We start from the raw sequence: 42,073 nt of genomic DNA on the forward strand, positions 1-42,073 counted from the left end.
CCCGATTGTCCGGCCAAATGTCGATAACGGTTATCTAGGGTCTCCTTGCGGCGAATACAAGGCGGGATTTCCGAAAACCCGCCACCCGCTCCGGCAGAGCCCGGACCAGGATGGTCCCAATAGGATCTGTCGGTGCGTTCCTGTCAGTACTTCAGCCGCAGGGCCTGAACGCTCCCGCCACCATCGGCGCAGGCGATCCGGGCGCGCGGGCACGCGGAGACATAGGCCGGCGTGGGGCAGTAGGTCTGCATGAAGCTCTCGTCGATGGCGCAGGTCACGTGCACCCGGTAGTAACCCTGCGGGCCGCTCGGCGCATCGTGCAGCACGGAATAGCCGAGCCCTTGGTCGGCGAGCCGTGCGATCGCGCGGCCAGACTGAAGCCGGCTGGTCTCGAACCGTGTGGTCGTCCTCACATCCGCCGCCTGGGCCGCCGACCCGATCAGACCGGTTGCCAAGGCGATCCCCATCAAAAGCCGCGTCATGCTGCGCCTCACTCCCGTTGTAAGAGCCGGCCGTGCCGAACCAGCCATGCCGTTACGGCACTACCTTCCTTGAGATAACTGCAAAGCTGCCCTTCCGGATCCATCGCACGCCTCTGCACGAAGGATTAACCACACCCCTGCCCCGTGCCCGCGGTCTGCGGGACTTTAAGCAACCGGTAGGATCTTGTGCCGGATAAACGCTGCCAGTTGTAAGCGTGAACTGTCCAGGATCCCATGCACCACATCCATCTCGCTGAGGGTATGCGGCTTCGTTTTCCGGCGCGCAGCGCCGATTTCGACCAGGGTGTCGAGATCGGAATCGTCGCGGCATTGATGAGCCAGGATCTGACGGAATTCACCCGCAGGATCTCCAACGACAACCTGGGTCAGGTGCGTGCCCTGGTTGAGCAGTTCGGCTACCGGCTCGTCGAGGGCCCGGCGGATGCGGAATTTGTGGAGCTCAACTTCTACAGCCGCACCGCCCGCCCACGTCTGCGCGTCGTGCATTCGGGAACCTGAGCGCGTCAGGCTGAAAATTTCTTCTGCATGGCGCGGACACGCTCCCTGTAAGCCGTGTAGAAGCCGCTCACGGCAATCAGACCGGCCCCGGCGACGGTCCAGGAATCCGGCAGCGATCCGAAGACCAGATAGCCGAGCGTGCCGGCCCAGATCAGCTGGACATAGGAAAACGGCGCGATCAGCGACGCGTTGCCCTGGCGATAGGCCAGAACCACGAATCCGTGGCCGATCGCGAACAGGACGCCCATGCACAGGCCGAGCGCGATCTCGGTTCCATTCGGTGTCACCCAATGGAAGGGCATGAGCGCGCTCAGAACGAGGCTGCCGACCGAGGCCGAATAGGCGAGCGTCGTCAGGGCCTGGTCGCCGGTGATCTTGCGGGTCACCACGGCGCCGACGGCCCAGCTCGATGCACTGATGATCGGCAGGAAGGCCGCGGGCTGGAAGGTGCCCGCGCCGGGACGCACCACGATCATGACCCCGATCAGGCCGATTGCCGCTGCGCTCCAGCGCCGCCAGCCGACGGACTCGCCGAGGAACAGCACGGAGAGCGCCATGATCAGGATCGGCGAGACGAAGAAGATCGCGGTCGCATCAGCCACGGGCAGATGGGGCAGGCTCTGGATGAACATGATGGACGAGCCCACCATGCCCAAACCTCTGAGCACCTGAAGGCTCGGCCGCTGCGAGCGCAGCAGGGCGGGGCCGCCATTCATCAGCACGACAGGGATGATGACGAGCGCGAAGGTGACATAGCGCATCCAGGCCACTTCCGGCGGCGGCAGGGTGGAAGCGAGCTGCTTCGTGATGACGTCAGCCACGGAAAACACGATCGTAGAGGCGATCAGGAACAGGATCCCCCGCAACGGAGAGGCCGACGCGCCGGAGGGCACAGGCGGAGCCGGGTTCTTCCGGGCGACGGGGGCGGAGGTCATGAAGGACTCAAAAAATGAGGCTCGCGCGGCGACGCAACGAGCCTGAAGGTCTCAAGTTTGGAGGATATGGATTTACATAGAATACTGTTTTTACGCGCCGAGAAGTGCAAACTCGGCACATAGTCCATGCTTTCAGCGAATGGACCGATCAGTCGACGGACTTACTCTTGCGCTCTAAGCATGGAAGCCCCGAACCGGCCTTGGTCTTTGGATCGCCTGTCGAGACCTGTCCATGGAGCAGGCATGCGGAATGAATATAGGCAGGAGCAGATGCCGGAGACACCGAGCCGTCTGGTGAGAGGGACCCCCGCCTTTCGCCAGTTGAATCTCGCCCTGTTCGCCGCCGGCTTCTCGACCTTTGCCATCTTGTACTGCGTTCAGCCCCTGCTGCCGGAGTTTTCGCAGGAGTTCCATGTCAGCGCCGCCATCAGCAGCCTGTCCCTGTCGCTCTCGACCGGCCTCCTCGCCGTGGCCATGCTGGCGGCCGGATCCCTGTCTGACGTCTGGGGGCGCAAGCCCGTCATGGTGGCGTCCCTTTTCGCCTCGGCAGTTCTGACTCTTCTCTCGGCCGCCGCCCCGAACTGGACCAGCCTGCTCTTCGCCCGCATGCTGATCGGTGTCACCCTGAGCGGCCTTCCGGCCGTCGCCATGGCCTATGTGAGCGAGGAGGTGGATCCGAAATCCATCGGCCTCGCCATGGGGCTCTTCATCGGCGGCAACGCGGTAGGCGGCATGGCGGGACGGATCATCAGCGGCCTGCTGACGGATCTCGGCTCCTGGCGGCTCGCCATCGGCCTGATCGGAGCCGTGGGGCTCGCATCGGCGGTCGCGGCCTGGCGGAGCCTGCCGGCTTCAGCCCACTTCCAACCCCGCCCAGCCCGTCCGGCAGAGCTGCTGGGCTCCTTCAGGGAACACCTGCGCGATCCCGGCCTGCGGGCCCTGTTTGCGGAGGCTTTCCTCCTCATGGGCGGGTTCGTGACGATCTACAACTATCTCGGCTATCGCCTGACGGAGGCGCCCTATTCCCTGAGCCAGACCGCCATCGGGGCGATCTTCTCCGCCTATCTGATCGGAACCTTAAGCTCCGCCTGGATCGGCGAGCTGGCGGGACGGTTGGGGCGACGGCGCGTCCTATGGGCCATGATCGCGATCATGCTCGCCGGCGTGGCGCTGACGCTCTTCCATCATCTGGCGCTCATCCTGGCCGGGGTCGTGGCCGTCACCTTCGGGTTCTTCGGCGCGCATTCCATCGCGAGCAGCTGGGTGGGAAACCGGGCTCTGAGCGGGAAGGCTCAGGCCTCCGCCCTGTATCTGTTCTGCTACTACCTAGGCTCCAGCGCCGTCGGCACCCTGGGCGGCGTGTTCTGGATCCATGGCGGCTGGTCCGGCGTCGCGGCCCTGGTGACCCTTCTGCTCGCAGTGGCCCTTGGTCTTGCCCTCTGGCTCATGACTCTTCCGCCGCGCAAAGCTGGGCCGGACCCATCCCAGTAAGCAAGCATGCGCGACCAAGCAATCGCGCGAGAGAGTGTTTGAGTTCAATTTGACGCTCGATTTGATCGCTACACTATCATCATAGATCAATTGCATAGTGGACTCTGATACTGAGGCTATACATCCGATATGGCGGATGATTATAGCGTCTTAATGTTGCCCTATTAGCCTTCATTTTGCACCCCATCGATAACAATCAAGGGAATGCATTGTGGATCAACGTAAGGTGACGCTCGCACTCGCCAGTCTTTTCATCTCCGGATCGACGATCGTCTTGACTCCTGCCGCTCATGCGGAGCCTGACACATCGTCCAGCAAGGTCATCCAGAGCGGCCGCGCCTCCTGGTACGGACCGGGCTTCCACGGCCGGCGCACCGCAAGCGGCGAAACCTTCAACACCAACGATCTGACCGCCGCCCACCGCACCCTGCCCTTCGGCACGAAGGTCCGGGTCGTGAACCGGAAGACTGGCAAATCCGTGGTGGTTCGTATCAATGATCGTGGTCCCTATGCCCATGGCCGCGTCATCGACCTGTCAAAAGCCTCCGCGCAGGCGATTGGGATCTCCGGGGTCGGATCCGTCGACGTCGCCCAGCTCTGACGGCGGTTCCGAAGCCAGCCGTTTTTTCATCACCGAATCATCGTCAAACTGAGCCTTTACGAGCGCCCGGGCAGGAACCTTCCTGTCCGGGCGCCTCATGGAACCGAGAAGCCTTCGGGTCGCTTTTCCCCGGTCACCTTTTTTGAACACGAGGCCTATTGGAAACGCATGAAGATCGGTCGGCCGCTGACATCGATCACTGCCCTCCTGGCGTTGCTGACGGCCGCGGCCCCCATGGCTGCGGCGCAGACAGGACGGACCTGGGTCGATCCCCCGGCTGAGGGCACGGCCTCCCCGCCGCCCTCCCCTCCGCCCTCCCCGCCCGCGAGCCCGGCACCGGCCGCCCCCGTACCGGCCGCCCCGGCGCCGGCCCCGCAGGCCGCGACACCGCCCCCCGCACCTCTTCCCGCCCCTGCGGCTCCGCCGACCCGATCGGCACAGCCTCAGGATCCGGTCGCCCGGCCCGACGCGCCGGCTGTCCGGCAGGCCGAGCCGCCGCCTGCGGCAGCCCCGTCGGCTCCCGCCGTGACGGCGCGGCCGCAGAAGGACCCGGATGCCGACAAGCGCGGCGACCGCGAGTCCGTGGCGAGAAACTTCGCGATCGATTATCTCCAGTCCTGGTCGGCCTCGAACGACGTCGCGCTGGAAGCCACGGCGGCCTTCTATGCGCCCCGGATCCTCTTCCATGGCCGCGAAGTGACCATGCAGAGGCTCTTCAACGAGAAGCGGCGCTTCGTGCGGCGCTGGCCCGAGCGCGACTATCGTCCGCGCCCGGACGGGATCGGAACCGTGTGCAACCCGGCCGGCGAGGTCTGCACGGTGCATGCGGTGTTCGATTTCACCGCCTCGTCGCCCAAGCGGCGGCGCATCTCGCAGGGCACCGGCGCCCTTCAGCTCATCGTTCAGTTCATCGGCGACAAGCCGGTCATCGTGGCCGAGCACAGCACGCTGCTCGGCCAGGACCGCCGCCGAAATCGTGCCCCGGAGGGCGCCTCGCATGAATGACGACACCATGACCCACGATCCGAAGGCGGATCCGCGCCGCAACTGGGCCCGCATGCGCGACAGGATGCGCGAGACCATCCACGCGGAGCTCGACCGGTTTCACCCCACCGACGACGCCCGCCGCGCGCTCGAGCTGATCATCGAATCCTCCGTGCGCCCGTCCGAGGTGGACGGGGTGCTCAAGCTCACCATCATCGACCACGAGGGCCGGCCGCGCACGATCGAGAAGGACGGGCGGAATGCGGAGTTCACGCTGCACGACCTGATGGACGAACTGCGCCTGAAATATCCGGTGCTGTTCCGGCCGGCGAAGCGCGACGAGGCCTCGATCGCAGACGGGAGCGAACCGCCCCGGCCGCGCGAGAAGCCGAAGCGCGATTGGATGAGCCTCGACCCCGGCTCGCCTCCGCGGCCGGCGGCCGAACCGGCCCCGCCACCGGAGGAGGCAGTCGTGCCGCCAGTGCGGCAGGAGGCCGCCGCTGACGAACGAGGCCCGAGGCTGCCGGCCGCGGAATGGCCGCGCAGCTCGCCCGAGGCGTCCAAGGCCGCGGTCGCGCGCGACCGCAGCGCCGGGAACCCGGTGGAACACCATCCGGTCCCGGTGGCCGAGGAGCACGAGCGCACGGTCTTCGGCGACATGCGCACCCGCTCCTGGAAGCGCCCGGCCCTCGCGCTCAGCGCGGCGGCCGTCCTCGCGCTCGTGGGCGTCGGCGCCGTCCTGTTCCGGGGCGACGAGGCGCCTGCCCCTCAGTCCAGCACGGGCGCGCCGGCCGCGGCCACCGCCGCAGCGGCCAGTCCCATCCGGGAACCGGAGCCTTCGAGCACGGGCTCGACCGGCTCCGCGGGGGCGCTGCGCGGGGTGCCGGACGTGATCGACACGGCGACCCTGTCCCTGAACGGTGAGGTGGTGCGCCTGTTCGGAGTGGAATGGGCGCCAGGCGCCGGCAAGCCCGAAGACCTGACCCAGTATCTCAACGGCCGCGAAGTGGCCTGCGATCAGGTGGCCGGAAACGACGTCTACCGGTGCCAGGTCGGCGGACAGGATCTGTCCCGCGTGGTGCTGTTCAACGGCGGCGGGCGGCCCACCGACGATGCGACTCCGGACCTCAAGGCCGCGGCCGAGAAGGCCCGCGAAGCGAAGATCGGCGTCTGGGGCAAGCAGCAGCCATAAGAGCGGCAACCAAAACGAAAGCGGCCCCCGCGCAGGCAGGGGCCGCTTGGCTGAGGCTCATGGATTTCAGGCGCCCGCCGGGGCCGGCGCCGGAATCTCGATCTCGATCTCGAGGGTCGAGATGTCGGAATCGCGGTTCATCTTCACCTGAACGTTGTCCTGCTCGACCATGACGTGGCGGCGGACAACGGCCAGGATCTCTTCCCGCAGCTGCGCCACGAGATCGGGCTTGCCGCCGACGACGCCGCGCTCATGCGCGAGCAGGATCTGCAATCGCTCCCGCGCGACGGGCGCCGAGGTGCGCCGGTTGAAGAAGCTCAAAAGGCTCATGCAGCCCTCCGTCCGAACAACTTGCCGAACAACCCCTTCTTGTCGGTCGGGATGGTCAGCTCGACGGTCTCGCCCTTGAGGCGGCGCACGGCGTCGAAATAGGCCCGGCCCGGCGCGCTGGCCGGATTGTTCAGGGTCACCGGCGAGCCGACATTCGAGGCGCGCAGCACCTCCTCGCTCTCGGGGATGATGCCGATCAGCGGGATCGACAGGATCTCCAGCACGTCCTCGACCTTCAGCATCTCGCCGCGCTCGGCGCGGGCCGGATCGTAGCGGGTGAGCAGCAGGTGCTTCTCGATGCGCCCGCCCTTCTCGGCCAGCTCCGTCTTGGAATCGAGCAGGCCGATGATGCGGTCGGAGTCGCGGACCGAGGAGACCTCCGGGTTCGTCACGACCACCGCGACATCCGCATGGCGCATGGCCATGGTGGCGCCGCGCTCGATGCCCGCCGGGCTGTCGCAGATGATCCAGTCGAACTTTTCGCGCAGTTCGTTCAGCACCCGGGCCACGCCCTCTTCCGTGAGCGCATCCTTGTCGCGGGTCTGCGAGGCGGGCAGCAGGGAGAGGTTCTCCATGCGCTTGTCGCGGATGAGCGCCTGGTTGAGCTTCGCGTCGCCCTGCACCACGTTGATGAGGTCGAACACCACGCGGCGCTCGGCCCCCATGACGAGGTCCAGGTTGCGCAGGCCGACGTCGAAGTCGATGACCACGACCTTCTCGCCGCCATGCGCCAGCGCCGCGCCCAGCGCCGCCGAAGACGTTGTCTTGCCAACGCCACCCTTGCCGGAAGTTACGACCAAAACTTTGGCCATTGTCGCCCTCTTTCTCTCAATCCATTGTTTTCAGGATGATCGAATCGCCATCCAGGTTCACTTGCACAGGCTGACCGAGGAACTTGCCTCCCAGATCGTCAGCGGTCTTGTAGAGCCCATCGATCGCAATCAATTCGGCTTCGAACTTCCGGCAGAAAATACGGGCGCGGCCGTTGCCCGTGCAGCCCGCGATGGCGCGGCCGCGCAGGGATCCGTAGACGTGGATCGATCCGCCCGCGACGATCTCCGACCCGGACGCGACGGAGCCCAGCACCGTCACGTCGCCTTCGGGATGCAGGATCGATTGTCCCGACCGCACGGAGCCTTCGATGAGCAGCGACTTCTCCGGCACGGGCGCGTCGGCGAAGGGCGTGCCGGCGGCGGCGACCGCCGCGCTGGCGGCATCCGGCACGTCGATCTCGCCCGTCGGCTTGCCGCCGGCGATCGGCGGCGGCATGTCGCCATCGACGTTCTCGGGTGCCGCGCCTTCGAGGCCGATGATGCGGATGTTGCGCATCTTGAACGCGGCCAGGAGGAACTTCAGCTCGGACTTCGAGGGCTTCAGCGACGAAACGTCGGCGATGATGGGTCGCCCGGTGAAGAAGCCGGGCGAACGTTCCGATACGGCATCGAGATCTTCGAGCCAGTCTCTCAGCGGCACTTCGGGCGCGAGGACCAGGGCCATGAAGGACCTGCCACGGAAGCGAAGAGAAGGACGGTTGCGAACGGCAATGGTCACGGGAGTACAGATTCCTTTAATTCCCCATGATTTCGACCGTTTATGGTTAACGGACCGTTAAAGGAGCCGGCGGGCGCTCACAATTTTGCGGCCGGGCGCGGTCGCGGGATCTGCGGGAATTCCAAGGCGGAATCCGGGTAAACCCTGAGGCTCGGATGAGAACTTCCGCCCCTTCAAGGAATATAAAGATAAAACATATCTCTTTTTGATTATCTCATAGCACTTATTGAGTATTACTCCGTCCTCAAAGCTCAATTGACCGAGCCATTAAGGAGCATACGATGAGATTTCTTTCGTTTTGTTTCATCGTTGCTTAACGCATATTTTCATCGATAGGGACGAGCACAGAACGATCGGATCGACAAGCAGCCGCAAGGCTCATCCAGGGGAGGATGAAGAATGTCGGGTCGCGTGAATACCTGGTCTCCCGTTGGCAGATTTTTCCGCCATTTTTCTCTCCAGGCCGCCGTGGTGGCAGCCGCACTCGCGTCCGGCACCCTCGCGGCGCCCGCCCAGCCGACCCCTGCCCCGCCGGCGCCGGCATTCAACCCGGCCCGCGCCAATGCGGGCACCCTCGGGGTGATCTCGGGCGGGGCGGACGGCACCTATATCCGCATCGCGGCCGACCTCGCCAACGTGCTCGACGGCGAGGACCTGCGCGTGCTGCCGATGATCGGGCGCGGCTCGCTGCAGAACCTGCGCGACATCATGTTCCTGCGCGGGGTCGACATCGGGATCGTGCAGATGGATGCGCGCGAGCAGCTGAAGGCGGAGAACCTCCAGAACGATGCGGTGCGGCGCCTGCGCTTCATCACCCGCCTCTACAACGAGGAGGTCCACATCATCGCCGACCGGGAGATCACCGACATCCGTCAGCTCGACGGCAAGAAGGTGAACATCGACAAGGCCGGCAGCGGCACCAACCTGACCTCCCGGCTGATCTTCGACAAGCTCGGGATCAAGCCCGAGATGACCACCTTCGACCAGGCCTCGTCCTATGCGAAGCTCAAGTCGGGAGACATCCAGGCGGCCGTTTACGTGGCCGGACGCCCGGTCCGGGCGATCGCCGAGTTCCAGACCGAGGGCCGCTTCCACCTTCTCTCGATTCCGTTCGAGGGAGAGATCGCGGAAAGCTACTTCCCGGCGCGTTTCGCGAACGCCGATTATCCGCAACTCGTCGACAAGGACAAACCCGCCGAGACCCTCGCGGTCGGCAGCCTTCTGGCCGTGTTCAACTGGCCCGAGAACTCCGACCGCTACAACCGCGTCAAGCGCTTCGTCGACGCGTTCTTCTCCCGGTTCGACGAGTTCCTGCAGCCGGGCCGGCATCCGAAGTGGAAGGAGGTCAACCTGGCGGCCGACGTGCCCGGCTGGGAGCGCGTGAGGCCCGCCCAGGCCTGGCTCGACCGGGCCGCCACAGCGAGCAAGCCCTCGCCCCAGGGCCAGAGCTTCGAGAGCTTCCTGAAGGGCAGAGGCATCGACGTCTCGGCCGAGCAGCGCGAGGTCCTGTTCCGGGAATTCCTCGCCTGGCAGAGCGATCGGCAACGATCCGCCCGGCGCGTCACCCGGCAGGACTGAGCCTCGGACCTGACAGTGGAAGGCACTTTCAGGATCGACCCGATGCTCGATTCCTCAGCGGCGCATCGTTTGGTGCGGAAACCGGGACCGCGTTCCGCCCGGTGCGCTGAGACACCAAGGCAGGACCGAAGCCGGAGGCCGGGCACACGGCCTCCGGCGGCCACCCAAGGAGGTCCGACATGATTGGGCACAAGACATTTGATTTGAAATCGTTCACCGCCGAGTTGCTGGCCACCACGTTGATCGGCGCGGCTCTTCTCGGACCCGCATCCGCACAGGGGCTTCCGAACAACCCCGGTCCGGCCGCGGAGGGAGCGGACAACCTCATGACCCTCCTCCCGCTGCTCCTGACCTCGCCGGACCGGCGGCAGCTCGCGGCGGAGCTCGAAACCTCCATCCGCACCGGCGACCGGAAGAAGGCCGAGGACAGGCTCAACGCGGCCATCGAGGTCGGCACCCTGGCGATCGTCCTCGTCGACCACCTGAACAATCCGGACCTCGTCGCCACCCTGCAGGGTCTCGGCATCCGGGGCGAAGCGAAGCCGGCCCCGGAACCGGCCGCAGCCGCCGCGCCGACGGCCGCGCCATCCTGTCCGGCTCCTCTTGGGCCGGTTCCGGTCAACCTCGTCGACATGCAGCAGGCTCTGGACCAGGAACGCTCCTTCAGCACCACGGTGTCGCAATCCCTGACGGGGCTCATGCAGGAGCACGGCGCTCTCGAGGCGCGCCTGAAGCAGGAGCAGGGAACCCAGGCGCTCGCCGCCTCCGAGATGCAGCAGGCCCTGCAGCGGGAGCGCGAGCAGAGCCAGGCCGCCCTGCAGGAGGCGGACGGGCTTCGCGAGCAGGTCCGCTCCCTGCAGGCGGCCCGGGAGCAGGACCGGGCGTCCGTGGCCACGACCGCGTCCGAGCGGGACGCGCTTCTGCGTCAGGAACGGGACCGGAGGGACAGGGTCGAGCGCGAGCTCGCCGGCGCCCACAAGAAGCTGCGCGACCTTCAGGCCGCCAGCGACGAGAGGACCGCCGCGGAGGCGCGCCGGACCGCCGAGCTGGAGAAGGCCCTGGCCTGGGCCCGGACGCGCAGCGACATGCTGACCCAGGAACTGCTGGACACGTCGGAGGAGCTGGACGCGCTCCAGGAGCCCCGTCGCCCGAGCGCCACCCCGGTGGTGTTGCGCCTCGCGGCCACGGGAACCGAGCCGCCCCTGGTCACGCCCCCGCAGGAGACGCCCGTTCAGGCTCCCCCGGCTCCGCCGGCCGTGGAGGCGAGGCCGTCATGGGTGGAGACCGGGCGGGCCCTGCTGGACGTCACCTCGGCCTTGCCGCCGAAGCAGCCGCCCGGCGTGGTGGTCGCGGCTCTGCCGGACGGGATCGAGCCCCTGCCGCTCGGCGCCGCGGCCGCCCCTCCGGCAAAGGCGGAGGTTCCCGCCGCAGGATCGGGCAGAACCGCGCCTGAGCCCGCCAAGCCGGACGAGCGCCTGATCCTGCGGGCGGAGGAACTCTTCCATAAGGGCGATGTGAGCGGCGCCCGCCTGCTTCTCGAGCGCGCCCTGGACGGCGCCAATCCCCGGGCCGCCTTCGTGCTGGCCGAGACCTTCGATCCGAACGTGCTGACCCGGCTGGGCGTGCTGGGGATCCGGGGCGATGCCGCCAAGGCCCGGGAGCTCTATGCCCGCGCCCGCGCCATGGGGGTCGCCCAGGCCGGAGAACGGCTGGAGGCGCTGAAATAGGGCTTGAGAGCATCGTCCGGCGCTCTCGTCGATGCCGGCTTATCGGAGCGCGCCCCACCTCTCCCCGTCATCACCGGCCTTGTGCCGGTGATCCCGCGTCGGCAAGGCGCGGCGCCTTTCAGGATCGGGATAGCCGGGACGGGCCGGCCATGACAGGCGGACGATTGCATCCCGAAAGCGGACCCGCCGGGTCCGCCCGATGGGCTAGAACGGCACCCACTCCCCGCCCTCGGTGAGGGAATCGACGGCCCGCTCGAGGGCGGTGCCGGCGTCGAGCAGCTGCTGGGCCGTCTGCTGGATCTGCAGGGGCGGGCCCGGCAGGCCGGCCACGTGCTCGGTCAGGTCCCTCACCCGATCGATCAGGTCGATCAGGTCGGCGGCGAGCGCGGCCCTCTCTTCGGCCTCCGCGGCAGCGGGCCGTCCTTGCTTCAGGCGCGGAGCGAGAGGGATCACGTTCGACATGCTCTGAAAATCTTCTTTTGTTCTGCCGAGGGCAATGGACCGTCCGGGCATGATCCACAGCAAACCGCAGCTTTCGGGCCGGCCGCGCGTCACGTCGCGACGGCTGTCCTACCGACGGGAGCTTGCCGGAGGCTTAAGCTTCACGGTTGACTCCAACATATTGGACGAGTATTCTATTTTGATGGATCAAACCTCCGCCTTGAACGCTCATCTCGCCGGGCGCCTGCGCAACCTGCGCGCGGCGAACGGCCTGACCATGGACGCCCTGGCCGAGCGCACCGGGGTGAGCCGGTCCATGATCTCCCTGATCGAGCGCGGCGAGAGCAGCCCGACGGCGGTCGTGCTCGACAGGCTGGCCGCAGGCCTCGGCGTCACCCTGGCGTCCCTCTTCGCCGAGCAGGACAGCGCCGACGCGTCGCCTCTCGCGCGCCGGGCCGACCAGCGCGTCTGGCGCGATCCGGACAGCGGCTACACCCGCCGCAACCTGTCGGCGCCCGGCTTCGTCTCGCCGATCGAGCTCGTCGAGGTGGTTCTCCCGCCCGGCGCGCGCGTCGCCTACGACACGGGCCATCGCGCCGCCCCGGTGCACCAGCAGATCTGGATCATCGAGGGCGAGATCGACCTGACCCTGGGCGATGAAACCCACCATCTGGCCACCGGCGACTGCCTGTCCATGCGCCTCGACCGGCCGACCATCTTCCGCAACCATGCCGACCGGCCCGCCCGCTACGTGGTGGCGCTCGCCACCGACGGGCGCGCCGGATCCGCCCCCCCGCGCCGAGGAGCCCCATGACCGCGCCGATCACCATCCAGTCGCTCTCCCCGCAGGACGCCCGGGAGCAGATCGGCGCCCTGTCGGCCGTCCTGATCGATTGCGTCGAGGGCGGCGCCTCGGTGAGCTTCATGTCGCCCCTGACTCAGGAGAGGGCCGACGCCTTCTGGCAGGGCGTCGCCGACGGGGTCGCGGCCGGGGAGCGCATCCTGCTCGTCGCCCGGGACGGGGCATCCGTCCAGGACGGGGCGTCCGCCCGGATCGTCGGCACCGTGCAGGTCGTGCTCAGGCAGCCGGAGAACCAGCCGCACCGGGCCGACATCGCCAAGATGCTCGTCCACAGCGCGGCGCGAAAGCGCGGTGTCGGCGCGGCCCTCATGCGGGCCGCCGAGGACGCGGCCCGGGCGGCCGGCAAGACCGTGCTCGTGCTCGACACGGTGACGGGCGGGGACGCGGAGCGCCTCTACGAGCGCGCCGGCTGGACCCGGTCCGGGGTCATCCCGAACTATGCCCTGTGGCCGAAGGGCGGGTTCTGCGACACCACCGTGTTCTACAAGCAGATCGGCGCGGGCTGATCGCCCCGCGGACGGGCGGTGTAGACCTTGGCCCAATGGGCTTGCGCGCGCCGGCCGTGCTATGGCCGGGCCTCCTCAACCCTCCTGCTTGGCACCTCCGTCAGATCACCATCATGGACCTATCGACTGCGGCGCTCCTCGCCGCCTCGGGCCTTGCGGCCGGCCTCGTCAACGCCATCGCGGGCGGCGGCACCTTCTTCACCTTCTCGGCCCTCGTAGCCGCGGGCCTGCCGCCCGTGGTCGCCAACGCGACCAGCGCGGTTGCGGTCACGCCGGCCAATCTCTCGAGCGCCTGGGCCTACCGGCGCGAACTCGCCCGCAATGCGAGGCGCTTCGCGGCTCTGGGAATCGTCAGCCTCGTGGGCGGCGTGATCGGCGCCTACATCCTCACGGTCACCAACAACGACGCCTTCCGGCAGCTCGTGCCGTGGCTGCTGCTGTTCGCCACCCTGCTCTTCGCCGCGAGCCCGAAGATCGTGGCGCTCGCCCGGGCGATCGGCAAGCAGGAAGGGCATCACCCGTCCACGAAGGCCTGGGCGGCGGGCCTGGCGTTCCAGACGGGCGTCGCGACCTATGGCGGCTTCTTCGGCGCCGGCATGGGCATCGTCATGCTGGCAGCCCTCGCCATCACCGAAGGCGACGATTTCCACCTGATCAATTCCGCCAAGCACCTGTGCTCGACGCTGATCCAGCTCGTCGCCGTGGTGCTGTTCATCGCCAACGGCCTCGTGAGCTGGCCCGAAACCCTCATCGTCGGGGCAGCCTCGGTGATCGGCGGCTATCTCGGCGTGGTCTTCGGGCGCCGCCTGCCGGCCAGCGTCATCCGCTGGCTCGTCATCGCGGTCGGGGCGGTCCTGACACTGTATTTCTTTATCTGGTGAATTCGCTAACCATACTCGAAATTGCACGCGGCCGGGCGGCCTTTCGGAAGCGGCTGCCCGATTGACGCCACAACCATGCTCCTTCCTGCGACGTCTCGATTCTCAAGTCTCGCGAAAAGGAAATGCTCGTGGCCGAATCCCAACACCTCTCAGGACTCGACGGAACGCAATCGGTCAGCGCCCTCGGCCTGCGATGGGCCGCCCTGCGCGGCATGCTGAACTCGCCCCTGATCATGGCCGACGAGCAGCGCGGGCTGCGCGACGAGCTCGTGCGCGAGCTCGCCGCCATCGAGCAGGATTTCAGCGGCCTGCCGTCGCGCACCACCATGGAGATTTCCGCCAAGCTCGACATCGCGCGATCGGCGCTTCGGGAACGCGTCCAGAACGGCGAGACCTGGCTGGCCGACCTGATCGAGAGCATCCAGGCCGACCTCCACGCGGTCAATCAGAAGCCCGCCATGGCCACGGCCGCGACGGCGGCCACGACCAACCGCTCCCCGGCCAATCTCAGCCGGCCGCAGCAGCGCTCCGACGAGACCGGCTCGTCGCAAGGCTCGTCCAGCACCACGCCTCCGACGGGTTCGGAAACCGCCACCTCCTCGGCGGCCTGACCGCGTCAGGCGCCGCCGCCGAAGCCTCTCGGACGCGGCGCCTGTCCCACGATGCTTGCGTCTACACGAGCCCGGGATCGATCGCGCTCGGCCGCTCGAGCCAGGCCGGGACGGGCAGGTTCTTCCCGCGCAGGAAATCCGGGTTGAACAGCTTGGACTGGTAGCGCGTGCCGTAATCGCACAGGACGGTCACGATGGTGTGCCCGGGCCCGAGCTCCCGGGCGAGGCGAATGGCGCCCGCGACGTTGATGCCCGACGATCCCCCCAGGCACAGGCCCTCGTGTTGCAGCAGATCGAAGACGATCGGCACCGCCTCCTCGTCGGGGATCTGGAACGCCACGTCGATGGGCGCATCGACCAGGTTGGCCGTGATGCGCCCCTGACCGATGCCCTCCGTGATGGACGACCCCGAGGCCTTGAGCTCGCCGGTCGTGTAGTAGCTGTAGAGGGCCGCGCCCATCGGGTCGGCAAGGCCGATCCGGACGTCCGGGTTGCGCTCCTTCAGCGCCATGCCGACGCCCGCCAGCGTGCCGCCCGTGCCGACCGCGCAGATGAAGCCGTCGACCTTGCCGGATGTCTGCTCCCAGATCTCCGGCCCCGTTGTCTCGATATGCGCCTGCCGGTTCGCCACGTTGTCGAACTGATTGGCCCAGATCGCCCCGTTCGGCTCCGACGCCGCGAGGCGTTCGGCCAGACGGCCCGAGACCTTCACGTAGTTGTTGGGATTGGCATAGGGCACGGCCGGGACCTCGATGAGCTCGGCGCCCGCGAGCCGCAGCATGTCCTTCTTCTCCTGGCTCTGCGTGTCCGGGATCACGATCACCGTCCTGAACCCGAGCGCGTTGGCGACCAGCGCCAGGCCGATGCCGGTATTGCCGGCCGTGCCTTCCACGATGACGCCGCCCGGACGCAGGGTCCCGCGCCTCACCGCGTCCTGAATGATGAACAGGGCGGCCCGGTCCTTCACCGACTGGCCGGGATTCATGAACTCGGCCTTGCCCAGGATGGTGCATCCGGTCGCTTCGGAGGCATGGCGGAGCTTGATCAGGGGCGTGTTGCCGATGGCGGCGGGAACGTCGGGCTGGATGGTCATGGCACTCCCTGCGGGCTGCGAGACGTCGTCGTTGGATGGGAGAACGGGTTTAAACCCATCGGCCTGACAATTCACGGATCATATTCACAAACAATTTATGTGATTAAAAAAGAAAATACAATCCTTGACGTTCTTTATACCGAACCACATTGTTGGGCTCTTGGGATCCGGGATGTTGGCCAGGAACAACCCTCCCCCATCGTGGCCGGGCTTGTCTCGGCCATCCGGACACGGTGAGGCGCAGCGCGTTTCATCGGGATCACCGGCACGAGGCCGGTGACGACGAGCGAGTGTGATTCTGGCCGAGCTCCGGGATCCCGATCCGTAACGCATTCACGAACGCTCAGGAGCGCCCATGTCCAGCTCTGCCGTGGCTTCGCCTCTTTCCGTCGGAAACCGTGCAAGCTTGACCATCAACGCCCCGGCCTCCCTGGCCGCCGCAGCCGGCATCCTCGGCGGCGCGGCCCTCCTGGGCGCCGTCATCAATCCGCGCCAGGCCGCGCTCTACGTGCTCGGCGCGGCGCTCGGGCTCGTGCTCTACCACGCGGCCTTCGGCTTCACCTCGGCCTGGCGCGTCTTCATCGCGGACCGGCGCGGCGAAGGCCTGAGGGCCCAGATGGTGATGCTGGCCATCGCGTCCATCCTGTTCTTCCCCGTGCTCGCCTCCGGCACGCTCTTCGGCCAGCCCGTCGCCGGCAACGTGTCGCCGGCGGGGATCGGGGTGGTGTTCGGCGCCTTCATCTTCGGCATCGGCATGCAGATGGGCGGCGGCTGCGCGTCGGGCACGCTCTACACGGTCGGCGGCGGCTCCACCCGCATGCTGATCACCCTGGCGGCCTTCATCGCGGGCTCCGCCATCGGGGCCGCGCATCTGCACTGGTGGACCGCGCTTCCGAGCCTGCCGGCAATCTCGATCGTCAAGGCCTGGGGGCCCTGGACGGCCCTGGCCGTGCAGCTCGCGGTCTTCGCGCTCATCGCGGCCGTGACCGTGGTCCTCGAGAAGCGCCGCCACGGCCAGCTCGTGCAGCCGGCCCCCTCCCCGCGTCACGGCCTGGCCCGCTTCACCCGCGGGCCCTGGCCCCTGGTGGCGGGCGCGGTCGCCCTGGCGCTCCTGAACTTCGTAACGCTCTATCTCGCGGGCCGGCCCTGGGGCGTGACCTCGGCCTTCGCCCTCTGGGGCTCGAAGATCGCCGCCGCCATCGGGTTCGACGTGGCGAGCTGGCCCTATTGGTCGAGCCCGGCCAACCGGGCCGCGCTCAACAGCAGCATCTTCAACGACGTCACGACCGTGATGGATTTCGGCATCATCCTCGGGGCGCTCCTGGCCGCCTCCCTGGCCGGCCGCTTCGCGCCCACCTGGAAGGTCCCGCTACGCTCCGCCGTCGCGGCCGTCGTCGGCGGCCTGCTCCTCGGCTACGGCGCGCGGCTCGCCTATGGCTGCAACATCGGGGCCTATTTCTCGGGCATCGCGTCCGGGAGCTTCCACGGCTGGGTCTGGCTCGTGGCGGCCTTTGCGGGCAACGTCCTCGGCACGCGCCTGCGCCCGCTCTTCGGCCTCGAGGTGGAGCGCGTGAAGCTCACCGGCTGCTGATCGGCAAGGGGCTGAGATCCGCTCAGCCCCTTTGCATCAAGGAGCGACAGGCGGTCCTGCTTCAGCAGGCGCTCCTGCTTCGGCAGGCAGTCCTGCATCCGGCTGCCTGATCGACCGGATCAGGTGGCCCAGGGCCATGAAATCGCTCTTCCGGGTCGAGGTGCGGCGCCAGGCCAAGCCCACCGTGCGCATGGGCGCGTCCTCGGGAAATTCGATGAGCGCGACTCGCTGCCGGTCGACCTCGGCCTGGGCGCAGAGTTCGGGAAGAAGCGTGATGCCGTGGCCGGCCGCCACCATCTGCATGATGGTGGTGAGCGACGCCGCCCCGAGGGCCCTGCGGGCCTGCATGTTGGCGATGTGGCAGAACTGCAGGGCCTGGTCCCTGAGGCAGTGCCCCTCTTCCAGGAGCAGCAGGCGCTCCTGGCCGATGCGGGTGCGCAGGTCGCTGTCCGCCCAGCCCTGGGCGGCCTGGCTCTGAACGGCGATCAGGAAGCGGTCGTCGAACAGCGCCATGGTCTCCACCTGCGGCTGCTGAATCGGCAGCGCGAGAAGAGCCGCGTCGAGATCGCCCCGCACCAGCTCCTCGACCAGCGCCCCGGTCTGCGTCTCGCGGATCTGGAGGTCGAGGGCCGGGTAGTGCCGGGCCACCTCGGTCAGGATCGCGGGCAGCAGATAGGGGGCGATCGACGGAATGATCCCGAGGCGCAGCGCACCCGTCAGGACGCCCTGATGCTGGCGGGCGAAGTCGGAGAGCTCGCGCACCTGGTTCAGGATCGCCTCGGCCCGGGATGCGATCTCCTGCCCGGTCGGCGTGACCGCAATGGCGTTGCCCCGGCGCTCGACGAGCTCCACGCCGAGCTCCCGCTCGAGTTCCTTGATCTGCATGGACAGCGCCGGCTGCGTGACCGAGCATTGATCGGCCGCCATGCCGAAATGCTTCGTCCGAGCCAGGGCTTCGAAGTAACGTAACTGCCGCAAGGTCACCATGCGATAAGAATATCTGATCGCAATTTGTAATCAATACAATTGGACCTTATCGCCACTCCCCGGCATCGTGCGCGGCATTCAACAGGGACGACCATGACGAAGCCAACCACCATGACCACCACGGCCGGCGCGCCGATCGCCGACAACCAGAACAGCCTGTCGGCCGGGGCGCGCGGGCCGCTGCTCCTCCAGGACTACCAGCTGATCGAGAAGCTCGCGCACCAGAACCGGGAGCGCATTCCCGAGCGCGTGGTCCATGCCAAGGGCTCGGCCGCCTACGGCACCCTGACGATCACCAACGACATCACGCAATATTCCAAGGCCAAGGTCTTCTCCGAGATCGGCAAGCAGACGGAAGTCTTCCTGCGCTTCTCGACGGTCGCCGGCGAGCGCGGCGCGGCCGATGCCGAGCGCGACGTGCGCGGCTTCGCGCTGAAGTTCTACACGGACGAGGGCAACTGGGACATCGTGGGCAACAACACGCCGGTGTTCTTTGTGCGCGATCCCGTGAAGTTCCCCGACTTCATCCGCACGCAGAAGCGCCATCCGGCCACGAACCTGCGTTCGACCACCGCCATGTGGGATTTCTGGTCGCTCAGCCCCGAGACCCTGCATCAGGTCACGATCCTGTTCTCGGACCGCGGTCTGCCGCAGGGCTACCGCTTCATGCACGGCTTCGGCTCGCACACGTACTCGTTCATCAACGAGGCCGATGAGCGCTTCTGGGTGAAGTTCCACTTCAAGTCCATGCAGGGCATCAGGACCTGGACCAACCGCGAGGCCGAGGCCGTGGTGGCCAAGGACCGCGAGAGCGCCCAGCGCGACCTCTACGAGGCCATCGAGGGCGGCGACTTCCCGCGCTGGAAGTTCTGCGTCCAGATCATGCCCGAGACCGACGCGGAGAAGACCTCCTACAATCCGTTCGACGTCACCAAGGTGTGGCCGCATGCGGATTACCCGCTGATCGAGGTCGGCATCCTCGAGCTCAACCGGAACGCCCAGCACTACTTCGCGGAAGTGGAGCAATCCTCGTTCTCGCCGTCGAACATCGTGCCCGGCATCGGCTTCTCGCCGGACAAGATGCTGCAGGGCCGCATCTTCGCCTATGCGGACGCGCACCGCTACCGGGTCGGCACCCACTACGAGGCGCTGCCGGTGAACCGTCCGCGCTGCCCGGTCCATCACTACCATGCGGACGGCTCGATGCTGTTCGACATCCCCAACCGCGGCGACGCCTATTACGAGCCGAACTCGTTCAACGGTCCGGTGCAGACGCAGCGCGCCGCCGAGCCGCCGCTGAAGATCTCGGGCGATGCGGACCGCTACGATCACCGCGCCGGCAACGACGATTACCGGCAGCCGGGCGACCTGTTCCGCCTCATGACGCCGGACGAGCAGGACCGGCTCATGGACAACATCGCGGAAGCCATGCAGGGCGTGCCCGAGGCGATCGTGAAGCGCCAGATCGTGCACTTCTACCTCGCCGACAAGGCCTACGGCCTCGGCGTGGCGGACCGCATGGGCCTCAAGGGCGCCGTGATGATCCAGGCTGCGGAATAAACAAAAGCCGTAGGGGCAAACAGGAAGCGGCCCGGGAGCGATCCCGGGCCGTTTTGTCTTTCCAGGATCGCAGAACCAAAGCCTTATCCTGAGAGGCCGATACACCCACCTCCACGTCATGGCCGGGCTTGTCCCGGCCATCTCGGTTGGAAGGGCTCGGCGTTCCAAACAACCGGGATCACCGGCCTTGTGCCGGTGATGGCGTGAGAGCGGGGACGATGACGCGCGAGCCATCCTGCGTCAGAGCAATCCCTCGCCCTGCAGGAACGGGTTGGTCTGCCGCTCCTGGCCGATGGTGCTCATGGGACCGTGGCCGCAGATGAACGTGATGTCGTCGCCGAGCGGCAGCAGCTTGTCCTTGATCGAGGCGATCAGCGCCTTGCCGTCGCCGCCGGGAAGATCCACGCGGCCGACGGAGCCCTGGAACAAGACGTCGCCCACGAGGGCGAAGCGCTCCTTGGGCGACACGAGCACGACGCTTCCCGGCGAGTGGCCGGGGCAATGCAGCACGTCGAGGGTGAGATCGCCGACGGTGACCGTGTCGCCTTCGTTCAACCAGCGGTCCGGCGTGACCGCGCGGGCTGGAAAGCCATAGGCCTGCCCCTGTTCCGCAAGCCTATCGAGCAGGAAGCGGTCCGCCTCGTGCGGGCCTTCGACCGGAACGCCGAGAGCCTCGCGCAGCTCGGCCGCGCCGCCCGCATGGTCGATGTGGCCGTGCGTGAGAATGATCTTCTCCACGCTCACGCCTGTCTGCGCGATGGCCTCGCGGATCTGGTCGACATCGCCGCCGGGATCGACCACCGCGGCCTTCTTGGTTGTCTCGCACCACAGCAGGGTGCAGTTCTGCTGGAAGGGCGTCACGGGGATGATGGCGGCGCGAATGTCGGGCACGACGGGCTCCTTCTTGGGCGTGATGCAGACATAGGCCCTCGCGCCGGGTCTGGGAAGCCGCTTCACTTGACCTTCCCTCACGGGGCTTCACATAGTCCCGGCACCGAATCACAGCGAGGACAAGAGCATGGAAACCAGGGCCGCCGTGGCGTGGGAGGCTGGCAAGCCGCTCACCGTCGAAACCATCCGCCTGGAGGGTCCCAAGGCCGGCGAGGTGCTCGTGGAGGTGATGGCGACGGGCGTGTGCCACACCGACGCCTACACGCTGTCCGGCCTCGATTCGGAGGGCAAGTTCCCGGCGATCCTCGGCCATGAGGGCGCGGGCATCGTGCGCGAGGTCGGGCCCGGCGTCACCACGCTCAAAGTCGGCGACCACGTGATTCCGCTCTACACGCCCGAGTGCCGCAACTGCAAATCCTGCCTGTCGCGCCGCACCAACCTGTGCACGGCCATCCGGGCCACGCAGGGCCAGGGAGTCATGCCCGACGGCACCTCGCGCTTCCGCTGCGACGGCGAGACCGTGTTCCACTACATGGGCTGCTCGACCTTCGCCAACTTCACCGTGCTGCCGGAGATCGCGCTGGCCAAGGTGCGCGAGGACGCGCCCTTCGACAAGATCTGCTACATCGGCTGCGGCGTCACGACGGGCATCGGGGCGGTGATCTACACCGCGAAGGTGTGGCCCGGCGCGAACGTGGTGGTGTTCGGCTTAGGCGGCATCGGGCTCAACGTGATCCAGGGCGCCCGCATGGTCGGGGCCGACAGGATCATCGGCGTCGACATCAACCCGGCCAAGGCCGAGATGGCGAAGAAGTTCGGCATGACCGACTTCGTCAACCCGAAGGAAGTGGGCAACGACAAGGTCGTGCAGGCGATCGTCGATCTCACCGGCGGCGGCGCGGACTTCTCGTTCGACGCCACGGGCAATACGGACGTGATGCGCCAGGCGCTCGAATGCTGCCACCGCGGCTGGGGCGAGAGCATCATCATCGGCGTGGCGGAAGCCGGCAAGGAGATCGCCACAAGGCCGTTCCAGCTCGTCACCGGGCGCGTCTGGAAGGGCACGGCCTTCGGCGGCGCGCGCGGGCGCACGGACGTGCCCAAGATCGTCGACTGGTACATGGAGGGCAAGATCAACATCGACGACCTGATCACCCACACCATGCCGCTCGAGGAGATCAACACCGCCTTCGACCTCATGCACGAGGGCAAGTCGATCCGCTCGGTCATCGTCTACTGATGGGGACCGGTTCGTTGAGTTTCGAGACCGTCTCGCAGTCGCGCTGCTGCGGCGGCACGCAGTTCGTCTACCGTCACGATTCGCGGGAAACCGGCACGCCCATGCGGCTCGCCGTCTTCGTTCCGCCGCAGGCGGAGACCGGCAAGGTGCCGGTGGTGTGGTTCCTCTCCGGGCTCACCTGCACGGAGGAGAACTTCACCGTGAAGGCGGGCGCGCAGCGGGTCGCCGCGGAACTCGGCCTGATCCTGATCGCGCCCGACACCAGCCCCCGGGGCGAGGGCGTGCCCGACGATCCCGAAGGCGCCTACGATTTCGGCCTGGGCGCGGGCTTCTACCTGGATGCCACCGAGGCGCCCTGGGCCAGAAACTACCGCATGCGCTCCTATCTCGAGCGCGAGCTGCCGGGTCTGGTGGCCGAGGCTCTCCCGGCCGACATGACCCGCCAGGGCATCACGGGCCATTCCATGGGCGGCCACGGGGCACTCACCCTGGCGCTGCGCGATCCTGGACGCTTCAAGGCCATCTCGGCCTTCGCGCCGATCGCCTCGCCCATGAACTGCCCCTGGGGCGAGAAGGCCCTGACGCACTACATCGGGCCCGACCGCTCGGCCTGGCGCGAATACGATGCCTGCGCGCTGATCGAGGGCGGCGCGCGCCTTCCCGACCTGCTGGTGGACCAGGGCACGGCCGACGGCTTTCTGGACAGCCAGCTCAAGCCCCGGCTCCTGGAGGAGGCCTGCGCGCGCGCCGGCCAGCCCCTCACCCTGCGGATGCAGGACGGCTACGACCACTCCTACTTCTTCATCGCGACCTTCATCGAGGACCACCTGCGCTGGCACGCGGAGCGCCTGGGGCCGTAGCGTCCTCAGTCTCGGCCGAACAGCTCCGGATGCCGGAGCTGCAGCGCCTGGACCAGGGCCAGGGTCTTCATGTCGGCGATGGCGCCCTGTTCCAGGAGGCGCACGACCTCGTCGAGGCCGAGCTCCAGCACCTCGATCTCCTCGTGCTCCTCCGCGAGCCCGCCGCCCTCGCCGACCCGGTCGGCCGCCCCGTAGGGCGCCAGGAACAGGTGCAGCCGCTCCGTCGTCATGCCGGGCGCCGACCAGACCGTCCCGACCGGCTCCAGGCCGCCGATGCGAAGACCCGCCTCCTCCATGGCCTCGCGCCGGGCGCAGACCTCCGGCGCGTCCCCGTCGAGCAGGCCCGCCACGGCCTCCAGGAAGTCCGGATGGCCTTCCACGTGCATGACGGGCGCGCGGAACTGCCGGATCAGGATGACCGTACGGGCCCGCGGGTCGTAGGGGAGCACCGCGGCCGCATCGGTGCTGTTCAGAACCTCCCGCGTCATGGTGCGCCCATCCGGCATCTCGACCGTGACCTTGAGAAGCTTGCGCCAGCCGTCATAAACGGTTTCGACCTGTCGGATCCGGTAGCCTGCCACGTCCTGATATCTCCGTTCGATGATGCGAAAAGCTAGGGCATCGTGCGGAAAAGGGGACCCGGTTTTCCGCACGATGCGCCAGCCAAGAGAAGCAGCATCGGACCCGAAAGCAGACCCACTTTTGGGTCCGATGCTTCAGAGACAACACGCGAAGCCCCGAAAGTTATCCCTCAAGCCCCGCTGAAGCAGAGTGCCCTGTTCGAGCGTTAGGAGCAGGCGATGCTGAAGGAGAGTGGCGTGCTGGAAGGTTTGGTTGAGGCCATCAGGCAAAGACAGGCCATCCTGTTTGCGGGTGCCGGCGTGTCCATGACGGTCGGCCTGCCCTCCTGGAGCACCTTGATCGAACATATCGCGCAGGAGCTGGAGATCGACCTGACCGACTTCCGGGGCACGGACCTCAACTATCTCACGCTGGCGGAATATTACCGCCTCAAGCAGGGCAGCATCGGCCCCCTGCGCAGTTGGATGGACCGGAACTGGACCATACCGGAGGAGGCTCTGAAGACATCCCGCGTGCACGAGCTCATCTGCAAGCTCGACTTCCCGATCATCTACACGACGAATTTCGACCGCAACCTGGAAAGCTCGTACGACCTGTACGGCAAGGACTACGTCAAGATCGTCAACGCCAAGGACGTGGCCCGAATCCACGAGGACGTGACGCAGATCGTCAAATACCACGGCGATTTCGACGACGACGGCTCCATCGTCATCGCGGAAACCGATTATCTGGAGCGTCTCTCGTTCGAATCCCCCCTCGACATCAAGTTCCGCTCCGATGCGCTCGGCAAGACGATCCTGTTCATCGGCTACAGCATGACCGATCTCAACATCCGCTTCCTCATGCACCGGCTCTGGAAGACCTGGGCGGATTCGGGCTACGAGCGCGACCGGCCGCAATCCTATGTGTTCATGCTGCGCCCCAACCCGGTCGAGCAGGCGGTTCTGGAGCAATGGGGCCTTCAGGTCCTGACCGAGAAGGAGTGCAAGCCCGAAGCAGCGCTCGAGACCTTCCTGGCCAAGCTTCATAAGGCTGTCGAAGAGGACGGGGCTTGCGCCTGATTGTGCTTCGGCCTCGCGGTGTGCCAATGTGGCGGCCCTTTTCGCTTCCAAGATGATCCCATGGCCGCCGCATCCAAACGCCGTCTGTCCCTTCGCGACGTTCTGACCGACGGGCGCATCGCGCTCATGCTGCCCTTGGGGTTTTCTTCGGGTCTGCCCTTTCTCCTCGTGTTCGGCACCCTCTCGGCCTGGCTGCGGGAGGCCGGGATCTCCCGCACAGAGATCGGCATGCTGAGCTGGGTGGCGCTGGCCTATTCCTTCAAGTTCCTCTGGGCCCCGATCGTCGACCGATACGACGCGCCCGTCCTGTCGCGCCTGCTCGGACGCCGGCGCGGATGGATGGCCCTGTCGCAGATCGTCGTGGCCGTGGGGCTCGTCGGCATCGCGTCCAGCGATCCGCAGACCAGCCTCGGGCTGACCGTGGCGTCGGCCCTGCTCGTCGCCTTCGCGTCCGCCACCCAGGATGTCGTCGTCGACGGATGGCGCATCGACGTCGCGGCCACCGAGCGCCAGGGGATGATGGCCGCCTCCTACCAGCTCGGCTACCGCCTGGCACTGATCTGCGCCGGCGCAGGCGCGCTCTACATCGCGGAATATGTGAACTGGCGAAGCGCCTACTGGACCATGGCGGCCCTCATGGGGGTCGGCCTCGTCGGCACGCTTCTCTCGCCGCGGGTCGACGAGAGCGCCGCCCGTCAGCACGTGCCCTTCGCGGCGGCCGTCATCGAGCCTCTGACCGACCTGTTCCAGCGCAAGGGTCCGATGCTGATCCCGATCCTCGCGCTCATCGCCTGTTTCCGCCTGCCGGATTTCGTGGCCGGCGTCATGGCCAATCCGCTCTATATCGATCTCGGCTTCTCGAAGGCGGACATCGCCGACGTGTCGAAGCTCTACGGCATCTGGGTCGGCATCATCGGGGCCTTCGCGGGCGGCCTGGCCCTCACGCGTCTGGGCCTGTGGTGGACGCTGCTGATCGGCGCCGTCATCGCGGCCTCGTCCAACCTGATGTTCGCCTGGCTGGCGATGGAAGGGGCCGACAAGCTGCTGTTCATCCTCGCGATCAGCGTCGACAACTTCGCCGCAGGCTTCGCCGGCTCCGCCCTGATCGCCTATATGTCCGGCCTCACCTCGCCGGGTTTCGCCGCGACGCAATACGCCCTCCTGAGCTCTCTCTATGCCCTGCCGGGCAAGCTCATCGGCGGCGCATCCGGAGCGGTCGTGGACGCCTATGGCTACCCGCTGCTCTTCACGGCCACGGCCAGCATCGGCATCCCTCTGGTCCTGCTGTGCCTCGTCGTACGCCGGGACACCATGAAGACGGTCGAGGAGAGACGCGCCGCCGACGAACTGGCGGCCGTGCCGGCGGGCGCGGGGTCGCGGGCGTGAGGGATTTGTTCCGCGCTTGTCATCACCGGGCTTGTCCCGGTGATCCCTATGTGAAAGGCGTTGCGCCCATCTGAATCGGCATGGCCGGCACGAGGCCGGCCATGCCGTGGAAAGGTTAGGGCGGGCCGCGTGTCGAGTCTCCGCGGCAGCACCGGGGCAAACCCGGCCATGACGGGCCGATCAGGCGCCCGCGATCAGACCCAGCCACCGTCCACGAGATAGGTCTGCGCCGACATGGCGCTGGAATCGTCCGAGCCGAGGAAGAGCGTGAAGTTGGCGATGTCCTGCGGCACGAGCTTGCGCTTCACGCATTGGCGCTTGAGCAGCTCCGTCTCGCCTTCCGGCGTGAGCCACAGATCGATCTGGCGCTGGGTCATGATCCAGCCCGGCACGAGGCAGTTGACGCGAATGTTCTTCGGCCCGAGTTCACGGGCAAGAGCGCGGGTGAGGCCGATTGCGGCGGATTTCGCCGTCTTGTAGGCCGCAAAGGAATCGTCGCTCACCATGTAGCTCGTGGAGCCCATGTTGATGATCGAGCCGCCGCCCGCCTTCTCCATGTCGGGCAGCACCGCCTGGGCGGCGAAGAACTGGTGATCGAGATTGGTGGCGAAGCGTTCGCGCCAGTATTCCGGCGTCACTTGGTCGATGGTGTGGCGGTCGTCGCGGGCCGCGTTGTTGACCAGGATGGTGATCGGCCCGAGCGCGTCGCTCGCCCGCCGGATCGCCGCCTGGAAGGCGGGAATGTCGCGCACGTCGCTATGCTCGAAATGCACGCGCTCGCCGAGCTCCTTCGCGAGCGCCTGGCCGGCCTCGGCGTTGTAGTCGAGGATCGCCACCTTGCTGCCCTGCGCATGGAAGGAACGTGCGATGCTCTCGCCGATGCCGCTGGCGCCGCCGGTGATGAGAACGGTCTTGCCGTTCAGGGAGCCGTAAGTCGTCTGGGCCATGAATCTCTCTCAATCTGCCTTGGTTTTCTCCCCTCCCCGATGCGGGGAGGAAGTATGGGTTGGGTCACAAAGCCGGCGCGCTACGCTTGCTCGAAATCGACACGTTCTTCCTACCACGTCATCGCCGGTCTTGTACCGGTGATCTCGATTGAGTGAGGCGCTGCGCTTTTCATCATCGGGATGGCCGGGACAAGCCCGGCCATGACGGGACGGTGCTCTCCAATCGAACGATCTCGCACCGCAGCGGGAAGAGGTCGTGCGCCCGGTCAGCTCGCGCCCGGCCCCGGCGTCGCGCCGGGCGGACACTTGCCGAGGATGATCATGCCGAGCACCTCGTCCTGGGTGACGTCCTGCACGTTCGCCGAGCCCACGAGCTTGCCGTTCTTCATCACGCTGACCCGGTCGGCGAGGCCGAACACGTCGTGGATGTCGTGGCTGATGAGGAAGATGCCGATGCCCTCCTTCTTCAGCTGCAGCACGAGGTCGGCGACCTGCTGGGTCTCGGCCGGGCCGAGCGCCGCCGTCGGCTCGTCCATGATGAGCACGCGCGCGTTGAAATAGATCGCCCGGGCGATCGCCACCGATTGCCGCTGGCCGCCGGAGAGCGCCTTCACGGGCTCCTTGAAGCGGCGGAAATGCGGGTTGAGGCGCGCCATGACCTTGCGGGTCTCGGCCTCCATCGTGGCGTCGTCCAGGGTCCCGTAGGGCGTGAGAACCTCGCGCCCGAGGAAGATGTTGCCGGCGGCGTCGATGTTGTCGGCGAGCGCCAGCGTCTGATAGATCGTCTCGATGCCGTAGCGCTTCGCGTCGCGGGGCGTCGCGATGTCCGCATGCTCGCCGTTGACGTAGATCTCGCCCGCATCCGGCCTGTAGGCACCGGACAGGATCTTGATCAGGGTCGACTTTCCGGCGCCGTTATGGCCGAGCAGGCCCACCACCTCGCCGGGACGCAGATCGACCGAGACGCCGTCCACGGCCTTGATGCCGCCGAACGCGATGGAGATGTTGCGCATCTCGACGAGAGGCGTCGTTCCATTCGTGTGCATGATGCGCTTTCCTTACTTGAGGCGGCGGCGATAGAGGCTGTCGACCCAGACCGCCAGCACGAGAACCGCCCCGACCACGATGTTCTGCAGCGGCGTGTCGACGCCCAGCAGCACCATGCCCGATTGCAGCGACTGCATGACGAGGGCACCGAGCATGGCGCCCGCAATGGTGCCGATGCCGCCGGCGAGCGACGTGCCGCCGATCACCGCGGAGGCGATCACGTAAAGCTCGTCGAGGGTACCGGCCGCATTCGTCGCCGCATTGAGGCGCGCGGTCGAGATGCAGGCGGAGATGCCGCAGAGCAGTCCCATCAGGCCGAACACTTTCATGAGCGTCCAGCGGGTGTTGATGCCCGAGAGCTCGGCGGCCTCCGGATTGCCCCCGATGGCGAACACGTAGCGCCCGAATCGCCGGCGCGTGGCGATGAAGGTCATGACGAGCCCCACCACGATGGCGATCAGCACCGGCAGGGCCACGCCCTGCGAGATGAACAGGCCGCCTTCGGGCCAGGCGATGCCGCGGGCCTCGGCCCAGGTCCGGGCCGATCCCATCGGCATGGGATAGGCGTTGAAGATCGCGGCGGTCGCCAGAACGACCCCGCAGGCCACGACGGCGATCACCGCGTCGCCCCAGCCGGGGCGCACCGGAAATCCGAAGCGCAGACGACGCCGGCGGGTCAGGCCCAGGCCCACGATGATGAGGCCGCAGGCCACGGCCGCGATGAACCAGGTGGTGGTGGCGCCGAGCGCGCCTTCCACGCCGCCGCCGAAGGCCTTGAAGCGGGTGTCCATGGGGGCGACGGTCTGGCCGGTCGTGACCCACCAGGCGGCGCCGCGCCAGACCAGCAGGCCGCCGAGCGTCACGATGAAGGAGGGAATGCCGAGATAGGCGATGAGCCAGCCCTGGAACAGGCCGATCAGCCCGCCGGCCACGAGGGCGATCAGCACGGCGAGCGGCGCCGTCAGCCAATGCTCGAGACCGAGATAGGCCGGCAGCCACTGCACCTGGGCGACGCCGATGATCATGCCGACCACGCCCAGGATCGCGCCGACCGACAGGTCGATGTTGCGGGTCACGATGACGAGAACCATGCCGGTCGCCATGACGGCGACGGACGCGGTCTGGACCGACAGGTTCCAGAGATTGCGCGGGGTCAGGAAGACGCCGCCGGACAGGATGTCGAACCCGATCCAGATGATGGCGAGCGCCGCCAGCATGCCGAGCATGCGGACGTCGATCTCGAGCTTCGACAGGAGCGAGCCGGAAGCGGCGCTCGGCGGCGGGGCGGCGGTGGCGACGGGTGCGGTCATGGGAATCACTCGTTCTGCGAAAAGCGTCATTCCGGGGCCGCGAAGCGGAACCCGGAACCCGGGACCACGAGGCGTTGAGGAGAGGCGCGATCATGCGCCTGATCCATCCATGCCGGCGGTCACGGGTTCCGGGCCCGCGCCATCGGCGCGCCCCGAAATGACAGCGTCAGATCAGTTGCAGGCCTTCGCGCTGCCGGCCTTCACGCCCTGGCAGACCACGTCCTTGGACGCCCAGCCGGCATTGATGACCACGTCGAGATTGTCCTTCGTGATCGCCACGGGCGTGAGGAACAGAGCCGTCATGTTCTGCTTCTTCGGGCCGAGGTTCCAGGGCTTCGCCCCCTGGATCTCGCCGAGCTTCTTGCCGCCGGCGAGCTGGACGGCGATCTCCGCGGCGTTGCGGCCGAGTTCGCGGGCGTCCTTGAAGACCGTGACGGTCTGCGTGCCGAGCGCCACCCGGTTCAGGGCCGCCTTGTCGGCGTCCTGGCCGGAGACCGGCACGGAACCGGCAAGGCCCTGCGCGGCGAGGGCCGCGATCGCGCCGCCGGCGGTGCCGTCATTCGCCGCGATCACCGCGTCGATCTTGTTGTTGTTCTTGGTGAGGAACTGCTCCATGTTCCGCTGCGCGTTGGCCGGGAGCCAGCCGTCCGTATAGGCCTCGCCCACGTTCTTGATCTTGCCGGAATCCATGGCGGGCTTGAGCACCTCCATCGAGCCCTGGAACAGGAAGTTGGCGTTCGGATCCGAGCCCGAGCCCTTGATGAACGCGTAGTTGCCCTCGGGCTTGACCTTCAGCACTTCGCGGGCCTGGAGACGGCCGACCTCGACGTTGTCGAAGGTGAGATAGAAGGCCTGCGGAATCTCGATGAGGCGGTCGTAGCCGACGACCGCGATGCCCTCGGCGATGGCCTTCTCGACCGCCGGACGCACCGCGTCGGAATCCTGGGCCAGCACGATCAGCGCCTTGGCGCCGCGGGAGATGAGGCTCTCGATGTCGGTGAGCTGCTTGGCCGGCGAGGATTGGGCATCGGCCGACACATAGGTGCCGCCGGCCTTTTCGACGGCGGCCTTGATGGCGGCCTCGTCGGTCTTCCAGCGCTCTTCCTGGAAGTTCGACCAGCTGACGCCGACGACCGGGCCCTTCTGGGCGAAGGCCGCGGTGGCGGACAGCGCCAGGGCGGCAAGAGAGATGAGTGCGTGTTTCTTCGATAGCATCGGTTTCCTCCTGGACCTTGCGTTCCCTTGCAGGTCCCTCGCTCATGACAGGCTGTCGATCCGACCGGATCGACGGAATGGCTCGCTCCGCCATGCGCTATATTTCGAGCGCGGAAATAATTATCTCAGCCATTGGCGCCTTCAAGCGCCATCGAGCTTATATTTTCGTCTGATACCCATCGATGCCGAAGTTGTTTTATTCATAACTCGAAGAAATGACCGCGATGATCCCGCTCCCCCTCTCCCCCCGCGAAACGGCCCGCCGGCGCCTGCTCGACGCCCTGCGCCGGGAGGGTCCGATGGCCCGGGTGGAGATCGGCCAGCATCTGGGCATGAGCCCGGCGAGCGTCTCCGACCTGACCGCGAGCCTGCTCGACGAGGGGATCCTGGTGGCCGAAGAGACCGCCGACCAGGGCTCCGGCCTGATCCGCGGCCGGCCCAAGACCCGCCTGTACTTCGCCGAGACCCTGGGCTCGGTGATCGGCGTCTGGACCGGGTTCAACCGCATCGAGCTGCGGCTTGTGGACAGCGCCGGGCGCAACCGCGCCAGCCGCCACGTGGAGCGCCCGTTGCGCAATCTCGGCGCGGAGGAGCTGATGGACGTGCTGGCCGGCACGATCACGGCCTTCGCCGAGGAGACCGGCGCCCGCGACGTGAAGGCCGTGGGGCTCGCCTGCCAGGGCTACGTGGACACCAAGGACGGCATCGTCGCCTGGAGCCCGGTGCTCGGCGCCCGCGATCTGCCGCTCGCCTCGGGACTCGGCGACCGGCTCGGCAAGCCGGTTCTCATCGAGAACGACGCCAGCGCCATGGCGTTCGCCATCACGCAGCGGAACTCGGATCTGCGCTCCGGTCGCACCGCCTGCCTGATGGTCGGCGACGGGGTGGGCCTCGGCTTTCTGATCCAGGGCGAGCTCTATCGCGGCGCCCGTTTCGGCGGCAGCGAGTTCGGCCACGTGCGGCTTCGCCGGAGCGGTCCGCAATGCCGCTGCGGCGGGCGCGGCTGCATCGAGGCTTATCTCGCCGACTACGCCCTGCACCGGGACGCCCAGCTCATCGATCACCGCCCGGCTCCGACCCTGCTGCTGCCGAGCGAGGGCGCCATGGGGGCGATCGTCGCGCAGGCCCGGGCGGGCGATCCGGCGCTCCTCAACCTCTTCCAGGCCGCCGGCGAGGTTCTGGGCGACGCGGTCGGGATCCTGATCCAGACGCTCGAGCCCGACCACATCGTCATCTGCGGTCCCGGAACCCGGGCCATGGATCTGCTGCGCCCCTCCTTCGAGGCCGCGCTCGACTCGCAGACCATCCCCGAGCTGAGGGCGCTCGCCGCCATCCATGTGGTGGAATCCTCCATGGACCTGCTGACGGAAGGCGTCGTCATGCAGGCCCTGCGCGAGCTCGACCTCGATCTCGCGCGCCTCAAGGCGGCCTGATCCTGCCTTGAGGCGTAGCCAGGGGCCTCGGAAAACACTATCTGTTACGGGTCGATTTTCTCAACACCTGAGACCTATGCCCTCATCCCGCCCCGTCCAAGCCGGCGACCACGTCTTTCTCGTCGACGGCTCCTCGTTCATCTTCCGGGCCTACTTCCAGTCCATGAACCAGGACCAGAAGTACAATGCCCGCTCGTCGGACGGCATGCCGTCCGGGGCGGTGCGGCTCTTCGTGTCCAAGCTCCTGCAGTTCATGCGCGACGGGGCGGCGGGCCTGCGACCGACCCATCTCGCCATCGTGCTCGACAAGTCCGAGGGCTCGTTCCGCAAGGAGCTCTACGAGGATTACAAGGGCCACCGGCCCGACGCCCCGCAGGATCTGAAGGTCCAGATGCCGATCATGCGCGAGGCGATCCGCGCCTTCGGGCTCGAACCCGTGGAGCTGCAGCGCTACGAGGCGGACGACCTGATCGCCACCTATACCCAGCAGGCGAAGGCCCGCGGGGCGGACGTGCTCATCATCTCGTCCGACAAGGACCTGATGCAGCTCGTCGGCCCGAAGGTGTGCTTCTACGATTTCGAATCGGGCTCCAAGGGCAAGCCGGGCTACCGGCCCGAGCGCAACCTGGACGAGGCCGCCGTCATCGAGAAATGGGAGGGAATCCCGCCGGAGAAGATCGGCGACGTGCTGGCCCTCATGGGCGACACCTCCGACAACGTGCCGGGCGTGCCGGGTATCGGCCTGAAGACCGCCGCCCAGCTGATCAAGGAATACGGCGACCTCGAAACGCTCCTGGAGCGGGCCCCCGAGATCAAGCAGCCCAAGCGCCGCGAGACCCTGATCGCCAACGCGGATACGGCGCGCCTGTCGAAGAAGCTCGTGATGCTCGATTGCGACGCCCCGGTGCCGGTGCCCCTCGACGACCTGCGCCTGCCCGAGCCCGATCCGAAGACGCTGATCGGCTTCCTCAAGGCCATGGAGTTCAACACGCTGACCCGGCGCGTCGCCGAGCTCTACGACGCCGATCCCACGGCGATCGAGCCCGACCCGCGCCTCCTGCCGGGCGGCGAGGCGATCCGCTGGGAGCGCAACGGCGACGGCACCGGCGTGACGGCGCCCACCGACGATGCGGTGCCGTTCTTCGGCAAGGACGATGCGCCGACCGGCGAGGTCGATCCCTTCGCGGGCCTCGACCTGCCGGAAACCGCGACCCTGCGCCGGCCCGTCGAGGGCATCGGCACGCCCTCCCAGGTCGCCGGAAAGCGCGCGACGGAAGCCTCGTCGGTGCCCATCGACGTCACGGCCTACGAGACCGTCACCACCCTCGAGCGCCTGAAGGACTGGGTCGCCCGGGCCCACGCGCAGGGCCATGTGGCGGTCGACACGGAGACGAGCGATCTCGATGCAACCCGCGCCGATCTCGTCGGCGTCTCGCTGGCGCTCGAGCCGGGTCAGGCCTGCTACGTGCCGCTGCAGCACCGGGACGAATCGAACCTGTTCGGCGGCGGCCTCGTCCAGGGCCAGATCCCCGTCGGCGAGGCGCTCGACGTCCTGCGCCCGCTCCTGGAGGATTCCGCCGTCCTCAAGATCGGCCAGAACATGAAATACGACTGGGTCGTGTTCAAGCGCCACGGGATCGAGGTGCGGCCCTACGACGACACCATGCTGATCTCCTACGTGCTCGATGCCGGCAAGGGCTCGCACGGCATGGACGAGCTCTCGCGCCGCCATCTCGGCCACTCGCCGATCAGCTTCTCGGACGTGGCCGGCACGGGCCGGAACAAGGTGACCTTCGACAAGGTCGAGATCTCCAAGGCCACCGCCTATGCGGCCGAGGATGCGGACGTCACGCTGCGCCTGTGGCAGGTGCTCAAGCCCCGCCTCGTCGCGGAACGGCGCGCCACCGTGTACGAGACGCTGGAGCGTCCCATGGTCGACACCCTTGCCCGCATGGAGATGCGCGGCATCATGGTCGACCGGCAGATTCTCAGCCGCCTCTCGGGGGATTTCGCCCAGACCCTGGCGCGGCTCGAGGACGAGATCCACGAGATGGCGGGCGAGAAGTTCGCGCTCGGCTCGCCCAAGCAGATCGGCGACATCCTGTTCGGCAAGATGGGCCTGCCCGGCGCGAAGAAGACCCCGTCCGGCCAATGGGCGACGCCCGCGACGCTCCTCGACGAGCTCGCGCAGGCCGGCCACGAGCTGCCCGCCAAGATCCTCGAATGGCGCCAGCTCTCCAAGCTGAAATCCACCTATACGGACACCCTGCAGGAGCACATGCATCCGGAGACCAAGCGGGTGCACACCTCGTTCTCGCTCGCCGCCACCACGACCGGGCGCCTGTCCTCGTCCGATCCGAACCTGCAGAACATCCCGATCCGCACGGAGGCCGGCAGAAAGATCCGCAAGGCCTTCGTGGCGCCGGACGGCCACAAGATCATCTCGGCCGATTACAGCCAGATCGAGCTGCGGCTGCTCGCGCATATCGCCGACATCCCGCAGCTGCAGGACGCCTTCGCGGAAGGCGTCGACATTCACGCGGCGACGGCCTCGGCCATGTTCGGCGTGCCGCTCGACCAGATGACGCCGGACCTGCGCCGCCAGGCGAAGACCATCAATTTCGGCATCATCTACGGCATCTCGGCCTTCGGCCTCGCCACGCGCCTCGGCATCGGCAACGCGGAGGCCTCGACCTTCATCAAGCAGTATTTCGAGCGCTTCCCGGGCATCCGCACCTATATCGACGAGACGAAGCGGTTCTGTAAGGACAAGGGCTACGTGACGACCCTGTTCGGGCGCGTCTGCCATTATCCGCAGATCCGCTCGAGCAACCCGTCCGAGCGCGCCGGCGTGGAGCGCCAGGCGATCAACGCGCCGATCCAGGGCACCGCCGCCGACATCATCCGCCGCGCCATGGTGCGCATGGAAGACGTCCTGAAAGCCGAGCGCCTCTCCGCCCGCATGCTGCTGCAGGTGCACGACGAACTGGTGTTCGAGGTGCCGGACGACGAGGTCGACGCCTCCCTGCCGGTGATCTCCCGCGTGATGACGGAAGCCCCCTTTCCGGCCATCACCCTGAAGGTGCCCCTCGCCGTGGAAGCCCGCGCGGCGCAGAACTGGGATGAGGCGCATTAGAGCATCGGCTCCGAAAGTGAAGTTGCACGGATGGGATCCATCCGATGCTCATCGTTGAGGCCGGCGCATCGCTCGTCGCAGCCCTGATAGGCCGCACGATTCGCCAGGAAGGCCCGTCATGGTCCGGGCGTTCAGCGTCCCGCAGGAACACCCGCCGATAAGAGGTGCGGCGCTTCTCCGTATCGCATGCGCCGAGCCCGCCCCGGCCGCCCGGAAACCTCTCCACGTCATCACAGGCCCTGTGCCGGTGATCCCGATTGTCTGGAACGCCGCGCCTCACCGGATCGGGATGGCCGGCCGGTCATCACCCGCCTGTTGCCGGCCATGACGGGAGAGGAGCGGATATGACGAGACAATGCAGGACCGGCGATCCGATCTCCCACCTTCGACGCTCATCCTGAGAACGCCACCGCATAATGGAAATCTGCCGCGACCGCCGTTTCGCGGCGAGCCTGCCGGCTGCCCCCCAGGACCGGACAAGGCGCGTCCGGGGCGATCATGTGCTCCCGCGCACAGTCGAGCTTCACCTTTTTCGTTACTGCAACAATGTCGCATGAACGGAGCTTTTCGTTGACAGTCCAGAGACTTACCCAAGGTGAGGTGCCGCAATCTGCCGTTAGGATACGTTCCGTTACGGCCGACCCTCTCTGAACGGAGAGTTGTTCGCCCGCACGCGGGCCCATATAGCCTTGTAACCAAGTTGCCTTGACGAATTCACGGCCTCCGATGCTGCGGAAGCCGCGATCCTCACGGCATCCCACGGCGCACAACAGACACTCGTTCACCGCGCAAGCACCACCGGCAGCCCTGGCCGCCGAACCCTTCCGCGCGCCTGCTCCCGAGGGGCCCACCCGACGGTTCAGCCGTGTCCGACAAAACCCCTTCCGTTTTCAGGAGAACACAAGATGACCCTCGTTGATCCGGTGATCTGGAAAATCCAAAGCGACGTCAGCACTGCCGGTAAAGGTGTCGACCTCGATACGCTGACCATGCTCCCGACCGGCGGGTACATCGTCACCTGGCGTGACAGCGAGCGGATCGCCTTCCAGCTTTATGACGGGAAGGGCGACAAGGTCGGCGTCAACCAATTCGTTCCGAAGACGAACGCTCAGCAATTTGCGGATGTGCAGCCTATCGGCCTCGACGGCGATTTTGCCATCATCTGGACCGAGAACACCGGAACGAATGCATCCGCCCGCGATGTGAAGAGCCTGAAATATTCCTTCGATGGAACCACGAGCAACCCGGTTGTCACGCTCGCCACCACGACGAACGTCCAGGACAGCGTGCAGATGAGCGCCAACTCCCAGGGCTGGATGACCGTCTATGTCGATAATAATTCCGTGCGGATGGCCCAGTATAGCGGAGACGGTGCTGCGGGCACTCCTTTCAGTATATCGACCGAAGCTTCACCTTCACTTCCCGATGTCGCTTGGATTGGTGGCACGAACCACGCAGTCACTTACATCCACCAGGGAACAGCCTTCATCAAAGGCGTCAACGGCACATCTGCCTCGGGCGCGATTACTGTTACAAATGTTATCGAAGCCGACGTTATTTCGCTGAAGCGGCCCAACGGTGCACCCACGGGTGAGTTCGTCGTTGTCACGAACAGCAACAATAGCGCTACCGGAGCGATCGGGGTGAGGAAGTTCCACCTCAATACCAATGGTAATGTCGTCGCGGATTGGGGACCGATCACGGTCTCAACCGGACAGAAGCCGAGCATGGGCGAGAAGGTGAGCGTGACCGGCCTCCGCGATGGCTGTGTCGCCATCGCCTACATTCAATCGACACCGAACGTTGACACGGGGGATGTGTGGGTCAGGGTTGTCGATAAGGATGGCATCCTGGGCAAGCCGATCAAGGTGCATACCGATGCTAGCGAGCAGCGGACGCCGTCGATCTCCGAGATGGCCGATGGCCGCTTGGCGGTGTCGTTCCACAATCCTTCTCTTTCCGACGGACGCAGCAGTGTCATCACGACGACGATCGTCGATGCGCGCGCGAACGCCGTGACCCTGATCGGGACCTCGCACAACGACGTCTACGCGCCGTCGGTTCATGAACTCGACGACTTCGATGGCGGCAACGGCATCGACACGCTGACGTTCCAGGGCGCCAGGAGCAGCGGCGTCGCGGTCAATCTGGCCGCCCAGAGCGGCTCCGCAGGCGATGCCAACAAGGACACCTATAAGGACTTCGAGAACATCATCGGCTCGCGCTTCAACGACACTCTGACCGGTAGCGCCGTCGCCAACAGGCTCGAAGGCGGCGCGGGCGACGATACGCTTACCGACGTCGCGGGCAGCGGAACGGATACCCTGGTCGGCGGCGCCGGCAACGACACCTACAACGTCTCCGCCACCAGCACGGTGATCGACGAGTCCGGCGGCGGATACGACCAGGTCTTCTCGTCCGCCACGTACACGCTCTCGGCAGGCATCGAGAACCTGTTCGCGACCGGGTTCGATGCGATCAATCTCACCGGCAACGAGAGCGACAACATCATCGCCGGCAACGATGCGGCCAACCGGCTCACGGGCAATGGCGGCAACGACGCCCTCTACGGCAACGGCGGCGGCGATGTCCTCGACGGCGGCGCCGGCAACGACGCGCTGGATGGCGGAGCGGGCGACGACGCCCTGGCCGGCGGCATCGGCAACGATGTCCTCTATGGCCGCGACGGCAACGATTCCCTCAGCGGCGATGACGGCGACGATGTCCTCGACGGCGGTGTCGGCAACGACGCCCTCGCCGGTGGAAACGGCAACGACAACCTGCAGGCCGGCGACGGCAACGACGCTCTCGACGGCGGCGCGGGCGACGATGTCATCAACGGCGGCACGGGCGCCGACACCATGAACGGCGGAGCCGGCAACGACGCCTATTACATCGACAACCTCGGTGATCAGGTCATCGACGGCGCAGGTGTCGATACCGTGTATGTGGCCATCGACGGCTACGACCTCAACAGGCTTGGCGCGATCGAGAACATCACCGGCATCGGGGCGGTCGCGATCACCCTGACGGGCAACGCGTTCAACAACACGCTGACCGGCAACGACGGCGCCAACATCCTCATGGGCGGCGCCGGCAACGACGTGCTCTCCGGAGGACGCGGCAACGACAAGATCTACGGCCAGGAAGGCAACGACGTGCTCTTCGGCGGGCTCGATCGCGATATCTTCGTGTTCGACAAGCGTCCGAACAAGCGCACGAACGTGGATAAGATCGCCGACTATAACGTCCGTGACGACTCGATCTATCTCGAGAACAAGTACTTCAAGGTCGGCAGCGGCTCACCCAGCAAGCCGAAGCAGATGGCGAGCAAGTACTTCTACAAGGGCGCCAAGGCGCACGACCGGGATGACCACATCATCTACGACAACAAGAAGGGCATCCTGTACTACGACGCCGACGGCACCGGCTCCTCTGCCGCGGTCAAGATCGCCACGCTCGATCGCAACCTGAAGATGACCTACAAGGACTTCTTCGTGATCTGATCCGGGCACGACTCCCGTAGGGCAAATGAGAACGAGGGACGGCGTCCTGCCTTGCAGGGCGCCGTTCCGCTTTCCGGAGCGCCTGGCCGCATTCCGGCGCGCCTTTCCGGCCCCGCCCCCGCGATGCCTTGCGCGGAACCCTTTCGGCCCCATTCTCCTTCGTGTCGGAGCATCACGGGGAGATCCGCATGGCTTATGAGCTCTACTACTGGCCGACCATTCAGGGGCGCGGCGAATTCGTCAGGCTAGCCCTCGAGGAGGCCGGTGCCGATTACATCGACGTGGCCCGGGAATCGGAAGGCATCGCCGTGATGATGCGGATGATGGATCACGCGGAGCATCCGCCCCTGGCGCCGCCCTTCCTCAAGGACGGCGACACGATCATCGGCCAGACGGCCGCGATCCTGCTCTATCTCGGGGCGCGGCACGGGCTCGCGCCCAAGGATCCGGCTGGCGGATTGTGGACGCATCAGATCCAGCTCACCATCGCGGACCTGGTGGCCGAGGCGCACGACACGCATCATCCCGTGGGGGTGGGCCTCTATTACGAGGACCAGAAGGCCGAAGCGCTGCGGCGGTCCGACGAGTTCTGCGAGAACCGGATCCCGAAATTCCTGACCTGGTTCGACACCATCCTCGCGCGCAACCCCGCAGGCGATGCGCATCTCGTCGGCCGTTCGCTCACCTATGCCGACCTCTCCCTGTTCCAGCTTGTCGAGGGATTGTCCTATGCCTTTCCGAAGGCCACGGGGCGCGCGCTGAAGCAGGCGCCGCGGGTCGCCGCCCTGCACGACGCCGTCGCGCGGCGGCCGCGCATCAAGGCCTATTGTGCGAGCCCCCGGCGCATCCCCTTCAACCAGGAGGGCATCTTCCGGCGCTATCCGGAACTGGATCGTTAGGGGCTTGTTAAGGGTCGGCAGGGCTGGATGGCGTCCGTTCTTCCCTTCCGGCCTCAATTCCTCCACGCTGCCTGTGGATCCTCACGAACGATCAGGAGCATAGCATGACCGAGGACACCGAGGGCGTCGCGATTCGTCTCTGGCGCGACCGAGCGCAGCTGCGCGAGCAGGAGCGGAACGAGGTTCAGGCCCGCCTTCGGATCGCCGAGGAGAAGATCGCCATCCTGCTGGCCGAGAACGACCGGCTCGCCGCCGAGAACGCGCGGTTGCGGTCGCTCGGCGGCCCGGACGACGACGGCGCACGGACCGAGACCGAGCTTCAGATGGAAGCACTCAAGGGCGCCCTGATGTCCCTGATCGCCCGGCCGGCCGACAGCCTGAATTCGTGAGAGCGCGAACCCGTGCGGCGCTCACGCCGCCAGGCAATCCATGGCGGCGTTGAGGCATTCGACCGTGACGCTGCCGCCAGCGGCCACGAGGCTGCAGCCCTTCGGCACCTCGCGCCAGCCGCGGGTCTTGTCGTCGATGGGCTCCGAGACCACCAGCAGGTTGGCGCCCTCCTGACGGAAATACAGGGTCGGCGGCTTGGCATCGCAGGCCCAGCGATAGGCCCACAGGCTCTCGCCGTCCGTGAAGGCGGCGGTGAAGCGCAGGGCCTCCTCGATGCCGGCCTGGTCCATGAGGCCGCGCACCTGCTTGAGGGTCCTGGCCATGGCGGTAACGGGCTCCTCCGGCAGGCCATTGGCCAGCGCGAGGAGGAAGATCGCCTCGGAATCCGTGGTGCCGAGCCGGCGGTCGTAGAGCTCGTCCGGGATCAGGGCCTCCAGCCGGCGCTTGATGCGCCCGTAGCCGCCGATCTGGCCGTTATGCATGAACAGATGCCGGCCATGGGCGAAGGGGTGGCAGTTGGCCCGCGTCGTCGAGGTGCCGGTGGAGGCGCGCACATGGGCGAAGAAGAGCCGGGAGCGCACCTGCTCGCACAGGCTCCTCAGGTTCTCGTCCGACCAGGCCGGCCGGACCTCCCGGTAGATCCCGGGCTCGCGGCGCTCCCCGTACCAGCCGATGCCGAAGCCGTCGCCGTTCGTCTCGGTCTTGGCCTCGACCGCGTGCAGCGATTGGTGGACCAGGGAATGGGCCGGAGCACAGACGAGTTCATCGAGGAAGATCGGCTCCCCCCGGTAGGCGAGAAAGCGGCACATCGGCTTACGGCAGCCCCCTAGGCATCGCACTTCGTAACGATGTTGTACTCTCTTGCATTCATGGTGAACAGCCGGTTAACGGCTGCGCTGCGGGCGTCCGGCCTTCGTGGCGTCAGACCGGCGCGGCGAGCCTTGCCGCCACGTCCTCGGCGATCGCGAGGGACGCGGTCAGGCCCGGGCTCTCGATGCCGAAGAGTTGCACGAGCCCCGTCAATCCGTGCTCGGCCGGGCCGTCGATCATGAAATCGGCCGCCTTCTCGCCGGCCCCCGTGAGCTTGGGACGGATGCCGGAATAATCGGGCACAAGCGCGCCGTCGGGGAGCTCCGGCCAATAGCGGCGGATGGAGGCATAGAAGCTCTGGGCCCGGCGCGGATCGACCTCGTACTCTTCCCGGTCGATCCATTCCACGTCGGGACCGAAGCGCATGCGGCCGGAGAGGTCCAGCGTCACATGGGTACCCAGGCCGCCGTCGACGGGAGCCGGATAGATGAGGCGCGAGAAGGCGGGCTTGCCGAGGCAGCCGAAATAATTGCCCTTGGCGAGCACCAGCTTCGGCACGCGACCGGCGGGATAGCCGTCCGTCGCGCGGGCCAGCGCCTGCGCGCCGAGCCCCGCGGCATTGACCACCGCGTCGACGACGAGGTCGGTGGGCTCCTCGCCGCCCACATGCACGTTCCATCCGGCCCCCTCCCGGGCGATGCGCGCGACGGGCGCATGGAACGCGATGGCGCCGCCGGCGCTCTCCAGATCGCCCTGGAGCGCCAGCATGAGGGCGTGGCTGTCGACGATGCCCGTCTCCCGCGACAGCACGGCGCCGGTGCAGACGAGATTCGGCTCGAGGGCCCGCGCCTCCTCGCCGGTCAGGAAGGAGAGCCCCTCGACCCCGTTCGCCAGCCCCTGTTCGTAGATGCCCTCGATCTTGGCCTGTTCGAGATCGTCGGTCGCCACGATGAGCTTGCCGCATTTGGCGTGCGGCACGCCGTGGCTCTCGCAGAAGGCGTAGAGCATCCGCCGGCCGTCGACGCAGTGACGCGCACGGAGCGAGCCGGACGGGTAATACATGCCGGCATGGATGACCTCGCTGTTGCGCGAGGAGACGCCATTGCCGATGCCGCCTGTCGCTTCGGCCACGATCACGCCATGGCCGCGAAGGGTGAGCGCGCGCGCAACCGCGAGCCCGACGACACCGGCCCCAATCACGAGAACGTCTATGGTTGCCTCCCGGCGGTTCGGAAGTCAGGATGTCGAAGTCTGCAAGGATGGTCATGGACGGTCCGGGACCATCAGTCCGACCGCTCCACCCTGGCTTTGCAGGTCGCATGAAAAAGGCGGCCTCGCGGATGCGGGCCGCCTTTGCCGCGTGCGTCGATCAGAGGCGCTTTCCGGTCTGCTCGTCGAAGAGGTGGACGAGCTTGGGATCGGGGGTGACGCGGATCTG

General features: G+C 66.9%; 38 protein-coding genes. 22 read left to right on the forward strand and 16 right to left on the reverse strand.

Translation table 11 applies throughout. From position 1 onward, the window contains the following. Positions 1–143: 143 nt before the first annotated feature. A complete protein-coding gene (locus tag KBI52_RS14125; RefSeq protein ID WP_173946367.1) occupies positions 144–482 on the reverse strand; it encodes a hypothetical protein in 339 nt (112 codons plus the stop codon). Positions 483–716: 234 nt separating this feature from the next. Between KBI52_RS14125 and KBI52_RS14130 the strand changes: the two genes are divergently transcribed. After that, positions 717–1,001 carry a hypothetical protein gene (locus KBI52_RS14130; RefSeq protein ID WP_173946368.1) on the forward strand — a complete coding sequence of 95 codons (285 nt, stop codon included), beginning with the start codon at positions 717–719 and terminating at the stop codon, positions 999–1,001. A gap of 5 nt (positions 1,002–1,006) precedes the next feature. On the opposite strand, the gene KBI52_RS14135 is transcribed toward KBI52_RS14130, so the two are convergent. Next, on the reverse strand, positions 1,007–1,936 hold the full coding sequence (locus tag KBI52_RS14135; protein ID WP_210808249.1) for a DMT family transporter: 930 nt from the start codon (positions 1,934–1,936) through the stop codon (positions 1,007–1,009). A gap of 243 nt (positions 1,937–2,179) precedes the next feature. Between KBI52_RS14135 and KBI52_RS14140 the strand changes: the two genes are divergently transcribed. From KBI52_RS14140 to KBI52_RS14155, 4 genes are all read left to right on the forward strand, one after another. Continuing rightward, positions 2,180–3,427: an MFS transporter gene (locus KBI52_RS14140; RefSeq protein WP_247654389.1), complete on the forward strand. Its 1,248-nt coding sequence runs from the start codon at positions 2,180–2,182 to the stop codon at positions 3,425–3,427. A gap of 268 nt (positions 3,428–3,695) precedes the next feature. Further along, complete coding sequence (locus KBI52_RS14145) at positions 3,696–4,028, forward strand: septal ring lytic transglycosylase RlpA family protein (protein ID WP_259060787.1); 333 nt, start codon at positions 3,696–3,698, stop codon at positions 4,026–4,028. 168 nt (positions 4,029–4,196) lie between these two features. Then, positions 4,197–5,033 (forward strand): hypothetical protein, encoded by an 837-nt coding sequence (locus KBI52_RS33670; protein WP_262266222.1) that lies wholly within the window; start codon positions 4,197–4,199, stop codon positions 5,031–5,033. Further along, on the forward strand, positions 5,026–6,204 hold the full coding sequence (locus KBI52_RS14155; protein WP_210808251.1) for a hypothetical protein: 1,179 nt from the start codon (positions 5,026–5,028) through the stop codon (positions 6,202–6,204). The genes KBI52_RS33670 and KBI52_RS14155 overlap by 8 nt, the downstream gene beginning before the upstream one ends. A 66-nt stretch (positions 6,205–6,270) precedes the next feature. Here KBI52_RS14155 and minE read toward each other — a convergent pair whose 3' ends face one another. The 3 genes from minE to minC are packed head-to-tail and all read right to left on the reverse strand — an operon-like array spanning position 6,271 to position 8,031. Next, positions 6,271–6,534 carry a cell division topological specificity factor MinE gene (gene minE / locus KBI52_RS14160; RefSeq protein WP_173946373.1) on the reverse strand — a complete coding sequence of 88 codons (264 nt, stop codon included), beginning with the start codon at positions 6,532–6,534 and terminating at the stop codon, positions 6,271–6,273. Further along, on the reverse strand, positions 6,531–7,346 hold the full coding sequence (minD, locus tag KBI52_RS14165; protein WP_173946374.1) for a septum site-determining protein MinD: 816 nt from the start codon (positions 7,344–7,346) through the stop codon (positions 6,531–6,533). Before minD ends, minE begins: the two co-directional genes overlap by 4 nt. A 16-nt stretch (positions 7,347–7,362) precedes the next feature. Beyond that, positions 7,363–8,031, reverse strand: a complete 669-nt coding sequence (gene minC / locus KBI52_RS14170; protein ID WP_210271995.1) for a septum site-determining protein MinC — start codon at positions 8,029–8,031, stop codon at positions 7,363–7,365. A 453-nt stretch (positions 8,032–8,484) separates the two neighbouring features. On the opposite strand from minC, the gene KBI52_RS14175 reads away from it, so the two are divergent. Together KBI52_RS14175 and KBI52_RS14180 are read left to right on the forward strand one after the other, a co-directional pair. Then, entirely contained in the window at positions 8,485–9,663 is a 1,179-nt protein-coding gene (locus KBI52_RS14175; RefSeq protein ID WP_173946376.1) for a TAXI family TRAP transporter solute-binding subunit, read from the forward strand. Positions 9,664–9,842: 179 nt separating this feature from the next. Continuing rightward, positions 9,843–11,390 (forward strand): hypothetical protein, encoded by a 1,548-nt coding sequence (locus KBI52_RS14180; RefSeq protein WP_210808253.1) that lies wholly within the window; start codon positions 9,843–9,845, stop codon positions 11,388–11,390. A gap of 204 nt (positions 11,391–11,594) precedes the next feature. Here the strand turns inward: KBI52_RS14180 and KBI52_RS14185 are convergent, their stop codons facing one another. Then, on the reverse strand, positions 11,595–11,852 hold the full coding sequence (locus tag KBI52_RS14185; protein WP_173946378.1) for a hypothetical protein: 258 nt from the start codon (positions 11,850–11,852) through the stop codon (positions 11,595–11,597). 181 nt (positions 11,853–12,033) lie between these two features. Here KBI52_RS14185 and KBI52_RS14190 point away from each other — a divergent pair, with 181 nt between their 5' ends. From KBI52_RS14190 to KBI52_RS14205, 4 genes are all read left to right on the forward strand, one after another. Next, positions 12,034–12,645 (forward strand): helix-turn-helix domain-containing protein, encoded by a 612-nt coding sequence (locus KBI52_RS14190; RefSeq protein ID WP_210808255.1) that lies wholly within the window; start codon positions 12,034–12,036, stop codon positions 12,643–12,645. After that, entirely contained in the window at positions 12,642–13,199 is a 558-nt protein-coding gene (locus KBI52_RS14195; protein ID WP_173946380.1) for a GNAT family N-acetyltransferase, read from the forward strand. The genes KBI52_RS14190 and KBI52_RS14195 overlap by 4 nt, the downstream gene beginning before the upstream one ends. 113 nt (positions 13,200–13,312) lie before the next feature. Further along, complete coding sequence (locus KBI52_RS14200) at positions 13,313–14,080, forward strand: sulfite exporter TauE/SafE family protein (RefSeq protein ID WP_173946381.1); 768 nt, start codon at positions 13,313–13,315, stop codon at positions 14,078–14,080. 128 nt (positions 14,081–14,208) lie between these two features. Continuing rightward, positions 14,209–14,691, forward strand: coding sequence for a hypothetical protein (locus tag KBI52_RS14205; protein ID WP_173946382.1), 483 nt, complete (start codon positions 14,209–14,211; stop codon positions 14,689–14,691). Between the two features lie 61 nt (positions 14,692–14,752). On the opposite strand, the gene KBI52_RS14210 is transcribed toward KBI52_RS14205, so the two are convergent. Continuing rightward, on the reverse strand, positions 14,753–15,784 hold the full coding sequence (locus KBI52_RS14210; protein ID WP_210808257.1) for a cysteine synthase A: 1,032 nt from the start codon (positions 15,782–15,784) through the stop codon (positions 14,753–14,755). A 355-nt stretch (positions 15,785–16,139) separates the two neighbouring features. On the opposite strand from KBI52_RS14210, the gene KBI52_RS14215 reads away from it, so the two are divergent. Further along, positions 16,140–17,375 carry a YeeE/YedE family protein gene (locus tag KBI52_RS14215; RefSeq protein ID WP_173946384.1) on the forward strand — a complete coding sequence of 412 codons (1,236 nt, stop codon included), beginning with the start codon at positions 16,140–16,142 and terminating at the stop codon, positions 17,373–17,375. Positions 17,376–17,411: 36 nt separating this feature from the next. On the opposite strand, the gene KBI52_RS14220 is transcribed toward KBI52_RS14215, so the two are convergent. Continuing rightward, a complete protein-coding gene (locus tag KBI52_RS14220; protein ID WP_210808259.1) occupies positions 17,412–18,362 on the reverse strand; it encodes a hydrogen peroxide-inducible genes activator in 951 nt (316 codons plus the stop codon). A 93-nt stretch (positions 18,363–18,455) separates the two neighbouring features. On the opposite strand from KBI52_RS14220, the gene KBI52_RS14225 reads away from it, so the two are divergent. Continuing rightward, positions 18,456–19,922: a catalase gene (locus KBI52_RS14225; RefSeq protein ID WP_173946386.1), complete on the forward strand. Its 1,467-nt coding sequence runs from the start codon at positions 18,456–18,458 to the stop codon at positions 19,920–19,922. Positions 19,923–20,162: 240 nt separating this feature from the next. On the opposite strand, the gene KBI52_RS14230 is transcribed toward KBI52_RS14225, so the two are convergent. Next, entirely contained in the window at positions 20,163–20,813 is a 651-nt protein-coding gene (locus KBI52_RS14230) for an MBL fold metallo-hydrolase (RefSeq protein WP_315974905.1), read from the reverse strand. Between the two features lie 127 nt (positions 20,814–20,940). Here KBI52_RS14230 and KBI52_RS14235 point away from each other — a divergent pair, with 127 nt between their 5' ends. Together KBI52_RS14235 and fghA are read left to right on the forward strand one after the other, a co-directional pair. Further along, positions 20,941–22,053: an S-(hydroxymethyl)glutathione dehydrogenase/class III alcohol dehydrogenase gene (locus tag KBI52_RS14235; protein WP_173946387.1), complete on the forward strand. Its 1,113-nt coding sequence runs from the start codon at positions 20,941–20,943 to the stop codon at positions 22,051–22,053. Positions 22,054–22,067: 14 nt separating this feature from the next. Then, positions 22,068–22,913 carry an S-formylglutathione hydrolase gene (gene fghA, locus KBI52_RS14240; RefSeq protein WP_247654390.1) on the forward strand — a complete coding sequence of 282 codons (846 nt, stop codon included), beginning with the start codon at positions 22,068–22,070 and terminating at the stop codon, positions 22,911–22,913. A gap of 5 nt (positions 22,914–22,918) precedes the next feature. Here fghA and KBI52_RS14245 read toward each other — a convergent pair whose 3' ends face one another. After that, positions 22,919–23,494, reverse strand: coding sequence for an NUDIX domain-containing protein (locus tag KBI52_RS14245; protein WP_259060352.1), 576 nt, complete (start codon positions 23,492–23,494; stop codon positions 22,919–22,921). A gap of 219 nt (positions 23,495–23,713) precedes the next feature. On the opposite strand from KBI52_RS14245, the gene KBI52_RS14250 reads away from it, so the two are divergent. Together KBI52_RS14250 and KBI52_RS14255 are read left to right on the forward strand one after the other, a co-directional pair. Further along, a complete protein-coding gene (locus tag KBI52_RS14250) occupies positions 23,714–24,556 on the forward strand; it encodes an SIR2 family protein (protein ID WP_210808261.1) in 843 nt (280 codons plus the stop codon). A gap of 60 nt (positions 24,557–24,616) precedes the next feature. Next, a complete protein-coding gene (locus tag KBI52_RS14255) occupies positions 24,617–25,942 on the forward strand; it encodes an MFS transporter (protein ID WP_247654391.1) in 1,326 nt (441 codons plus the stop codon). A gap of 194 nt (positions 25,943–26,136) precedes the next feature. Here KBI52_RS14255 and KBI52_RS14260 read toward each other — a convergent pair whose 3' ends face one another. The 4 genes from KBI52_RS14260 to xylF form a co-directional block, all read right to left on the reverse strand. Then, entirely contained in the window at positions 26,137–26,889 is a 753-nt protein-coding gene (locus tag KBI52_RS14260; RefSeq protein WP_173946390.1) for an SDR family NAD(P)-dependent oxidoreductase, read from the reverse strand. A gap of 266 nt (positions 26,890–27,155) precedes the next feature. Beyond that, positions 27,156–27,935, reverse strand: coding sequence for an ATP-binding cassette domain-containing protein (locus tag KBI52_RS14265; protein WP_173946391.1), 780 nt, complete (start codon positions 27,933–27,935; stop codon positions 27,156–27,158). Positions 27,936–27,947: 12 nt separating this feature from the next. Continuing rightward, positions 27,948–29,246 (reverse strand): sugar ABC transporter permease, encoded by a 1,299-nt coding sequence (locus KBI52_RS14270; protein WP_173946392.1) that lies wholly within the window; start codon positions 29,244–29,246, stop codon positions 27,948–27,950. Between the two features lie 171 nt (positions 29,247–29,417). After that, on the reverse strand, positions 29,418–30,461 hold the full coding sequence (gene xylF / locus KBI52_RS14275; RefSeq protein WP_173946393.1) for a D-xylose ABC transporter substrate-binding protein: 1,044 nt from the start codon (positions 30,459–30,461) through the stop codon (positions 29,418–29,420). 224 nt (positions 30,462–30,685) lie between these two features. Between xylF and KBI52_RS14280 the strand changes: the two genes are divergently transcribed. The 5 genes from KBI52_RS14280 (at position 30,686) to KBI52_RS14300 (ending at position 39,824) form a co-directional block, all read left to right on the forward strand. Further along, positions 30,686–31,894, forward strand: coding sequence for an ROK family protein (locus tag KBI52_RS14280; RefSeq protein ID WP_210808263.1), 1,209 nt, complete (start codon positions 30,686–30,688; stop codon positions 31,892–31,894). Between the two features lie 76 nt (positions 31,895–31,970). Beyond that, a complete protein-coding gene (gene polA / locus KBI52_RS14285; RefSeq protein ID WP_210808265.1) occupies positions 31,971–35,030 on the forward strand; it encodes a DNA polymerase I in 3,060 nt (1,019 codons plus the stop codon). A gap of 905 nt (positions 35,031–35,935) precedes the next feature. Then, entirely contained in the window at positions 35,936–38,536 is a 2,601-nt protein-coding gene (locus KBI52_RS14290) for a calcium-binding protein (RefSeq protein ID WP_210808267.1), read from the forward strand. A 188-nt stretch (positions 38,537–38,724) separates the two neighbouring features. After that, positions 38,725–39,435, forward strand: a complete 711-nt coding sequence (locus KBI52_RS14295) for a glutathione S-transferase (RefSeq protein ID WP_173946397.1) — start codon at positions 38,725–38,727, stop codon at positions 39,433–39,435. A gap of 104 nt (positions 39,436–39,539) precedes the next feature. Then, positions 39,540–39,824, forward strand: a complete 285-nt coding sequence (locus KBI52_RS14300; protein ID WP_173946398.1) for a hypothetical protein — start codon at positions 39,540–39,542, stop codon at positions 39,822–39,824. Between the two features lie 21 nt (positions 39,825–39,845). Here the strand turns inward: KBI52_RS14300 and KBI52_RS14305 are convergent, their stop codons facing one another. Beyond that, entirely contained in the window at positions 39,846–40,634 is a 789-nt protein-coding gene (locus KBI52_RS14305; protein WP_210808269.1) for a class II glutamine amidotransferase, read from the reverse strand. Positions 40,635–40,746: 112 nt separating this feature from the next. After that, positions 40,747–41,847 carry an NAD(P)/FAD-dependent oxidoreductase gene (locus tag KBI52_RS14310; protein WP_210808275.1) on the reverse strand — a complete coding sequence of 367 codons (1,101 nt, stop codon included), beginning with the start codon at positions 41,845–41,847 and terminating at the stop codon, positions 40,747–40,749. Positions 41,848–42,073 lie beyond the last annotated feature (226 nt).

The sequence above is a fragment of the Microvirga sp. HBU67558 genome (assembly GCF_018069605.1).
Taxonomy (GTDB): Bacteria; Pseudomonadota; Alphaproteobacteria; order Rhizobiales; family Beijerinckiaceae; genus Microvirga; species Microvirga terrae.

Bases quoted from the DNA above. Each gene is read 5' to 3' on its own strand.
- KBI52_RS14125 (WP_173946367.1), bottom strand. From the start codon at position 482: ATGACGCGGCTTTTGATGGGGATCGCCTTGGCAACCGGTCTGATCGGG.
- KBI52_RS14130 (WP_173946368.1), top strand. From the start codon at position 717: ATGCACCACATCCATCTCGCTGAGGGTATGCGGCTTCGTTTTCCGGCG.
- KBI52_RS14135 (WP_210808249.1), bottom strand. From the start codon at position 1,936: ATGACCTCCGCCCCCGTCGCCCGGAAGAACCCGGCTCCGCCTGTGCCC.
- KBI52_RS14140 (WP_247654389.1), top strand. From the start codon at position 2,180: ATGCGGAATGAATATAGGCAGGAGCAGATGCCGGAGACACCGAGCCGT.
- KBI52_RS33670 (WP_262266222.1), top strand. From the start codon at position 4,197: ATGAAGATCGGTCGGCCGCTGACATCGATCACTGCCCTCCTGGCGTTG.
- KBI52_RS14155 (WP_210808251.1), top strand. From the start codon at position 5,026: ATGAATGACGACACCATGACCCACGATCCGAAGGCGGATCCGCGCCGC.
- minE (WP_173946373.1), bottom strand. From the start codon at position 6,534: ATGAGCCTTTTGAGCTTCTTCAACCGGCGCACCTCGGCGCCCGTCGCG.
- minD (WP_173946374.1), bottom strand. From the start codon at position 7,346: ATGGCCAAAGTTTTGGTCGTAACTTCCGGCAAGGGTGGCGTTGGCAAG.
- minC (WP_210271995.1), bottom strand. From the start codon at position 8,031: ATGGCCCTGGTCCTCGCGCCCGAAGTGCCGCTGAGAGACTGGCTCGAA.
- KBI52_RS14175 (WP_173946376.1), top strand. From the start codon at position 8,485: ATGTCGGGTCGCGTGAATACCTGGTCTCCCGTTGGCAGATTTTTCCGC.
- KBI52_RS14180 (WP_210808253.1), top strand. From the start codon at position 9,843: ATGATTGGGCACAAGACATTTGATTTGAAATCGTTCACCGCCGAGTTG.
- KBI52_RS14185 (WP_173946378.1), bottom strand. From the start codon at position 11,852: ATGTCGAACGTGATCCCTCTCGCTCCGCGCCTGAAGCAAGGACGGCCC.
- KBI52_RS14190 (WP_210808255.1), top strand. From the start codon at position 12,034: ATGGATCAAACCTCCGCCTTGAACGCTCATCTCGCCGGGCGCCTGCGC.
- KBI52_RS14195 (WP_173946380.1), top strand. From the start codon at position 12,642: ATGACCGCGCCGATCACCATCCAGTCGCTCTCCCCGCAGGACGCCCGG.
- KBI52_RS14200 (WP_173946381.1), top strand. From the start codon at position 13,313: ATGGACCTATCGACTGCGGCGCTCCTCGCCGCCTCGGGCCTTGCGGCC.
- KBI52_RS14210 (WP_210808257.1), bottom strand. From the start codon at position 15,784: ATGACCATCCAGCCCGACGTTCCCGCCGCCATCGGCAACACGCCCCTG.
- KBI52_RS14215 (WP_173946384.1), top strand. From the start codon at position 16,140: ATGTCCAGCTCTGCCGTGGCTTCGCCTCTTTCCGTCGGAAACCGTGCA.
- KBI52_RS14220 (WP_210808259.1), bottom strand. From the start codon at position 18,362: ATGGTGACCTTGCGGCAGTTACGTTACTTCGAAGCCCTGGCTCGGACG.
- KBI52_RS14225 (WP_173946386.1), top strand. From the start codon at position 18,456: ATGACGAAGCCAACCACCATGACCACCACGGCCGGCGCGCCGATCGCC.
- KBI52_RS14235 (WP_173946387.1), top strand. From the start codon at position 20,941: ATGGAAACCAGGGCCGCCGTGGCGTGGGAGGCTGGCAAGCCGCTCACC.
- KBI52_RS14250 (WP_210808261.1), top strand. From the start codon at position 23,714: ATGCTGAAGGAGAGTGGCGTGCTGGAAGGTTTGGTTGAGGCCATCAGG.
- KBI52_RS14255 (WP_247654391.1), top strand. From the start codon at position 24,617: ATGGCCGCCGCATCCAAACGCCGTCTGTCCCTTCGCGACGTTCTGACC.
- KBI52_RS14260 (WP_173946390.1), bottom strand. From the start codon at position 26,889: ATGGCCCAGACGACTTACGGCTCCCTGAACGGCAAGACCGTTCTCATC.
- KBI52_RS14265 (WP_173946391.1), bottom strand. From the start codon at position 27,935: ATGCACACGAATGGAACGACGCCTCTCGTCGAGATGCGCAACATCTCC.
- KBI52_RS14270 (WP_173946392.1), bottom strand. From the start codon at position 29,246: ATGACCGCACCCGTCGCCACCGCCGCCCCGCCGCCGAGCGCCGCTTCC.
- xylF (WP_173946393.1), bottom strand. From the start codon at position 30,461: ATGCTATCGAAGAAACACGCACTCATCTCTCTTGCCGCCCTGGCGCTG.
- KBI52_RS14280 (WP_210808263.1), top strand. From the start codon at position 30,686: ATGATCCCGCTCCCCCTCTCCCCCCGCGAAACGGCCCGCCGGCGCCTG.
- polA (WP_210808265.1), top strand. From the start codon at position 31,971: ATGCCCTCATCCCGCCCCGTCCAAGCCGGCGACCACGTCTTTCTCGTC.
- KBI52_RS14290 (WP_210808267.1), top strand. From the start codon at position 35,936: ATGACCCTCGTTGATCCGGTGATCTGGAAAATCCAAAGCGACGTCAGC.
- KBI52_RS14295 (WP_173946397.1), top strand. From the start codon at position 38,725: ATGGCTTATGAGCTCTACTACTGGCCGACCATTCAGGGGCGCGGCGAA.
- KBI52_RS14300 (WP_173946398.1), top strand. From the start codon at position 39,540: ATGACCGAGGACACCGAGGGCGTCGCGATTCGTCTCTGGCGCGACCGA.
- KBI52_RS14305 (WP_210808269.1), bottom strand. From the start codon at position 40,634: ATGTGCCGCTTTCTCGCCTACCGGGGGGAGCCGATCTTCCTCGATGAA.